36 protein-coding genes, 1 tRNA gene and 1 pseudogene (1 of these 38 running past the window's edge) are annotated in these 57,671 nt (G+C 59.7%); 17 read left to right on the forward strand and 21 right to left on the reverse strand.

The features are described 5' to 3' along the window. Nucleotides 1-232: 232 nt before the first annotated feature. Nucleotides 233-1,147, forward strand: a complete 915-nt coding sequence (locus B5E60_RS09010) for an AraC family transcriptional regulator (RefSeq protein ID WP_087311181.1) — start codon at nt 233-235, stop codon at nt 1,145-1,147. A gap of 557 nt (nt 1,148-1,704) precedes the next feature. Here the strand turns inward: B5E60_RS09010 and B5E60_RS09015 are convergent. Continuing rightward, complete coding sequence (locus tag B5E60_RS09015) at nt 1,705-2,232, reverse strand: DJ-1/PfpI family protein (protein WP_087311182.1); 528 nt, start codon at nt 2,230-2,232, stop codon at nt 1,705-1,707. A gap of 165 nt (nt 2,233-2,397) precedes the next feature. On the opposite strand from B5E60_RS09015, the gene B5E60_RS09020 reads away from it, so the two are divergent. Then, nucleotides 2,398-2,745: a winged helix-turn-helix transcriptional regulator gene (locus B5E60_RS09020; protein WP_087311236.1), complete on the forward strand. Its 348-nt coding sequence runs from the start codon at nt 2,398-2,400 to the stop codon at nt 2,743-2,745. Between the two features lie 358 nt (nt 2,746-3,103). Here B5E60_RS09020 and B5E60_RS09025 read toward each other — a convergent pair whose 3' ends face one another. The 5 genes from B5E60_RS09025 to hemW all read right to left on the reverse strand — a co-directional run bounded on the left by B5E60_RS09025 (nt 3,104) and on the right by hemW (nt 13,711). Beyond that, nucleotides 3,104-4,318 carry a glycoside hydrolase family 57 protein gene (locus tag B5E60_RS09025; RefSeq protein ID WP_087311183.1) on the reverse strand — a complete coding sequence of 405 codons (1,215 nt, stop codon included), beginning with the start codon at nt 4,316-4,318 and terminating at the stop codon, nt 3,104-3,106. 12 nt (nt 4,319-4,330) lie between these two features. Next, nucleotides 4,331-5,650: a glycosyltransferase family 4 protein gene (locus B5E60_RS09030; protein ID WP_317125084.1), complete on the reverse strand. Its 1,320-nt coding sequence runs from the start codon at nt 5,648-5,650 to the stop codon at nt 4,331-4,333. A 312-nt stretch (nt 5,651-5,962) separates the two neighbouring features. Further along, complete coding sequence (locus tag B5E60_RS09035) at nt 5,963-8,086, reverse strand: glycogen debranching enzyme N-terminal domain-containing protein (protein WP_087311185.1); 2,124 nt, start codon at nt 8,084-8,086, stop codon at nt 5,963-5,965. 114 nt (nt 8,087-8,200) lie between these two features. Next, complete coding sequence (gene glgP, locus B5E60_RS09040) at nt 8,201-12,451, reverse strand: alpha-glucan family phosphorylase (RefSeq protein WP_087311186.1); 4,251 nt, start codon at nt 12,449-12,451, stop codon at nt 8,201-8,203. A gap of 147 nt (nt 12,452-12,598) precedes the next feature. Beyond that, on the reverse strand, nt 12,599-13,711 hold the full coding sequence (gene hemW, locus B5E60_RS09045) for a radical SAM family heme chaperone HemW (protein ID WP_087311187.1): 1,113 nt from the start codon (nt 13,709-13,711) through the stop codon (nt 12,599-12,601). A 583-nt stretch (nt 13,712-14,294) separates the two neighbouring features. On the opposite strand from hemW, the gene pckA reads away from it, so the two are divergent. Further along, the gene (gene pckA, locus B5E60_RS09050; RefSeq protein ID WP_087311188.1) at nt 14,295-15,899 is read left to right on the forward strand and encodes a phosphoenolpyruvate carboxykinase (ATP); all 1,605 of its coding nucleotides are present in this window, start codon (nt 14,295-14,297) and stop codon (nt 15,897-15,899) included. 332 nt (nt 15,900-16,231) lie between these two features. Here the strand turns inward: pckA and frr are convergent, their stop codons facing one another. The 3 genes from frr to pyrH are packed head-to-tail and all read right to left on the reverse strand — an operon-like array spanning nt 16,232 to nt 18,125. Next, the gene (frr, locus tag B5E60_RS09055; RefSeq protein ID WP_087311189.1) at nt 16,232-16,789 is read right to left on the reverse strand and encodes a ribosome recycling factor; all 558 of its coding nucleotides are present in this window, start codon (nt 16,787-16,789) and stop codon (nt 16,232-16,234) included. 18 nt (nt 16,790-16,807) lie between these two features. Further along, nucleotides 16,808-17,413: a TlpA family protein disulfide reductase gene (locus tag B5E60_RS09060; RefSeq protein WP_087311190.1), complete on the reverse strand. Its 606-nt coding sequence runs from the start codon at nt 17,411-17,413 to the stop codon at nt 16,808-16,810. Between the two features lie 4 nt (nt 17,414-17,417). After that, a complete protein-coding gene (pyrH, locus tag B5E60_RS09065) occupies nt 17,418-18,125 on the reverse strand; it encodes a UMP kinase (protein ID WP_087311191.1) in 708 nt (235 codons plus the stop codon). 80 nt (nt 18,126-18,205) lie between these two features. Between pyrH and dxs the strand changes: the two genes are divergently transcribed. Next, nucleotides 18,206-20,113: a 1-deoxy-D-xylulose-5-phosphate synthase gene (gene dxs, locus B5E60_RS09070; protein WP_087311192.1), complete on the forward strand. Its 1,908-nt coding sequence runs from the start codon at nt 18,206-18,208 to the stop codon at nt 20,111-20,113. Between the two features lie 54 nt (nt 20,114-20,167). On the opposite strand, the gene B5E60_RS09075 is transcribed toward dxs, so the two are convergent. Next, on the reverse strand, nt 20,168-20,929 hold the full coding sequence (locus B5E60_RS09075; protein WP_087311193.1) for a YaaA family protein: 762 nt from the start codon (nt 20,927-20,929) through the stop codon (nt 20,168-20,170). A 155-nt stretch (nt 20,930-21,084) separates the two neighbouring features. Then, complete coding sequence (locus B5E60_RS09080) at nt 21,085-21,858, reverse strand: radical SAM protein (protein WP_087311194.1); 774 nt, start codon at nt 21,856-21,858, stop codon at nt 21,085-21,087. A gap of 49 nt (nt 21,859-21,907) precedes the next feature. On the opposite strand from B5E60_RS09080, the gene B5E60_RS09085 reads away from it, so the two are divergent. The 4 genes from B5E60_RS09085 to B5E60_RS09100 all read left to right on the forward strand — a co-directional run bounded on the left by B5E60_RS09085 (nt 21,908) and on the right by B5E60_RS09100 (nt 26,188). Continuing rightward, nucleotides 21,908-23,074: a dicarboxylate/amino acid:cation symporter gene (locus tag B5E60_RS09085; RefSeq protein ID WP_087311195.1), complete on the forward strand. Its 1,167-nt coding sequence runs from the start codon at nt 21,908-21,910 to the stop codon at nt 23,072-23,074. A gap of 130 nt (nt 23,075-23,204) precedes the next feature. Next, complete coding sequence (locus B5E60_RS09090; RefSeq protein WP_087311196.1) at nt 23,205-24,476, forward strand: aminotransferase class I/II-fold pyridoxal phosphate-dependent enzyme; 1,272 nt, start codon at nt 23,205-23,207, stop codon at nt 24,474-24,476. 142 nt (nt 24,477-24,618) lie between these two features. Beyond that, a tRNA-Gly gene (locus tag B5E60_RS09095) sits at nt 24,619-24,694 on the forward strand. Between the two features lie 249 nt (nt 24,695-24,943). Beyond that, nucleotides 24,944-26,188 carry an Arm DNA-binding domain-containing protein gene (locus B5E60_RS09100; RefSeq protein ID WP_087311237.1) on the forward strand — a complete coding sequence of 415 codons (1,245 nt, stop codon included), beginning with the start codon at nt 24,944-24,946 and terminating at the stop codon, nt 26,186-26,188. A 15-nt stretch (nt 26,189-26,203) separates the two neighbouring features. On the opposite strand, the gene B5E60_RS09105 is transcribed toward B5E60_RS09100, so the two are convergent. Next, on the reverse strand, nt 26,204-28,063 hold the full coding sequence (locus B5E60_RS09105) for a RagB/SusD family nutrient uptake outer membrane protein (protein ID WP_087311197.1): 1,860 nt from the start codon (nt 28,061-28,063) through the stop codon (nt 26,204-26,206). A gap of 32 nt (nt 28,064-28,095) precedes the next feature. Then, nucleotides 28,096-31,374 carry a SusC/RagA family TonB-linked outer membrane protein gene (locus B5E60_RS09110; protein WP_087311198.1) on the reverse strand — a complete coding sequence of 1,093 codons (3,279 nt, stop codon included), beginning with the start codon at nt 31,372-31,374 and terminating at the stop codon, nt 28,096-28,098. A gap of 231 nt (nt 31,375-31,605) precedes the next feature. Here B5E60_RS09110 and B5E60_RS09115 point away from each other — a divergent pair, with 231 nt between their 5' ends. Then, the gene (locus tag B5E60_RS09115; protein WP_087311199.1) at nt 31,606-31,860 is read left to right on the forward strand and encodes a hypothetical protein; all 255 of its coding nucleotides are present in this window, start codon (nt 31,606-31,608) and stop codon (nt 31,858-31,860) included. A gap of 84 nt (nt 31,861-31,944) precedes the next feature. Beyond that, nucleotides 31,945-35,712, forward strand: coding sequence for a hybrid sensor histidine kinase/response regulator transcription factor (locus B5E60_RS09120; RefSeq protein WP_087311200.1), 3,768 nt, complete (start codon nt 31,945-31,947; stop codon nt 35,710-35,712). 336 nt (nt 35,713-36,048) lie between these two features. Here B5E60_RS09120 and B5E60_RS09125 read toward each other — a convergent pair. Beyond that, a pseudogene (locus B5E60_RS09125) lies at nt 36,049-36,372 on the reverse strand (plasmid mobilization protein); the annotation flags it as partial. A gap of 463 nt (nt 36,373-36,835) precedes the next feature. On the opposite strand from B5E60_RS09125, the gene B5E60_RS09130 reads away from it, so the two are divergent. From B5E60_RS09130 to B5E60_RS09150, 5 genes are all read left to right on the forward strand, one after another. Then, nucleotides 36,836-37,681 (forward strand): prephenate dehydratase, encoded by an 846-nt coding sequence (locus tag B5E60_RS09130; protein ID WP_087311201.1) that lies wholly within the window; start codon nt 36,836-36,838, stop codon nt 37,679-37,681. A 96-nt stretch (nt 37,682-37,777) separates the two neighbouring features. Next, nucleotides 37,778-38,842 (forward strand): bifunctional 3-deoxy-7-phosphoheptulonate synthase/chorismate mutase type II, encoded by a 1,065-nt coding sequence (locus B5E60_RS09135; RefSeq protein ID WP_087311202.1) that lies wholly within the window; start codon nt 37,778-37,780, stop codon nt 38,840-38,842. A gap of 135 nt (nt 38,843-38,977) precedes the next feature. Continuing rightward, nucleotides 38,978-39,658 carry a response regulator transcription factor gene (locus B5E60_RS09140; RefSeq protein ID WP_087311203.1) on the forward strand — a complete coding sequence of 227 codons (681 nt, stop codon included), beginning with the start codon at nt 38,978-38,980 and terminating at the stop codon, nt 39,656-39,658. Further along, a complete protein-coding gene (locus B5E60_RS09145; protein ID WP_087311204.1) occupies nt 39,636-41,120 on the forward strand; it encodes a sensor histidine kinase in 1,485 nt (494 codons plus the stop codon). Before B5E60_RS09140 ends, B5E60_RS09145 begins: the two co-directional genes overlap by 23 nt. Nucleotides 41,121-41,300: 180 nt before the next feature. Continuing rightward, nucleotides 41,301-43,550 carry an inorganic phosphate transporter gene (locus B5E60_RS09150; RefSeq protein ID WP_087311205.1) on the forward strand — a complete coding sequence of 750 codons (2,250 nt, stop codon included), beginning with the start codon at nt 41,301-41,303 and terminating at the stop codon, nt 43,548-43,550. Nucleotides 43,551-43,834: 284 nt separating this feature from the next. Here B5E60_RS09150 and B5E60_RS09155 read toward each other — a convergent pair whose 3' ends face one another. Next, the gene (locus B5E60_RS09155) at nt 43,835-44,227 is read right to left on the reverse strand and encodes a DUF2721 domain-containing protein (RefSeq protein WP_087311206.1); all 393 of its coding nucleotides are present in this window, start codon (nt 44,225-44,227) and stop codon (nt 43,835-43,837) included. 211 nt (nt 44,228-44,438) lie between these two features. Here B5E60_RS09155 and pflB point away from each other — a divergent pair, with 211 nt between their 5' ends. Continuing rightward, entirely contained in the window at nt 44,439-46,667 is a 2,229-nt protein-coding gene (pflB, locus tag B5E60_RS09160) for a formate C-acetyltransferase (protein WP_087311207.1), read from the forward strand. Between the two features lie 12 nt (nt 46,668-46,679). Continuing rightward, on the forward strand, nt 46,680-47,405 hold the full coding sequence (gene pflA / locus B5E60_RS09165) for a pyruvate formate-lyase-activating protein (RefSeq protein WP_087311208.1): 726 nt from the start codon (nt 46,680-46,682) through the stop codon (nt 47,403-47,405). 101 nt (nt 47,406-47,506) lie between these two features. Here the strand turns inward: pflA and B5E60_RS09170 are convergent, their stop codons facing one another. The 6 genes in view from B5E60_RS09170 to B5E60_RS09195 are tightly spaced (at most 21 nt apart) and all read right to left on the reverse strand, a layout consistent with a single transcriptional unit that may run on beyond the window. Then, nucleotides 47,507-48,751: an MFS transporter gene (locus B5E60_RS09170; protein WP_087311209.1), complete on the reverse strand. Its 1,245-nt coding sequence runs from the start codon at nt 48,749-48,751 to the stop codon at nt 47,507-47,509. 18 nt (nt 48,752-48,769) lie between these two features. Next, complete coding sequence (locus tag B5E60_RS09175) at nt 48,770-51,448, reverse strand: exo-alpha-sialidase (RefSeq protein ID WP_143260711.1); 2,679 nt, start codon at nt 51,446-51,448, stop codon at nt 48,770-48,772. Continuing rightward, nucleotides 51,445-52,977: a RagB/SusD family nutrient uptake outer membrane protein gene (locus tag B5E60_RS09180; RefSeq protein WP_087311211.1), complete on the reverse strand. Its 1,533-nt coding sequence runs from the start codon at nt 52,975-52,977 to the stop codon at nt 51,445-51,447. The genes B5E60_RS09175 and B5E60_RS09180 overlap by 4 nt, the downstream gene beginning before the upstream one ends. Nucleotides 52,978-52,998: 21 nt before the next feature. Next, a complete protein-coding gene (locus tag B5E60_RS09185; RefSeq protein ID WP_087311212.1) occupies nt 52,999-56,265 on the reverse strand; it encodes a SusC/RagA family TonB-linked outer membrane protein in 3,267 nt (1,088 codons plus the stop codon). 19 nt (nt 56,266-56,284) lie between these two features. Continuing rightward, nucleotides 56,285-57,529 carry a sialidase family protein gene (locus B5E60_RS09190; protein ID WP_087311213.1) on the reverse strand — a complete coding sequence of 415 codons (1,245 nt, stop codon included), beginning with the start codon at nt 57,527-57,529 and terminating at the stop codon, nt 56,285-56,287. A gap of 18 nt (nt 57,530-57,547) precedes the next feature. Then, nucleotides 57,548-57,671: the 3' end of an AGE family epimerase/isomerase gene (locus B5E60_RS09195; protein ID WP_087311214.1), read on the reverse strand. Its footprint extends 1,058 nt past the window's final position; the window shows 124 of its 1,182 coding nt (coding positions 1,059-1,182); its start codon lies beyond the right edge, outside the window — the gene reads right to left on this strand; its stop codon occupies nt 57,548-57,550.

Raw genomic sequence — 57,671 nt, forward strand, 5'->3', positions numbered from 1 at the left:
GCCGGTTGCTTTTGGGGGGCCGGTTGCTTTTTCGGGGACCGGTTCACGGCCGATGGGATCTGCAAATCTTCGTCCTGCTGTCTCTTCCATGATCCGATTCAATTCTGATTTGGTTTGCCAATTTTGCAAAATTTGATCTTGTTGCAACTTTTTACACATTCGGGTGTTTTTTTATGTCCTGATTTGCTTTTTCGCCCGGTAAAATGCTATATTTGTCAAAAAACACGACCTTATGGCGGAACATGGCAAAACGACGCGCGGCAGCGGACGGGAAGGCCTTCATAAAGTCTCCATCTCCCGGATCAAGAAGGAGATGAACAATGTCTTCTATCTTTCGGACGATCTGGTCATCACGACGCTGACGGCCGACAAGAACACTACGGCCAACTATCCGACGACGGTCGACGGCTTCACGGCCATCATCATGATCTCCGGAGAAGCGGTTGTGTCGATCGACATGCAGAACTATACGGTGCGTCCCAATATGATCGTCTTCTTCAATCCCGATTCGATCATCCGCACGGTGAAATGCTCGCCGAATGCCGCCGCCTACCTGCTGGCCTTCTCCAAGTCGTTTGTCAACGAGATCCAGATTGACCTCTCGACTTCGCTTCCGGTCTACATGCGCTTTGGCAAAGCCCCGGTGCTGGAGGTGACGCAGCAGGATGTTGACGAGATCCGGCAGTTGTTTCTGATGATCAAGACGATGCTGTTGAGTGACAAGGAGCGCTACCGTCACGAGATCATCCGTACGCTCTTCACCGCGGCTTTCTATATCATCACGGAGATCAATCTGCGCGAGCAGCCCGGTGAGATGAAGCAGGGGCGCTGCGAGGTGCTTTTTGACGAGTTCATGTCGCTGCTGCAGCAGTACAGCAAACGCGAACGCAACGTCAGCTTCTACGCCAAGCAGTTGAACATCACGCCGAAGTACCTTTCGTCGGTGGTCAAGGAGGTGAGCGGCAAGACGGCGGCGCGGTGGATCGACGAATCGGTGATCCTCGAGGCCAAGGCCCTGTTGAAATATTCGGGGATGAGCATCCAGGAGATTGCCTACCACCTGAACTTTTCGACGCAATCCTTCTTCGGCAAGTATTTCAAGCAGCATACCGGCACTTCGCCTTCGCGCTACAAGCGCAAAGGGTAGCGGGACGCCGAGGTAACGTAGCGGCAGGACGCCGAGACGGCAAGGCGGTGAGGACGGCAGGATGGCGAGGATGGCGAGGACAGTAAGGACGGTAAGACGGCGAGGAGGCAGTTATCGGATACTTTCGTTTTTTTGCCCGGGCGGTCGGCGATCTGTGGGGATGGCGGTCTGTCGGAGTGCTGATCTGCCGCAGGACGTGCGGCCGTAGGATCGGTTCGGCTCATTTGCCCGAATGGAGCGGCGATCTGCTTGCCGGGGCAATGATCTGCCGCAGGAGTATCGAGCCGCGTATCGGAGTGATAGCCAACGGGGAGAAGCCACGACCCGGAGCTTGAACCGTTGTAACAGGCAAAACGACCGCCGGAGTCTCTCCGGCGGTCGTTTTCTTTGGGCAGGCCTTCTGTCCCGGAATTCTCGGGCGGGTTTTTCTTCCGGACTCCTTTTCTCTGCCGTCCTTTCGGAGGCTTCTCCTCGGGGCCGTTTTTCCGGCTGACCTTTCGGCCGCCTCACCCCCCCCCTCGGTTTGTGACCGGCAGCCCGATGACCTTTTTGTACAACTACTTCAACGCCTCGATGACGCGGTCGATCATCGTCGGAATGGTGTGCTCCTGCTGGGCGGTGAAGTAGTTGCCGTCGATCTCCGACGGAGCGTCGGTGGCAATCGGCCCCTGCACACCGGCCTTGGCCATCGGATGTACGGCGACGCGTTTTCCGGCGGCGATGCCGGCGAATCCGAACATCAGTCCGGCGGCGCAGTGGCCGATCATCAGTTTGCCCTTCTCCCCGAAACGCTTCAAAACGGCCATCAGATCCTGATTCCAGGGATCCGAGGCGTGCTGGGCGAAGACCGGAACGGCATCTCCGCAGGCGAAAACCAACGCATCGTACTCCTCCTCGTGTCCTTTCAGATCGGCGATCACTCCGTCGACGGTCAGTGTGACGCCCGAGTTGGTGCGGATCTCCCGCGTGGGGGCTACGGCGAATACCTTGTAGGGAATCTTGTTTTCATAAAATGCTTCCAGATACTGGAACAGCCCCATCCCGTTTACGGGATTGACGGCTGCAACTGCAACTTTCTTGGCCATGTTTCTCTTTTTTGAATGGTTTGTCGGTTATTTTCCGTAAGTTTCTTACCTTTGTATGCAAAGGTAGGGGCGCATTTTCAAATAAACAAGAACGCACCTGCCTGTTAGCAGGTTACACGGATGTAACCTTTGTTGAAAGAGAACAGGATGGAGACGGGAAAAAAGTTGGAAAAATTTCCTCCCACGGGGAGTTGTCCGGTTCGGGATGTTCTGAGTCGGATCGGGGACAAGTGGTCGATGCTCGTTCTGCTGACACTGCACGCCAACGGAACGATGCGTTTCAACGAGATTCACCGTTCGCTGGAGGATATTTCACACCGGATGCTGACCGTCACGCTGCGGATGCTGGAGGCCGACGGGCTGATCGCGCGCGAGGTTTTTGCCGAGGTCCCGCCGCGGGTCGAGTACCGCCTCACCGAGCGGGGATCGAGTCTGTTGCCCCACATCTTCGGACTGGTGGAGTGGGCTCAGGCCAACAAAGCCTCGATTTTCGAGGAGCGTGCCCGTCATTGAGGAGTGTGCAATCTTGGACGGCGATTTGGCCAGATCCCAACTGGTCAGACTGTTCGCCGGTGTGGTCTCCCCGGTGTGGTCCTTTTTCAACCTTGCAGTTGGCTGACCCCGTCTTTTCTGTCCTTTCCTTCTCCTTGGGGGCTCTTTGTCTCTTCCCGAAGCTCGTTTTCCCGGATCCTTCTCCGGCTCCTCCTTTTTCCGGCTCTCCTTTCCGATTGCACCCGATGGGTTGTCAGCTGTCTTCAGCCTTCTGACGCCAGCATCGACCTGTGGCGCCCCTCCCCCCCCCTCCTCCAAAAAAAAGAGCTCGCTGTCAGTTGCGAGCTCCTTTTTCGTTCGGCGTGAAGACCCCTTCCTCTTATGCTTTTTTGGCATTTTTGACGGCCAGCGCCTTATCCAACTCGATGATAAAGTCCGAGAGGACGTTCATGTAGTTGATGAAGGCATCGTAAGCCGAGTCATAGGGGTTGAAGTAGGAGTGCACGTCGCCGTCCGAGAGCCACTTCGTGGCCATATAATAGAAGTGGTCGGAGGTCTGCATGAAGCTCCATACGTAGTCGAAATCGGGACTCTTCAGCGCCTTGACCTTCTCCTTCTGGGCATAGAGTTTCGAGAAGGCCTCGTTCTGAAGTTCGTTGCCCAGCCATGCGGTCACGTCACGCTCCTCGTCGGCCCACGACATCACGTGCGGGCAGTGGAGTACGGCTACGGGTTGATGTTTCTTGGCCGCTTCGGTGACGGTCGCGAATTCGAGTCCGTTCTTCTTGGCCAGGATGGCCTTCGGCAGGGCACGCATGAACTCGAAGATGCCGGTATCGGCCGTCTGGTGCTCACCGAAGGTTTCGTAATCCATGAAGAGGTTGATCACCTCGCCGGGAGTATCCTCCGAGGCGAGCCATCCGACATACTTGTCGGCCGTCAGCGGCCACTGGTCCCAGCTGCGGTTCGAGAAGCGGAAGGCGATGTCGTCCGAGAGCTTGTAGTTGCGCAGCAGCAGGCGCAGTTTCTGGTCGATGGCGTTGGCATAGACGTAGTTGGGGGATTTCCAACCCAGGACGTGCTTGGCGCCTTCGGCCAGCATCGTGCGGAATCCCATGCCGGCGACCATGGCGCCGATCTCGTCCGAGTAGATCAGCTCCGTGTTGCGGAAGGCGGTGGGCTTGACACCGAACTCCTTCTTGATGAGGTTGACGTGGAGTTTGACCTGCTCTTCGAAATCCTCCTTTGAGGCGAGCGAGGCGAGCGAGTGGGAGTAGGTTTCGGCCAGGAACTCCACGCATCCCGTAGCGGCGAGCTCCTTGAACGACTCGAGGACTTCGGGGGCGAAGGCCTTCATCTGCTCGATGGCGCTGCCGGTGATCGAGAACGAGCAGCGGAACTTGCTCTTGTTCTCCTTGATGAGCTTCAGCAGCAGGGCGTTCATCGGCAGATAGCACTGCCGGGCGACCTTCTGCATGATGGCACGGTTCTGCAGGTCATCCAGGTAGTTATGGTCCTTGCCCATGTTGAAGAAGCGGTACTTTTTCAGACGCCAGGGCTGATGTACCTGAAAGTAGAGGCAAACGGTTTTCATGTTGGTGAATGTCTATTTTGATTGATTTTTGTTCTCTTCGATGACGTCTTCGTAGACCTTCTTGATTTTGGCCGCGGCATCGTTCCACTTGAGGTTCGTCACCTCTTCGAGTCCTTTCGACGCGAACATTTTGGCCAGCGCCGGGTATTCGATCAGACCGTAGATGGCATCGGCCAGGGCGTCGACATCCCAGTAGTCGACCTTGACGGCATAATCGAGCACTTCGGCCACACCGCTCTGCTTGGAGATGATCACCGGGACGTTCGAACGCATGGCCTCGAGGGGCGAGATGCCGAACGGCTCCGAGACCGAAGGCATGACGTAGACGTCCGACAGCTGGAACATCTTGTGGACGTCTTCGCCGCGGAGGAATCCGGTGAAGTGGAAGCGGTCGGCGATTCCGAGGCGTGCGACGCGGCGGACGATGTGGTTCATCATGTCGCCCGATCCGGCCATCACGAAGCGGACGTTGGGCACGCGTTTGAGGACCTTGGCGGCCGCCTCGACGAAGTAGTCGGGGCCCTTCTGATAGGTGATTCGGCCGAGGAAGGTGACGATCTTGTCCGTCACGCCGCGTTCGGGTACCGCCGTTTCGTGTTCGGCGAAACGCACGGCGTTGTGCACCGTCACGACCTTGTCGGCCGGGATTCCGTAGCGGTTGATGACGATGTTGCGGGTGAGGTTCGAGACGGCGATGACGCGGTCGGCGGCCTCCATGCCGGCGCGCTCGATGGCATAGACCTGCGTGTTGATGTTCTCGCCGCTGCGGTCGAATTCCGTGGCGTGCATGTGGACGACCAGCGGTTTTCCGGAGATACGCTTGGCGGCGATTCCGGCGTAGTAGGTCAGCCAGTCGTGGGCGTGGATGACGTCGAACTGCCCCTCCAGGTCGTGGGCCACCTGGGCCGCAACGACGGCGTAGCGGGCGACCTCTTCCATCAGATTGGCGCCGTACTTGCCCGAGAAGGTGTAACGCTGTTTCCAGGCGTCGGTTGTCGACCAGGTCCGCTGACCCGACTTGACATACTGTTCGTGGTAGGACTGATACTCTTCGGGGGAGATGTAGGGGACCATGTTGGAGTCGATGTGGATGAACGACATCTTTTCGAGGATGTCGTCGGCACCGCTGCCGGTCGAACCGTAGAGGGCTTCGACTTCACTGGCATTCAGGACGTGGGTGAAGCGCTGATCCTCGTCGCCGTAGGCGTGCGGGACCACGAAGGTCACATCCACACCGTTGCGAGCCAGACCGCGGGTCATTCCGTAGCAGGCCGTTCCCAAGCCGCCCGCAATATGGGGCGGGAACTCCCATCCGAACATTAATACTTTCATATATTCCTTGTTTTATCTGTGTATCGTTGCGTATACGCTTTTGTCCGGCTTTTTTTTCCCCCCCCCTGGTTCTCTGGCACTTGGCATTCTCTTTGCGTCGGCGGATCCCGTCTCTCCACCCTTCTGGTCCGAGGAGAGGGTGATGGCCGTCGCCGGGTAGAGGACACCTTTTCACTCTCTGCATTGCTCCCGCGGTGATCGCATACGATCCCGTGAGGGCCCAGGCTGGTGTCCGGAAGACCCGTGCCGCGATACATGAGCGCGGGAAGACTTTTCGGGTCTCATCTCTTCCGGACCGTCGGGCTGCGGCTGCTATTTTGCGGCCGTCTTCCTGGTTGCGGCCTTTCGGGTCGTCTTTTTGGCCGGTTTGGCCTCAGCCGTTTTTGCCTCTTTTACCTCTTCAGTTTTCTTTACGGCCTCCTTTGCCGTGGTTTGGGCTGCGGCCTTGGCTGCCGTTTTGGCGGTCGTTTTGCGTGTATTCTTCTTTTTGGGCTCGGCGGCCATCCGGGCCTTGCGCTCCTGGATCATGGCGTAGATGTCCAGGACGGCCCCCACGCTCCACGCCTGCGAAATGGCGCCGCGCGGCGAGTAGGGAGGATCGGCATCGAACAGTTCGCCGATCGAGCCGATTCCGTAGGTCTGGATGTCCTCGTTGAAGTTTTCGAGAATCTCCTCGGCCTCGGGCAGGAACGAGTCGCCGTTGATGTCGAAGCAGGCCTGTACGTAGAACTCCAGCAGCCAGGTCCATACCGAACCGTTCTTGGCCGAGAACTGGCGCTCGCGGGGCGAACCCTCCTGCGAACCCTTGTAGAGGGGGTTTCGGGGCGAGAGCGTCCGCAGACCCTTCGGGGTGAGCAGGTGCTGGCGTACGGTCTGGATGACGGCCAGCTGCGTATGCTCGTCGATCATCTTGAAGGGCAGGCCGCAGGCGATGATCATGTTGGGGCGGATCTCCCGGGCCGGGCCTTCGAATCCGATGTAGTCGGCCAGATAGCCCTCGGGCAGCGTAAAGAGTTCGTTGAATGCGGCCTTGGTCTTTTCGGGGAGCTTCTCCCAGGCCTTGACGAACTTCTTGTCGCCGTTTTCGGCAGCCAGCTTCAGGGTATAGCAGAGGGCGTTGTACCACAGGGCGTTGACCTCGACCTGATAGCCGTTTCGCGGGGTGACGGGTTTTCCGTCGATCATGGCGTCCATCCAGGTCATTGGCTGACTTTCGCACGAAGCCCAGACGAGCCCGTTCTCGTTGAGGATGACACGGCCGGCCACCCCTTCGCGGTAGGCCTCGAGGATCTGCTTCATGGTCTCGCCGTAACGCTCCCAGAGGGCCTTGGCGCCGATCTGGGGTTCGAGCTGCTGCAGCGTCCAGAAGAACCACAGCGGGGTGTCGGCGCCCTGGGCGGCCGAGAAGCCTCCGCAGAACATGCCGTGACAGAGGTTGCGGGTCTGCGTGTCGAGGGCATCCATGCAATCCTCCTTGTGGTTCTGCCGCAGCGTGATGCCGGGCAGTGAGATGAAGGTTTCGCGGCCCGTGACGCCGTGCCAGGGGTACCCGGCGATGACTTCGGTGCGGTTGCCCGGGCGGCGGATCAGGAACTGACGGGCCGAGTGTTCGAGGCAGCTGATGAAGTCGATCTTGTGGGTACGGCGGGCGATCGAGCCGGCGAAGAGTTCGTCGATGGTCTTCGTCGAGCCCATTTCGTCGAGCGAGGCGGAGAAGATGATGCTTTCGCCCTTCTTGAGTTCGGTTTCGAAGTATCCGGTGGTCATCAGATCCTCGTGGCCCTCATAGCCGCGGGCGATATCCTGCAGGTATTCGAAGTTGTAGTACCAGTCGGGAGCCGGGACGAACTCCGTGTCGGGCTTGTTGGTCTGGAGGTAGAGCCAGGGGAACGAGCCGTAGAGGCGGCACTTGACGCCGTTGACGGCGGGATAGGAGTGTCCGTCGGCCTTCATGTTGGCATGGGTCAGCTCGTGCTTGTCGCGGAAAGCGAGGAACGGGCGGAGGCGGAGCCGGGTCTCGGAGTGGGCATCCACGAGCGTGTAGCGGATCATGAGCTGCGTGCGCTTGTGGATCCAGAGCATCTCCTTCTTGAGGATCACGCCGCCGACGCGATAGGTGATCGTGGGGGTAGGCGTGTACTCGAAATCGGTGATGTACTTGTGGCCGCGGGGCTCATAGGTTCCCTTGTAGCGGTGGAGGGCCAGGTTGAAGGACTGGTCGTGCTGGATGATGGTTTCGTCGAGTGCCGACAGCAGCACATAGGTGCGGTCGCTGGTGTCGATGGGGGCGACCATCAGTCCGTGATAGCGGCGCGTGTTGCAGCAGACGATCGTCGTGCTCATGTATCCGCCGATTCGGTCGGTAGCGAGCATTTCGCGCTGGAGGGAGTACTCCAGGTTTCCGAGTTCGCTTTTGTCGAAGGTTAATGCTGACATATGCTAAAAAAATGCTTTTTCTCGTCCATTAAAGTTATTGAAAAATTCGAAAATCGGCAACTCTGTTGCTGAAAAACGACACTTTTCGCTCCAATAATCCGACCCGTTTTGTTATCAGGCCCACTTCACGAGGGCAAAGTCCATACGGTGGGGGAGATTGGGGTTCGAGGGGTAGATACGCAGCGCCACGTCGAACGTGCCGGCCTCGTCGGGGGTGTAGTCCAGGGCATAGGTGACCTGACTGCCTTCGATTTTGGTGCGTTCGAGCTGGATCGTGCGGGTGACGTTGACCGACTGACCGCCGACGATCTGACGGGCGAGGACCATCTCGACGCCAATGTCTTCGGGGCGGAGGTTGGCGATGTCGACCGTCACCGAGAAGTGGTACTTTTCACCGACATAGACGGCCACCTTGTCGATCTTCACGCGCTGTACGTCGACGGCATGCACCTTGTCCCAGGCGGCCGAGACCTTGCGTTTCCAGGCGGCGATTTCGCGGGCCATGCGGTAGGAATCGGCGCCCATCAGGTGCTTGCGGGCGGCAAGTTTGTTGTAGAACCGCTCCTCGTAGTCGATCAGCATGCGGTTGGTGGTGAAGTTCGAGGCGATGTCGGCGACGCACTTCTTGATCGAGGCCACCCAGTCGTGGGGGATGTTGTCCGTGCCGCGGCTGTAGTATTTCGGGGCGATCTGCTCCTCGATGGTGTTGTAGATCATCTCGGCGTCGAGTTCGTCCTGGAAGTGCTGGTCGGTGAAGGTGCGCTCCATCGGCAGGGCCCAACCGGCGCCCTCCTTGTAGCCTTCGACCCACCATCCGTCGAGTACCGAGAACTGCATGACGCCGTTCATGACGCACTTTTCGCCCGAGGTACCCGAAGCCTCGAGCGGACGGGTCGGCGTATTGAGCCATACGTCCACGCCCTGAACCATGCGGCGGGCCAGCTCCATGTCATAGTTCTGCAGGAAGAGGATCTTGCCCACGAACTGCGGCATGGCGGCCACCTCGACGATGCGTTTGATCAGATCCTGACCCGGCTTGTCATTGGGGTGCGCCTTGCCGGCGAAGATGAACTGTACGGGGCGCTCCTTGTTGTTGACGATGGCCGAGAGGCGGTCGAGGTTCGTGAAGAGCAGGTAGGCGCGCTTGTAGGTGGCGAAGCGGCGGGCGAAACCGATGGTCAGCACGTCAGGACGGATCCCCTCGATGACCTGCAGCATCTGGCGCGGCGATTCGAGACGCACCTGCTTGGGATCGCTGTAACGCTTGCGGATATGCTTGATGAGCTTGTCCTTGAGCTTCATGCGCTCCTCCCAGAGTTCGGCGTCGGGGATGTTGTGCACCTTCTGCCAGGCGGGGATGTCATAGGTATGACCTTCGAATCCGTCGGCGAAGTAGCGGGCGTAGAGGCGGCGCAGCGACGTGGCGATCCATGTCGGGAAGTGCACGCCGTTGGTGACGTATCCGATGTGGAGTTCGTTCTTGAAGTATCCGGGCCACATGTTGCCGAGAATCTCCTTCGAGACCTCGCCGTGGAGCCACGATACGCCGTTGACCTCCTGCGAGAGGTTGCAGGCCAGCACCGACATCGAGAACTTTTCGTTCGGATCGTTGGGGTTCGTCTTGCCGAGGTTGATGTACTGCTCCCAGGTGATTCCCAGCACGTCGGGATAGTGCGACATGTACTGGCGGATCATCGACTCGGGGAAAGCGTCGTGGCCGGCCGGCACGGGGGTGTGGGTCGTGAAGAGCGACGACGAGCGGACCACCTCCAGGGCCTCCGAGAAGGAGAGCTTGCGGTGGTTGACCAGGTCGCGGATGCGCTCGATGCCGATGAAGGCGGCGTGGCCCTCGTTGCAGTGGTATACGTCGTGCTTGATGCCGAGTTTGCGCAGGGCGCGGATACCGCCGATTCCGAGCAGGATCTCCTGCTTGAGACGGTTTTCCCAGTCGCCGCCGTAGAGGTAGTGGGTCACCTGACGATCCTCCTCGAGGTTGTCCTCGATGTCGGCGTCGAGCAGGTAGAGGTCCGTACGTCCGACCTGGCATTTCCAGATGCGGGCCAGGAGCGTACGTCCCGGGAAGGCGATCGAGATGGTCATCCAGTTTCCGGCCTCGTCGCGCACGGGCGAGATCGGCAGCTTGTAGAAGTTCTGGGCCTCATAGGTGGCCTCCTGGGCACCCTGGGCCGAGAGGCGCTGCGTGAAGTATCCGTAGCGGTAGAGCAGTCCGACGGCGGCCATCGGGACGTTGCGGTCCGAAGCCTCCTTGAGATAGTCTCCGGCCAGGATGCCCAGACCTCCCGAATAGATCTTCAGCGAGGAGTGCAGGCCGTACTCCATCGAGAAGTAGGAGATCGAGGTGGCCTTCGGGTCGGGCTTCTCGTTCATGTAGTCGCGGAACTGGGTGTGCACGGCATCGAGCAAGGCGAGGAAGTTCGAATCCTTTTCGAGTTCGCGTATGCGCTCGACGCTGAGCTTGTCGAGAAGGGCGATGGGGTTCCGCTCGCATTCGGCCCAGAGCGTCGGATCGATGCTCTCGAACAGGTCGCGGGCGCCGGGGTTCCAGCACCACCAGAGGTTGCGCGAGAGCTCCTCGAGGGCATGCAGCCGCTTGGGCAGGGTCTTGTCGACCATCATGCGGCTCCAGTTGGGCTTCTCGACGAAGAGTTGCTGCCGCACGAAGTTGATCTGTTCGGTCTTGGCTCCGCCGTCATCGAGCATGGCGCGGTTGGTGCGGACGATCGAGCTCTCGACCGCCTCGGAATAGGCCTGTTCGTAGGCGGCGTAGAGGTGCTCCCAGAGGGCCGTCGTGGAGATTTCGTAGGCCGAGGTGCGGATCTCGTTGACGTGTTTTTCGTCGAGCTGCGAGAAGCGCAGCAGGGCGTCGGCGATGTTCTGCTCGACCTCCTTGTCGTTGTAGTCGTCGCGGCGGATGACCTCCACGCCGGCATGTTCACGCTGCTTGTCGACCCACATGCCGAACCCGGCGAGTGTCGTGGTGATCGTGGGCACGGAGAAGGCCACCGACTCCAGCGGGGTGTAGCCCCACGGTTCGTAGTAGGAGGGGAAGACCGTCAGGTCCATGCCGACGAGCAGTTCGTAGTAGTCCTTGTTGAAGATGCCGTCGTTGTGGTTGAGGTACGTGGGGACGAAGATCACCCTGACCTTCGAACCGGGTTTGGTCAGCGGGCTGTCCTTCAGGGCGTTGACGATCGGGTCCCAGGTCTGGTCCTCCAGATAGTGGGTCGAGTATTTGTACTGCGAGGCGTCGATGGGTTTCGACGGATCGGCCAGGTGGGCCTGCAGGTCGACGCGCGGGCCGCGGTTTCCGGCCGGCACGGTGATGTAGGCGAGGATTTCGCGCTGGAGCTTGTCCGACTCGGCGAGGATCTTCAGCGACTCGATGAAGACGTCGATGCCCTTGTTGCGGAATTCGTAGCGGCCGCTGGTTCCGACGATCAGCGGATCTTCGGCGAATTTTTCGCCCAGGCAGGCTTCGGCTACGTTGATCATGGCCTTGCGGGCCTCGTCGCGTTTGGCGTAGTACTCGTCGCCCGACCAGGCGAAGTCGTTTTCGAAGCCGTTGGGGGTTACGCCGTCGGGTTCGCGGCCGAGCAGGTATTTGCATTCGTTGGCCGTGATGTCGCTCACGGTGAGGAAGGCGTCGTGATACGTGGCGGCCATCTTTTCGATCGAGTGTTTGGCCACGACGTTGAAGCGGCGGGCCAGCTCGTCGGCGTTGAGTTTCGTGAGCGAGTTGTAGAGCGGCAGTCGGTTTCCGGCGATGCAGCGGCCCATGACGGTGGCGTGGGTGGTGAATACCGTGGCCACGTAGGGCGAATGGTTGCGCAGGTAGAGTCCTCCGGCGGCGGTCTGCCACTCGTGGAAGTGGGCGGCGATGCGGTCGGTCGGCGTGCCGAAGCTCTTGACGTAGGAGGCGATCACCACGCCGGCGGCCCAGCCGAAGAGGACGGGTTCGATGTAGTCCCACTGACCGGAGATCGAGTCGACGTGGTAGGATTCCCAGAGGCTCTTGAGGATTTCGTCCTTGCGGGGGATCAGCGACGAGAAGTCGACGAGCAGGACCGTGGGTTCGCCCTTGATTTTCCAGTGTCCGGCGCGGACGCGGATTCCCTCGTTGTAGAGGCCCTGGCGCCAGGCCTTGAGCAGGTTCTGATCCTCCTCGAATTCGGGGTTTACGCCTTCGTGCGAGAGATCGGGGCCGAGCAGGAGGTAGCGGTCGCCGAATTTTCGGGTGACGGTCTGTGCTTTGGTCGAGATGACGGTGTGGATTCCGCCCACCTTGTTGCATACCTCCCAGCTTACCTCGAACAGGAAGTCGGGAGTGTGTTTAACGTTGCTCATATTTGTGCTTGTTTGATTCGTGACGAACGGATTTGGATCCGGCCGCAAAGGTAATACTTATATTTAGATAAAACAATTGAAAAATCAATTACTAAAAATATTTAATAATAACTTAACATTTATGTTTCACTTGGTTGCGAAGCTGGCTTACGTTTCGAAGAGCTCTTCGATGACGGCGTCCGAAACGAGCATGCGTTCGGCCGGAATGGCCATTTGCGTCCCCTCGATGCGGAGGATTCCGGCCCGGATCCAGCCTTCGGCCTCATGGCGCATGCGGGCGGTGCGATCGGGGCCGAAAAGGGCTTCGGCCTGTCCGAGGTCGATCCCCTCGGCCGTGCGCAGCCGGGTCATCACATACTCGTTGAAACGGTCGCGGTCGGTGAGGATCTCCGTTTCGGGGGCTTCGCCGGCGAGGTAGCGGTCGACGGACGAGGCGTTCCAATGGCGTTCGCGGCCGTCGAAGGAGTGGGCCGCCGGACCGATTCCGAGGTATTTGACGCCGCGCCAGTAGGCCGAGTTGTGGCGGGCTCGAAACCCGGGACGGGCGAAATTCGAAACCTCGTAGTGCTCATAGCCGGCACCGGTGAGTCGCTCGTGAACCAGCGCATACTCCGTTTCGCTGACCGTTTCGTCCACCGGGGCGAACTCGCCGCGCTCCATCCGGCGGCCGAAGGCCGTACCGGGTTCGATCGTGAGGTGATAGGCCGAGATGTGTTCGACGCCGAGCTCCAGCGTGCGGTCGATCGAACGGCGGAGCGAATCGCCGCCGAAACCCGGCACGCCGAAAATCAGATCGACGGTGATATTTTCGAAACCGGCCTTGCGGGCGTTCCGGACAGCCTCTTCGGCTTGAGCGGCGGTGTGACGGCGGTTCATCAACCGCAGGCAGGCGTCGTCGAACGACTGGATGCCGATCGACAGACGGTCGATGCCGGCCCGTCGCAGGGCTTCGAGGTATTTGGGAGTCAGGTCATCGGGGTTGGCTTCGAGGGTGGTCTCCTCGACCTGCGAGCAGTCGAAGAGCTCTGCGGCGTGGTCCAGGAGCCCTTTCAGCATGTCGGGCGGGCAGAGCGAGGGGGTTCCGCCGCCGAAATAGCGGGTTCGGACGGCTTCCTGGCCGAGATAGTCGCGACGGGACTCCATTTCGCGGTGCATGGCTTCGATGAGCGGGCCCATGCGGCGGGTTCCGACCTCCTTGAAGAAGTCGCAGTAGGCGCATACGCGCTTGCAGAAGGGGATATGAAGGTAGAGTCCGGCCATAACAAACCAAAGATACAAAAATTCTCGGCATGGGAAACGTTTTTTCGAAATGAAATTATTTTTCGGATAAAACCTCCGTTTTGAAATCGGAAAGGAGATCTTTCGAAAAAGGTGCGGCTGCCCGACGGTTCGGGTGTTCCGGTTGCTTGTGCTGTTCCTGTTGTCCCGACCGTTCCGGCAGCCGGGCAGTCGGTATCATTTCGCCGGTTTCGGCTGTTCTGTTCCCCCCCCTATCTGGACGGTGGCTTTTCGGGATCGCAACTGGGCTTGCCTCGTCCGTCCATGCCGCGCTCTTTCTGGACGGTGTCCTGCCATTTGCCGGGACTTCTGCCGGGCTCGGCCGTGCACTGTAAACCCCGCCCGGAAGCGCTCCTGCGGAGTCAGGGCTTCCGACTCCCGGGGACCTGCGAGCCGCCCGTCGCCGTCGCCGGGCGGGGATCGTAAAATTTTTTCGTAATTTATGCTGTTATTTTTTTCACAATTCTGGAAAAAGTTTTTACCTTTGTGCCGTCCGAAAAGGCAATTTTCAACGCTGCCCGGACGTTGGGTTAAGGATTTGGTGTTTAATCAAAATAAATAAGTTATGGACAAAATGGATCTGAAAAAGTACGGGATCACGGGCGTAACCGAGATCGTGTACAATCCCTCCTACGACGAACTGTTCCGTGAGGAGACCAAGAAAGGCCTGCGTGGGTATGAGAAGGGTCAGTTGACCGAGACGGGAGCCGTTAACGTAATGACGGGTGTCTATACGGGCCGTTCGCCCAAGGACAAGTTCTTCGTGATGGACGAAACCACGAAGGATACGATCTGGTGGACCTCCGACGAGTACAAGAACGATAACAAGCCCGTGACGAAGAAGGCTTGGAAAGAGCTGAAGAAGATCGCAGCCGAGGAGCTCTCGGGCAAGAAGCTCTATGTGGTTGATACGTTCTGCGGCGCCAACGAGAACTCGCGTCTGAAGATCCGTTTCATCATGGAGGTTGCCTGGCAGGCTCACTTCGTGAAGAACATGTTCATCCGTCCGACGGATGAGGAGCTGGAGAAGTACGGCGAGCCCGATTTCGTGGTGCTGAACGCTTCGAAAGCCAAGGTAAAGAACTACAAGGAGCTGGGTCTGAACTCGGAGACGGCCGTAGTCTTCAACCTCACGGAGAAGATGCAGGTGATCATCAACACCTGGTACGGCGGTGAGATGAAGAAGGGTATGTTCTCCTACATGAACTACCTGCTGCCGCTGAAGGGCATGGCTTCGATGCACTGCTCGGCCAACACGAACGAGAAGGGCGAAACGGCCATCTTCTTCGGTCTGTCGGGAACGGGCAAGACCACGCTGTCGACCGATCCGAAGCGTCAGCTGATCGGTGACGACGAGCACGGATGGGACGACGACGGCGTCTTTAACTTCGAGGGCGGCTGCTACGCCAAGGTGATCAACCTCTCGAAGGAGAACGAGCCCGACATCTGGAACGCCATCCGCCGCAACGCCCTGCTGGAGAACGTAACCGTGGACAAGAAGGGCAAGATCGACTACGCCGACAAGTCGGTAACGGAGAACACCCGTGTATCGTACCCGATCTTCCACATCGAGAATATCGTTAAGCCGGTATCGAAGGCTCCGGCCGCCAAGAAGGTGATCTTCCTCTCGGCCGATGCATTCGGCGTGCTGCCCCCGGTATCGATCCTGACTCCGGAGCAGACGAAGTACTACTTCCTGTCGGGCTTCACCGCCAAGCTGGCCGGTACGGAGCGTGGTATCACCGAGCCGACGCCGACTTTCTCGGCTTGCTTCGGTGCCGCCTTCCTGTCGCTGCACCCGACGAAGTACGGCCAGGAGCTGGTCAAGAAGATGGAGAAGTCGGGCGCCAAGGCCTACCTCGTGAACACGGGTTGGAACGGCACCGGCAAGCGTATCTCGATCAAGGATACGCGTGGCATCATCGACGCCATCCTCGACGGCTCGATCGACAAGGCTCCTACGAAGATGATCCCTGTCTTCGACTTCAAGGTGCCCACCGAGCTGCCGGGTGTTGACTCGCACATCCTCGATCCGCGCGACACGTATGCCGATGCATCGCAGTGGGACGAGAAGGCCAAGGACCTCGCCGGCCGCTTCATCAAGAACTTCCAGAAGTTCACGGGCAACGAGGAGGGCAAGAACCTCGTGGCTGCCGGCCCGAAGTTGTAATGACTCTCCGTGCGGTGTCTGCCGCATGAGATAACCCCGACGGGGCGGATGGTTCTCCATCCGCCCCGTTTTTTTTGCGGCTGTTTGCCGGGTTTGCGGGATTCCCGGCGGGAAGCCGCAATGGCGGTCGAACAGGCTTCCGTTCTGCCCGCTTCCGTTCCGCCTGCATTCGGGCTGCCGGACAAAGGTCCGTATTACGGATTGTCCTCCGGGGTGCGGGAGTCGGGACGGGCGGCCTGTCTTGCGCCCGACGTCGTCCGACAAAACAAAAACACCCGGTTCACAAAGGAACCGGGAGTCATGGATTTCTGCAGGATCGGGAATCGGCCGGATCAGACGGTCATGATCTCCTTCTCCTTGCGGGCCAGTACCTCGTCGAGCTGTTTGGTGAACTTCTCGAGGAGTTTCTGCGACTGGCTTTCGCCGTCTTTCGACTCGTCTTCAGGCATACCCTCTTTCTGGGCTTTCTTGAAGGCTTCGACGGCCTCGCGGCGGGCATTGCGCAGGCTGATGCGGGCGGTTTCGGCCTCGCTGCGGATCTGCTTGACGAGCTCCTTGCGTCGATCCTCAGTCAGGGGCGGAATGGTCAGACGAATCGTTTCGCCGTTGTTCGAGGGGGTCAGACCGATGTTCGAATCGAGGATGGCCTTCTCGATGATGCGGAGCATCTTCTTGTCCCAGGGCTGGATGAGGATGGTCTTGGCATCGGGAACGGTGACGCTGGCGGCACCCGAAACGGGCACCTGCGAACCGAAATAGTCGACCATCACGCCGTTGAGGACGTTGGGCGACGCCTTGCCGGCGCGGACATTGAGGAGTTCCTCCTCGAGGTGGTCGATGGCCTTCTGCATGCGGGCCGAAGCATCGTTGAGAATCGTTTTGGTATCCATGTGCGGTATTGATTTGAATTATTCTTCGGTTCGGTTCTGCTCGGCTTGGGCAAGGGTGGCCTCGATGGCACGGATCAACTCGTCGAACTCCTCCGGTTCGAATCCGATGGTGGCCGTCACGACCTTGCCTTCGGCATCGATCAGGAAGTTGCGGGGGATGTAGTTCGAAGCGTAGCGGTCATAGACCGAGCGGGTGGAGTCGAGTCCCATGGGGAAGTCGTATCCGGTTTTCTGGCGGAAGGCGGCCACGGCCTGACGGCTTTCGCCGCGCGAGACGGGCAGGAAGAGGAAATCGCGGCCGGCGAAACGGTCGATGATATCGCTCTGTACGTGGGTGAGTTCCTCGCGGCAGGGCGGGCACCAGGTGGCCCAGAAGTTGAGCAGGACGACCTTTCCGCGCAGTTCGGAGAGGGTGACCGTCGAGCCGTCGAACATGCCGACAGAGAAGTCTGGGGCCTCCTCGCCGGCATGGACGAGGGTCGTGGCTTCGAGTTCGTCGGCGGGTTGCGGCTCCGGCTCCGCCCCGTTGGGCAGCAGCGCGATGACGGCCGCGATGACGGCGATCAGCGCCAGCATGATCCACAACTGGCGGCTGCTCTTGCGGTGGTGTTTGCGAATGGCCATGGTATCAGTGTTTTACGAGGGTTCCGATCGGTTCGCCGGCGAGGACCTTGCCCAGGTTGCCCGGCGTGTCCATGTTGAAGACGATGATTTCGAGACCGTTTTCGCGGCAGAGGGTGAAGGCCGTGAGGTCCATGACCTTGAGCCGGCGGTCGAGGACCTCTTCGAAGGAGATCTCCTGGAATTTCGTGGCCGTGGGGTCCTTCTCGGGGTCGGCCGTATATACGCCGTCGACACGGGTGCCCTTGAGCAGGACGTCGGCTTCGATCTCGATGCCGCGCAGAGCCGAGGCGGAGTCGGTGGTGAAGTAGGGGTTGGAGGTTCCGCCGCCGATGATCACCACGTAACCGGCTTCGAGATACTCGATGGCGCGGGCCTTGGAGAAGTATTCGCCGATGGGCTCCATGCGGATCGAGGTGAGGACCTTGCAGCGGACGCCGTTGTCCTCGAGCGCGGACTGCAGGGCCAGCGAGTTGATGATCGTGGCGAGCATGCCCATCTGGTCGCCCTTGACGCGGTCGAATCCCTTCCTGGCGCCGGTAAGACCGCGGAAGATGTTGCCGCCGCCGATGACGATGCCGATCTGGACGCCGGTTGCGGCTGCGGCCTTGATCTGTTCGGCGTAGGACTGCAGCACCTCGGGCGAGAGTCCGTATTTCTGCGTTCCCTGGAGCGATTCGCCGCTCAATTTCAGGAGTATGCGCTGGTATTTCATGACGTGTGTGGTTTTACCGTTATGCGAAGATAGGAAAATTTTCGAAAATTTCCCCATTATTATGTATCTTTGTCTTCCCAATGTCGCGTGAAGATTATAAACTGCTGACCCGGGTCTCCTCGCCCCGGGATTTGAAGAAACTCTCGCCCGAAGAGCTGCGGCTCTATTGCGACGAGCTGCGTCACTATATCATTGAGGAGTGTTCGGTCAATCCGGGCCATCTGGCCTCGAGTCTCGGGGCCGTGGAGCTGGCTGCGGCACTGCATTATGTCTTCGACGCGCCGCAGGACAAGATCGTCTGGGATGTCGGTCATCAGACCTATGCCCACAAGATCATCACGGGGCGCCGCGAGGCGTTCCATACCAAACGTCAGCTGGGCGGCATCAGCGGTTTTCCGCGCATGTCCGAGAGCGAGTACGACGCCTTCGGGGGCGGTCACGCTTCGGTGTCGATTTCGGCGGCTTTCGGCATGGCCAAGGCGGCCGAGCTGCGCGGTGAAAAGCACCAGGTGGTAGCCGTCATCGGCGACGGTTCGATGACCGGCGGCCTGGCCTTCGAGGGGTTGAACAATGCCGGGGCCTCGAAGCGGACGAACCTGCTGGTGATTCTCAACGACAACAACATGGCCATCGATCAGGCCACCGGCGCGCTGAAGAACTACCTGCTGAAGATCTCGACCTCGGTTCACTACAACCGCTTCAAACAGCGGCTGTGGGGGATTCTTTCGCATACGCCGCGGCTGCTGCGCCTCTGCCAGATGGCGGGTAATGCCGTCAAGCAGGGGGTGCTGAACAAGAGCAACTTCTTCGAGAGTCTCAATTTCCGCTATTTCGGGCCGGTCGACGGCCACAACCTCAAGGAGCTGGTCCGCACGTTGCGGGCGCTGCGCGACATCGAGGGCCCGAAACTGCTGCACGTGCTGACAGTCAAGGGCAAGGGCTACCTGCCGGCCGAACACGACCAGCCGGTGTGGCACGCTCCGGGCCGCTTCAACCCCGATACGGGAGAACGGATCAAGTTGTCGGGCGGTGCGACCCGCTACCAGGATGTCTTCGGCGAGACGCTGCTTGAACTGGCCCGGATGGATCCGCGGGTTGTGGGGGTGACCCCTGCCATGCCTACGGGCTGTTCGATGAACATCCTGATGCGCGAGATGCCTGACCGCTGCTTCGATGTGGGCATTGCCGAAGGACACGCCGTGACCTTCTCGGCCGGACTGGCCGCCGCGGGGATGATCCCCTTCTGCAACATCTACTCGACCTTCATGCAGCGGGCCTACGACAATGTGATCCACGACGTGGCGATCCAGGATCTTCCGGTGGTGATGTGTCTCGACCGCGGCGGACTGGTCGGCGAGGACGGTGTAACCCACCACGGAGTCTTTGACATGGAGGCCTTCCGGGCCATCCCGGGGCTGACGATTGCCGCTCCGATGAACGAACCCGAACTGCGCAATCTGATGTATACGGCGCTGTGTGCCGGTCATCCCTTCATGATCCGTTACCCGCGGGGGTGCGGGGAGGGGCTTCCGTGGCGCGGCGCAGCCTTCGAGAAACTGCCCGTGGGACGGGGTCGCCGGTTGCGCGAGGGAAGCGACGTGGCGCTGGTGACCATCGGTACGGCGGGCAATGCGGCGGCACGTGCCGCCGAACGGGCTTCGGCCGAAGGGGTTGAGGCGGCGCATTACGACCTGCGCTATGTCAAACCGCTGGACGAAGTGCTGCTCGATGAGGTGGGGCGCCGCTTCCGTCGGGTCATCACGGTCGAGGACGGCTGCCTGAGCGGCGGAGTGGGCGAGGCTGTGACGGTCTTCTTCACTTCGCGCGGTTACGACGTGCAGGTCACGCGGCTGGGGATCGGCGACCAGTGGGTCGAACACGGCACGCCCGCCCAGTTGCAGGCCCTTTGCGGCTACGACGAAGCGTCGATTCTCCGGGCGCTGCTGGCCGTGCGGCCGGCCAAAGAGGCCGCCGAAGCAGGACAGTGAGCTGCTGCCCCCTCCCCTCCTCGAAAAAGTGTCCGGGTTTTTGCCCGGACTTTTTTATTGCTGCAGGGTGAAAAACCAGTTGTCGCCGCGACTCTCCGCCGGATCGAACCGGAACCCCTCCCATTCAAACGACTTCAGCAGTTCGGGGTCCTCGATCCGGTTCTTCAACGCGAAGCGCGTCATCTCACCGCGGCACATCTTCGTATAGACGACAATGGTCCGGAGGCGGTCGCCCTCGCGGATGCGGAACTCCGGGGTGATGACCCGTACCTCGCGTGCGAGACGCCGCCAGTCGAAGAGCCGTTTCATCTCGCCGCTGGCTGCGTTGAGCAGCACGCCGCCGTCGGCGCGGATCTTGTCGATGAATGCATCGGTGAGTCGCGACTGCCAGAAGGCGAAGCGCGTCTGCTCGTCGTCGCCCGGCAGGACGGCGTCGCCCTCGAGCCGGTAGGGGCGGATCCGATCCAGCGGGCGGAGCAACCCGTAGAGGAACGAGGTGATGTTCAGATGCTCCTGGGCGTATTCGAAATCCGCGGGGGTGAAGCTTGCCGGGTCGATCCGTTTGAAGACGATGCCGGTGTAGGCCGTCAGGGCCGGTAGCGACGGTGCGTCGTGGAACGAGGCGTAGCGGCGGCGGTTTTCGGCCGCCAGCGTGCGGTTGATGTGCAGCAGACGGGCCAGATCATCGGCCGACAGCGATGCCAGAGCGGCCGCGGCTGTGTCGGCCTCGGCTCCGTATCGGGGTTTGGTGGTGCGGGGTACGGAGATCGGGCTCCGGTCCGTCATCGTCTTGGCGCAGGAGAGTAACAGTTGCATGGTTGCGGGTGTTTTTGGTGTGAAACTCCCGAGCCCTGGCGAGGGCCCGGGAGGTGTCTTCGGTTCCGGTTGTGCGTGTTGAACCTCCGCCGGCTGTCGGGGAGAGGGCGGCGCGGGGGCGTAGACCGCGTGTCGGCGGATGGCGCCGGCCTGGGTCAGGCGACGGAGCAGGGAATTCCCAGCGCTTCGACGCGGGCGGCAATCTGCTGCAGTTCCTCGTGTGAAACCTTTTCGAGGGTGGGACACGGCGTGTCGCGGTCGAGCGAATAGACCATCACCTGCCGGGGGCGGATCTCCTCGACGAGGCGCAGCCATGCTTCGACCTCCTCCTGCGTGGTGTTGTCGATCGGCGCACCGTTGCACTCGCCGCGCAGGAACATCGTCTGGAGAATCATCCGTCCCTCGAAGCGCTTCATTTCATCGACAATGCCCCGAACCGTATAATGCGGGTTTTGCGGGTTGTCGATGCGGCGCACCGTGGCATCGAAGGCCGAGTCGAGCTTCAGGATGTTGTTGTCCACACGCAGCAGCGCCCGCCGCACCTCCGGGCGGTGGATCTGCGTGGCGTTCGACAGCACGGAGACCTTCGCCGCGGGGCAGTAGCGGTCACGCAGCGCTATCGTATCGTCGATCACCCCCTCGAAATCGGGATGCAGGGTCGGTTCGCCGTTGCCGGCAAAGGTGATCACATCGGGTGGAGTCCCGGCTCCGGCCATCTGCCGCAGGGCGGTCTCGAGGTGTGTGCGCACCTCCTCCCGGGCGTTGAAACGACGCCCGCCGGGATGGTCGGCATTCCAGCCGCATTCGCAGTAGATGCAGTCGAACGAACAGAGCTTCGACTCGGTGGGCAACAGATTGACCCCGAGCGAGAGACCCAGCCGCCGCGAGTGTACCGGGCCGTAGATGATGTCGTGATAAAGGGATGTCATGTGACAAAAGTAGCTAATTTTTTCATACCTTTACAAAAATCATTCTTCGATGAAGCGAAAATTCGGACTGTTGCCGCGCGTTGTGCTGGCTATCGTGCTGGGTATTGTTGGCGGCCTCTTCCTGCCCGGGTGGGTAGCTCGGGCGGCCCTGACCTTCAATGCCGTATTCGGACAGTTTCTGGAGTTCGTCATTCCGCTGCTCATCTTCGGGCTGGTGGCGCCGGGCATCGCCGACCTGGGGCGCAGTGCCGGGCGCCTGCTGGCGCTGACGGCCGCCCTGGCCTACGGCTTCACGCTGATCTCGGGGTTCGGCACCTACTTTGTCGGGAGAGCCCTCTTCCCGTCGCTGCTTGCCGGTTCGGAGATGGTCCTTCCCGAAGAGGGTGAGGCCTTGACCCCTTACTTCACCCTTGCCATACCGCCCGTCATGGGGGTGATGTCGGCTCTGGTGCTGGCCTTCGTCCTCGGTCTGGGGATGGCCGCAACCGGGTCGGTGACGCTCAAGGGGGCGCTCGACGACTTCAAGCGCATCATCGAACGGGTTATTGCCCGGGTCATTCTGCCGCTGCTGCCCCTTTATATCTTCGGCATCTTCCTCTCGATCACCCGGTCGGGACAGGTCGCCGGCGTACTGGGGGTCTTCGTCAAACTGATCGTGGTGATCTTCGTGCTGACGGTTGCGCTGCTGCTGTTCCAGTTCTCGGTGGCGGGACTCGCGTCGCGGCGGAATCCGCTCCGGATGCTGCGTACGATGCTGCCGGCCTACGTTACGGCCCTCGGCACGCAATCCTCGGCGGCGACGATTCCCGTGACGCTGGAGCGGACGCTGCGCCTCGGGGTGCGTCCCGAACTGGCGTCGTTCGTCATTCCGCTCTGCGCGACGATCCACCTCTCGGGGTCGATGATGAAGATCACGGCCTGTGCGCTGGCCGTTTCGATGCTGGCTGGAGCGGAGCTTCCGACGGCGACCTTTGCGGGCTTCATCGTGCTGCTGGGGGTGACGATGGTGGCGGCTCCGGGGGTTCCGGGCGGGGCGATCATGGCGGCGCTGGGGCTGCTGGAGTCGATGCTGGGATTCGACGAGACGCTGTGCGGACTGATGATCGCCACCTATATCGCCATGGACAGTTTCGGCACGGCGACCAACGTGACGGGTGACGGAGCCGTGGCCGTGATTGTCGACGCCGTGGACCGCAAAAGAGACCGAAAGCCCTAAAATACGTATAAATGCGTATCGCCGGGGAGCAAAAAACGGCTACTTTTGACTGTTAAAATCGTTCAATTATTTGTACTTTTGCGCGGCAAAACAAAACGATAAGTCACTTAAACTCATAAACACAAACAACATGGTTGATATTTTCGATCGTCTGAGCAAGAATGCCGGCGGACCTATCGGTCAGTACATGGCTTACGCTCACGGTTATTTCGCATTCCCGAAACTCGAGGGCGAGATCGGTCCCCACATGACCTTCCGCGGCCACAAGGTGCTCAACTGGAGCCTGAACAACTACCTCGGTCTGGCCAATCATCCCGAGGTGCGCAAGGCCGATGCCGAGGGTGCCGCCCAGTTCGGTATGGCAGCTCCGATGGGTGCCCGCATGATGAGCGGTCAGACCAAATACCACGAGCAGCTCGAACGCGAACTGGCCGCCTTTGTCGGCAAGGAGGATGCTTTCCTGCTCAACTTCGGCTATCAGGGCATGGTCTCGATTATCGACTGTCTGCTCACGCCGCGAGACGTGGTGGTTTACGATGCCGAGGCTCACGCCTGCATCATCGACGGTCTGCGTCTGCACAAGGGCAAGCGCTTTGTCTTCGGCCACAACGACATGGAGTCGCTCCGCCTGCAGCTGCACCACGCCACCGAACTGGCCAACGAGCAGAACGGCGGTGTACTGGTCGTTACCGAGGGTGTGTTCGGCATGAAGGGCGATCTGGGCAAACTCGACGAGATTGTTGCCCTGAAGAAGGATTTCCAGTTCCGCCTGTTGGTCGATGATGCCCATGGTTTCGGTACGATGGGTGAGGGCGGCCGCGGTACGGCCTCGCACTTTGGCGTGGTCGACGGTGTGGACGTGCTGTTCAACACTTTTGCCAAGTCGATGGCCGGCATCGGCGCCTTTGTCAGCGGACCGCGCTGGCTGATCAACCTGCTGCGTTACAACATGCGTTCGCAGCTTTATGCCAAGTCGCTGCCGATGCCGATGGTGATCGGTGCGCTGAAGCGTCTGGAGTTGATCCGCAACCATCCGGAGTTCCAGCAGAAATTGTGGGAGATCGTCCGTGCGCTGCAAGGCAGCCTGAAGGAGAACGGCTTCGATATCGGCGTAACGAATTCGCCCGTAACGCCGGTTTTCCTGAAGGGAGGCGTTCCGGAGGCCACGAACCTGGTAGTCGACCTGCGTGAGAACCACGGTATCTTCTGCTCGATGGTGATCTACCCGGTAATCCCGAAGGGTGAAATTATCCTTCGCGTGATTCCGACGGCAGCCCATACGCTGGAGGATGTGAAGGAGACGATCGAGGCCTTCAAGGCTGTCCGCAGCAAACTGGAGAGTGGCTATTATGCCTCGCTTCCGATTCCGATGAAAGCCGACGAGGGTTTCAAGGTACGCTAAGTCGATGTTTTTCGGAAGAATATCCCCGGTCTGAAAAGATCGGGGATATTTGTTTTGGAGAAAAGGTGTCAGAAAATTTTGCAGAATAAAAAAAAGCGCTTATATTTGCAATCCCAAACGACACGTATTGGGGTTGACAAATGCGGAAATAGCTCAGTTGGTAGAGCGCAACCTTGCCAAGGTTGAGGTCGCGGGTCCGAGTCCCGTTTTCCGCTCCAGAGGGGGCCAGAAAGAAACCCCGAAAGAAAGCAAAAAGCCTTGTATATCAGCGATATACGAGGTTTTTTCTTGTATTCTCCCACTCCTGTTGAAACAAAAGGCAGCAAATATTTCACGCCTTAATCGTGACCTTTTTTGCTCGGACCGAAAATAGGTCACGATTTAGCTCTATTTCGCTGATTTGCATCATTTTACTCTGCAACATTCCGATGCTGAAGACGTTTAATTTATCCAAAAACCAAGCAGCCATGTTGCCACGAACCACCTTCAGCGTCGTCTTCTTCTGCAAGAAGACCAAAGTCACAAAAAAGGGCAAAGCCCCGATCTATGCCCGCATCACCACGACCGGTCAGTCGACCGAAATTTATACACAATGCCAGATCGAGCCGGAGCGCTGGAACCAGCGCCTCGAACGCTCGCTCTACAAGGATGAGGTCGACCAGCAGATCAACCGCATCATCGCCAGTTACCGGGCCTCGATCCTTGCCGCCTATGACCGCCTGATCCAGGAGAACAGGACACCGACCTGCTTTGCCGTCAAACAGCTGCTGGGCTCCGCCTCTTCGAGCCGGATGGTGCTGGCGGAGTTCGGCAAATACTGCGAGAAACGCCAGCAGGAGGTCGGTACCCGTATCACGCAGCTCACTGCCAACAAGTACCACCGCCTGCTGCGCTATATGACCGAATATATCCGGGATATCTACCACAAAGAGGACCTCCCGCTGGAGACGATCGACTACGCCTACGTCGATGGATTGAATACCTACATGCAGACGGCCTACAACCAGATCATCATTGCTCGTGATGAGCGTTGCTCCTTCCGGAACCTCCGGCAGGGTGAACCACACATAGCTGACCAGCTGTCCGTCGACGTAGAACGACGCCTTGTACTTCATGCCCGATTTGAGATCCGTAACCACGGCCCGCATCGACTCCTTCTCTTCGTCGCTCAATGTCCGATGAATATCCGCTTCGCCGTCGGCCGTCAGCAGAATCTCCTGCGACCCGAGGTCCTCGGTCCAGGAGAGCGTCACCGACGTATAGGTCATGTCGGCATACCCCACCTCGTTGAACACCGACCGCATCTGTCCGGTCATACATTCCGAGTAGAGGTATTTCGACTGGAGCGACTCCTCGGCCGCCAAAGCACAGAGGCGGATGTAATAGAGACGCTCTTCGGCCAGACCCGTGAATACGGCTTCGTAGTTCTTGTCCTCAGCGGCCGGAATCTCCTGCGTGGCTGCGATCTCCGAAAAATCCGAACTCTCCGAAAGATCGACCCGATATCCCACGGCGCCGTACGAAATCCCCCAACGGATCACCAGCCCGTTGTCCTGTTTGAAACTGACCAGATTGGTCGGAAGAAACAGACGGGGATCTCCCCACGCCTGCGACTGATCATTCTGGCAGGCCGCACTGCCGGCAAGCACAAACAGAACCGCCAGCATCCGCATTATCCGATATTTCGCTTTCATGATTCGATTGTTGTATGAGTTTGAGACTACCGTCTATCGTTTACCGTAATAATTGACAATCATCCCCTTGCTCTCCGCTACGACATCCTGTGAATAAGGGTAGATATAGACCATCGGATCCCGGGTGTAGATCTCCGGACGCCACCACTGATCGACCGACTCGTTGAGAATGTATTCATCTCCCACCTGGCTGACCATCGCTTTCGCCCAGCTTTGCGTGGAATAACCCTCCGGCGCCTTGGACATGTTCTGATCCAGTCCGACAATGTCGAGCGTTCCGTCGTCAAGCAGTTTCCAGTAGATGTTGGCCGGGATGTTCTTGTATTTCCCTTCGCCCGTTCGGGCCCCGACCGCCATGTCGATATGTGCCTGTCGCATATCAATGAGACTCTGCCGCAACCGGTTCCAGCGGATCAGATCGTACTTGCGGATCCCTTCGCCGCAGAACTCCCAGGCACGTTCCTGCACCAACGCCTCGAAAAAGGTGTCATGATCCGTCAGCGCCGCCACGTAGTCGTCCACCTTCTCCGCATGAAGCCCCGTGGCAAAGGCCCGACGACGAACCGTTTTCAATGCCTCACGCGCCAGATCCGTCGGCCCGCCGTTCAGCTCGTTCTCCGTCTCGGCCAGCATCAGCAATGCATCCGTGTAGCGCAGTACGGGGAAATTGATTCCCGTATTGATCGTGGCTCCCGCCCCCTGCGGCGTCTTCATGTCGAGTTTCGACCACTTCCCGATGTAGATATTCTTCCAGTCGGAGATCTTTTGTTCGATACGCCCCTTCTCATTGTTCCAGACCCACGTATAGGGCGTACAGTTTACGCTGCGACGTTCGTCCGCACCATCGAAGGAGTGGAAATAAGGCATGGTCACCAGAAACCACGGATTGCTGTATCCGTAAATGATATTGGGACTGTTGTCGATGCGCTGCCCGATATAGTGTCCCACATAGCTGGAATAACCCATCGCCATGGCCACCTCATAGAGCATGTCGTCGCCCGACGGGAAAACCTTCTGCGCCTCGTTGACGAAAACCTGCTTGTACGAGAGTCCCAGCGAGTGTTTACCCGACTTGTAGAGCTTGCGGGCATACGTATTGGCAATCCGATAGTATTCCAGGTAATCCGCCGCACGCTCCATCTTTCCCGGATCCGACGGATTGGACTCGTTGGGGCGCAAAGCCCAGCCACCACGCGTCAGGGCCAGCCGTGCAATGAGCGCCTGTACGGCACCTCGGTTCATCCGTTCGCACGTCTCCGTCAACTCCGAAGCGTAGAGCATCCCCGGTTCGGCCTCCATCAGATCCTTGATCAGATAGGAGAGAATCTCGTCACGATCCGTCGGCGCAATATAGAAATTGTCGTCATAACGGGTCTCCTTCGTCAGGAAGGGAACATCCCCCCCCCAGTCGCGGACCAGCACCAGATAGAGCAGCGCCCGCAACCCCTTGGCCTCGCCGTAAAGCTGCCGGATCGTCGACGGCGTCCCGGTCGGAGCGGCACCGAGCAACGGACCGTTCTCCATCCCCGCGATACACTCGTTGGCACTGTTGATTCCAAGATAGAGATCCGCCCACATGGAGAGCGTCTCGGAATTGGCCGACGTCAGCGTATAGTCCCACATACCCCGTCGCGTGTCCTCGGAGGTGGCATTGGTCTTCGCATACTCGATGTCGTTGTTGTAGGGGGCAAACAGACTCACCCGCTGGCTGTAGAGCGATGTCCGGGCCAATATGGCATAGATATTCATCACGGCCCGATAGGTGTCTCCTTCCGTGCTGAAAACCTTCGTATCGGGCATGGTCGACGGCGATTCGGTGGACAGGAATTCCGTACAGGAACCGCTGAAAAGCAGAAGCCCGCATGCAAGAATTCTGCATATGGTTCGTTTCATGATTCTATCGTTTTTTGGAATGATTGTGCATTTCAGAACGTGAGATTGACCCCGACGGCAAACGACCGGGTCCGGGGATAGGCCGAATAGTCGACTCCGGGGGTGAGCGGCGTACTGCGGCGCGTGTCGACCTCGGGATCGAATCCCGTATAGGCCGTCCAGCAGAAAAGATTCGTCCCCGTAACATAGATCCGGCATTTCGACAGACAGATCTTTTTGGTCAGATGCTGCGGAAGCGTATAGCCGAACGTCAGATTGCTCAACCGCAGGAACGAGCCGTCCTCCACGGCCCACGAATGGAGAATCGTATACTGGTATACCGGACTCCAGATCGTCGCACCGGCGTTGAATGCCCGCAAGGCCTCCTTGTCGTTGCGCAGATCGTTGCCGGCATCGTCAAAGACCCGGAACCGATGATGCGAATCCATCTCCGAACGCAGATTGTACCACTGGTATTTTCCCGTCGAGGTGTTGAAAAGCCGCTGCGCATTGTAGATGCTGTTCCCGTAGACCCAATTGAACATCGCCGACAGATCAAATCCCTTAAAGGCTGCCGTAATGCTGAATCCGCCGGTATGCTTCGGATTGGCATTGCCGATGACCGTCCGATCGGCCTCCGTCACGATGCACGATTCGGGATCATTCGGATCATAGGGCGTCGTCTTCTTGAGCTTGAGCGAACCGACCCGCGGATAACTCCCCGGGTTACCGTTCGAACCGGTGACGTTCTGGCTGTTGGCAACCCCCGGCTTCAACACCCATCCGGGACCATCCTCGTAATCGTCCACCGTATAAAAACCGTCAGTAACGTATCCGTAGATCAACCCCACGGGATCTCCCTCCCGAAGCAGATAGTCCCGCAGATCGGTATTGTTCCAGCCGCTGTCGTAGAACTTCTCCTCGGCTCCGTAGAGCTTGTCCACCCGATTGCGGTTGAAGGCTATGTTGAACGAGGCCGAAAGCTGGAAATCGGACCTGTCGACAAGCACTCCCGTCAGCGAAATCTCCAATCCGCGGTTGGAGGTCTGCCCCACGTTGACCTGCTGTTCGTCGTAACCCGTGTGCAGCGGAATCTTGTTCTTGATGAGCAGATCCCGCGTCGTATTCCAATAGAGCTCGACGCTTCCGCTCAGGCGGTTCTTCAGAATCCCGAAATCAACACCCAGATTGCGCGTGGCCGTTGTCTCCCAGACCAGATCCTCGTTGACAAGTACCGTCGAGGCATTGGTCAAATAGATGTTCGGCTTGCCGCCAATACCCGCAACCATGTTCTGCTGCCCCGAAAAGACCCCCTTGAAGGTCCGACGCCACATGTCGTTGGCTATGCGGTTGTTACCCGCCTCACCGTAACTGAGGCGCAGTTTCAGATCATCGATCCACTCCACCTTCTTGAGGAACGGTTCCTCGGAGATGCGCCAGGCGAAGGCCGCCGAAGGAAAGACGCCCCACTGATTCCCCGGCGCAAACTTGGACGACCCGTCCGCCCGGACCGTCGCCGTGACAAGATATTTATTCCGATAGGAGTAGTTGATCCGCCCGAAAAACGAGGCCATCGCAACCGGCGTATCCTCGAATGTATAGGGATACTCCTGCGACCCGAAGGCCATGTTGGCGAAGATGTCATCGATGGCCATGTTCGTCGGCAACTGGTAGGACTTCATCTCCCGCAACGTCGAGGTTTCGCGCATCGCCTCGAAACCCAGCATGATGTTGATGTTGTGTTTGCGTCGGAAATTCTTGATGTCGAAGGTCAGCGTATGCGAGGTCCGCCAGCGGGGCATGCTCTGCGTGGTGATCAGGGCCACGGGCTGTGAACCCGCTTGCCGGGAGGTATAGGTCAACGGACCGTAGTAGCGTTTGGTCTCGTAGTCACGGGTCAGGATTCCGAAATCCGACCGCCATGTAAAGTTCCTGGCGAATTTCCAGGTCAGAGCCCCGTTGACATTCAACTCGTTGCGGCGTTGACGCTTGTAGTCCTGCTTGATGAGCTCCACCGGATCGTAGAGCTGGCTCTGCGCCTCGATATTCTCGTCAACCCAGGCGATATCCGCTTCCGATGCACCCTGGCCTCGCTCCGCCTTGCCGATCGTCGGACGGTAGCTCACCGCATTCTTGATCTCCGTCGAACTGTTCACCGTCGTTCCGGCACCGTCAATGACCGTATTGGTATAATAGGCCGAAAGATCAAGCCGGAGCCCCTTGAAAAGATCCTGGTTCATCTTGAAGTTGAGGTTCGTCCGCCGATAGCCCGATTCGAGCAATACGCCGTCCTCATCGAGGTGGGTGGCGCTGAGCGTAAAACGGGTCTTGTTCGTCCCGCCCGACACCGAAACGTTATGCGACTGTCCCCAGGCCGTGCGGCCGTACATCTCCGACTGCGTATCGCGGCCGGGCATCTGCCGGTAGATGTCAAAATCGGCCGGAGTACCGAAATGGCTCTCAAACGACTCGGCATCCTGTCCTCCCTTGAGCGTCGTCAGCTCATACTGCATCAGCACGTACTCGTACGGATCCATCACGTCGATCATCTTCGGCACATATTTCATCTGCGCAAAGGCGTTGTAGGAGACGGTCGTCCTCCCGGCCCGTGCCGATTTGGTCGTGATGATGATGACACCGTTGGCACCCCGCGCACCATAGATGGCCGACGAGGAGGCATCCTTCAACACGTCGATCGACTGAATGTCGTTGACCGAAATGTCGGAGATCCGCTCCACGGGAAAACCGTCAACAATATATAAAGGCGAATTGTCCTGCGTAATGGAGCCTCCGCCACGCACCCGAATCTTCACATCCGCATCGGGAGAGCCATCCGTCGTGGTGATCTGTACTCCCGGCATCCGACCCGTCAGCGCCTGTGCCATGTTCGAGACCGGTGAATCGGCCAACGACCGGCCCGATACCGAAGCTACAGACCCCGTGAGATCCCGTTTGGCTACCGACCCGTAACCGATAACCACCACCTCGTCCATCGAAACGACATCCTCTTCCAGAATGACCGTATAGACCGTCTTCTGTGCTGAAAGAGCTACCTCGCGCGTGACGTATCCAACAAAGGAGACGGTCAAGGCACGGGCATCGGTCGGGACTTTCAGCGAGAAAACACCATTGGCGCCGGTTGTCGTACCGATGGTTGTGCCCTTGACCATGACTGTAACTCCGGCCATGGCGTCTCCGGACAGGGATTTTACACTTCCGGTGATATCCCGCTGCGGTGACGCCTCCTGCGCCCGGACCCCCGTCGAAAAAGATAGGATCAATGCCAAGCTCCCCACAAGCCGGCAAATCTGTCGGGTAAAAGTTTTTTGCATAGGTTAGCTGGTTTAATTTTTTGGATTGGTTCCGCAAACATCCTTGTCTGCTTTACAAAAGTAGCAAGAGCCGCCCCCTTTTTTTATTCAAATTGTAACATTAAACTGTTTTTTTATTGCACGCCCCGCCCCGAAAGAGGCCTCGAGCGGCATTCGGCTCAGACGCCTATGTAAAAAGACGTTTTTCAAAATAATGTTTGCTAATTTTGTCTGCAAGAATACACAGGAATCATGGTGAAAAAAGCGTCTGTCATATTCGGGGCTCTGCTCCTCCTGTTCCAGGTCGTCACCGTCGCCGGTGAGTTGAACCCCAAAATCGACACTCGGCTTTCATTCAGATATCTGAGCGTGAACGACGGTTTATCTCAAAACTCCGTCTCGTCAATCCTGCAAATGGCTGACGGCCGTATTCTGATCGGAACCTACGACGGACTGAATTTTTTCGACGGATATGACATTCACGCCGTACGACATGCCTCCGGGTAGCGCGGAGGCCTGGTCAACAACCGGATCGTCTGTCTGGCCGAAGCCGCCGACAGTTCCATTTGGATCGGACTCGACGGCGGCATCATGCGCTACGATCCCCGAACCGACCGTTATGTCGACTACACTCCGCAACTGGGCATCCCCGAGCTGAAAAAGGTCCGGACGATCTTCGAGGAGCGTTCCGGCACGATCTGGATCGGACATGAAAAAGGGGTGATTCTCGCACAACCCGCCCCCGACGGCGGATATACCTTCGTTGCCGCAAGCGGATTCGAGGCTCTGGACGTCAACTGCATCACCGAAGATCAGCGGGGGAACATCTGGCTCGGAACCTCCCAGGGGCTCTATCTCTGCGAAGCGGGCGGGCACAAGAAACGTTCGCTACGGCTGATCTCGGAGATATCCCAGCAGCAGGTCCGGTACGTGGAGTGCGATCCTTGGGGCGTCCTCTGGGTGAGCCACAACCACGGCATTGCAACCAGCACCGACGGCAAGCTTTTCAGCGAACTGCACCTCCCTGACGAGCTTCGGATTCAGGCTGTATGCACGATCCGCGACCGGAAAGATCACCTCTGGGTCGGCAGCAATACGGAGGGGATCTACTCCCTCGAACTGGAATTCCCCAACCGGGTGACGTCGATCGACCGCTATGCCAAATCCGACCTGTTCGGCCGCATTAGCGACAACGACATTTCCTGCCTTTGCCTCGACCGGTCGGGCGTTCTGTGGGCCGGCACCCGCCGGGGTGTGAACCATGCCCCGACCGCGGCCCCGCAATTCCAGACCTTCAAACCGCTCCTCGGGAAACGGTACACCGAACTGGGATACGACGGCCAGCACATCAACGCCCTGTTCATCGACGCCGACGAAAAGCTGTGGATCAACACCTTCAAAGGCTCGACATACCGTTATGACTTTCGGTCGGGTGTCCTGGAGGACCTCTCCGCCTCCGTTACGGGCAATTCGATATCGCGCATCATCCAGAGCAGCAACGGGACAATCTGGATCGCTGCGCAGGAGGGGGTCTACCGACTTGACAGGCTTCCATACGGTCGGTTCCGCAGGTCGCAGTTGCATCTGCCCGGCATCCCGGCAGACGCCCCGCAACGTTACCGCTACTTCCTCGACCTGTGCGAAGACGAACACGGAGACATCTGGATCGCCACCATGGACGGTCTGATCCGCCATAATCCCGAATCGGGGCGAAGCATCACTTATACGATTGCCCATGGATTGGCCTCAAACTCCACCTATTCGCTGCTGTCGGACCGCAAGAACGGTCTGATCTGGGCCGGGTCCGCCGACAACGGGCTGTCCAAGATCCGCTACACGGACACCGACCCCGGGATCGATGTCGAGGTCCTGCGCCAGGGTTCGGGATCCCTGGCGTTGAGTGACAACCACATCTGGTGTTTGCACATGACAAAGGATGGAGCCGTATGGATCGGAACCGACGCCGGGCTGAACCGGCTGACCGTCCTCGACGGAACAATCTCCGCCACAAGCCACATCCTTGCTCCGGGACTCGAAAATGCCAAAATCGTCGCTATCACGGAGGACCTATCGGGCGATCTCTGGCTCAACGGGAGTCAGGGACTCTTCCACTACACGCCCTCGTCCGGGCACGTAAAACGCTATGTCAGCGACGACGGCCTGCAAAGCAACACCTGGACCGAAGTCGCCGCCATCTCGAAAAACGGATGGATCTTCGTCGGTGGAATCAACGGCATCAACTATTTCAATCCCAATCGGTTCAGCACCGATCCCTATCCCGGGACCCCGTTTCTGAGCGAATTGAAGATCTTCGGACAACGCATCCTTCCCGGCCGCGAATACGACGGGCACATGCTTCTCCAAAAGCCGCTGAACAGCACCCGACAACTGGAACTGAATTACAACCAAAACAGTTTTACCATCGAATTTACGTCGGATCAACATGTCAACCCCTCGAAAAACAGTTTCCGGTACCGGCTGGACGGATATGACACCGAATGGACAACGGTCGGTTCCGAGCGCCGTTTCGCGACCTACACGCGGCTTCCGGAGGGACGCTACACGTTCCGTTTAGGCGTGTCGAACGGAGACGACGTCTGGAACGAAAACGAGCGCACGCTGACGATCATCGTACACCCGGCCCCGTGGGCTACCTGGTGGGCGTATCTGATCTACCTCGTGCTTGCCACGGCCCTGCTGACTGCCGCGGTCTTTTACCTCACGGCCCGGCAGCGCTGGCGCCGCAAGCTGTTCATGCAGCAGATCGAGCAGGAAAAGGCCCGCGAATTGTCCGAGATGAAACTCGGGTTCTACACCAACATCACCCACGAACTCCGCACCCCGCTTGCCCTTATCACGGCCCCGCTCAAAGATCTCGAAGAGCGGAACGGGCTCGATGAATACGTTTCGTTCAGACTGGGACTGATCCGCCGCAACGTCAACAAACTGCTGAAACTGATCAACCAGCTGCTCGAAATCCGCCGGGTGTCGGCACAGAACCTCCCGCTTAAAATATCATGCTACAACCTGGCCTATACCGTCCGGGAGGTCGTGCGTTCGTTCGGGAGCATGAGCGAACAAACCGACATCATGCTCCACTTCGAAGCCCCGCAGACCCTGCCGGACGCCTGGTTCGACCGGGACAAGATCGAGAAGATCCTCCAAAACCTAATCTCCAACGCCTACAAGTTCACGCCCGAACAAGGGGACATCCACGTCCGGCTGGCCGTCGAAACCCACGACAAGGTGCGTTATGCCTGCATTTCAGTACAGGATTCGGGCATCGGCATCCCCTCGGCTGATCTACCTCGGATCTTTGACCTCTTCTTCCACAGCACCCCTTTGAACGGAGTAAGCAGCGGGGTGGGACTTTCGTTCTCTAAAGCCCTGATCGAGTTGCACCAAGGCCAAATCACGGTAAGCAGCAAAGAGGGGCAGGGATCGCTTTTCATAATCCGTTTCCCCATTGATCGCCACTGTTATCCCGAGGAACAGATAGTCCTTCCCGACAAGTCGTCACATCCGCCGATTGAGAAACCGGATCGTCCGGCCTCCGGTCCTGATGACCGGAAATATCTGGTGCTGATCATCGAGGACAACCCCGACATGAACGCCTACATAGTCTCCTGCCTGGAATCGCAGTTCCGAACTGCCGTGGCCTTCAACGGAGAGGAGGGGTTGGCCCTGGCGCAGAAACTGAAACCGGATGTGGTCATCTGCGACCTGATGATGCCGGTCATGGACGGCATTGAATTCACGTGCCGCATGAAGTCAAATCCGCGGACAAATTTCATTCCGATCATCATACACAGCGTCAAAGAGGATCAGAAATCAATCCGGGAGGCATTGACGGCCGGAGCTCAGGAGTACATCATCAAGCCGTTCGAGGCCGAGAACCTAAATTTCCGGATCAGTAACCTGTTAAGTTCCAGAGAGCATTTTGCCCGGAAACTCCGAAGCGAGACGATCACCAATCCGACGCCCGTGGAGCTGCCCTCGGATGACGAACAACTGCTGCAAAAGATGAGTTCCATTGTCGAGGCCAACATCCAGAATCCGCTCTTCGACATCGAGTATCTGGCCAAAGAACTGCACATGAGCCGCATGCAGCTGTATCGACGGATGCAACGCGTGGCCGGCGGGCGGACCGTCTCGGAGATCATCCGCGACATCCGCATCAAACGTGCGGCCCAATTGCTGGCATCCGGAGGCATGCGGGTCAACGAAGTGATGATCGAAGTCGGCATGAACAACCAATACCGTTTTACGAAATACTTCCAGGAGATGTACGGAATGACACCCAAAGAATATATTCAAGTGCATCAAGCGGATAAAACCACCGACTTAACGGAATCATAAGTGGCAAGTACATATTTCGCCCTCATTATCTTTTAGAATCACAGGTTCAAGACTGATCATAAAGTCATAAAGTACATCAAGATCCCCAAGTAGCAGATCTTATAGTTGTTGAACTTAGGACTTGACCAAATTCAAATAGATTACAACAATCGACGCTTTCGTCGATGCCTGTGCTGACGAAGTCGTCGCTCCTCCTCATGCCTGCACGTCTGCCAATTCCAGAATCGCATCCAACGAACGGATCAAGCATCCGATTCTAGAAGAGCACCTCGGCCTGTCCCCGGTTAACCTTCTCCTCGTTGTAGCGAATGGCTCCGCCGACGGTTGCTCCCGTCCTTATATTCGCAACCATCCTTCGGCCTGTTTGGTAAGATTCAGAATCTCGATACTCAACGCTTTCAGTTCACGGGTATGCTGTTCCAACGCGGCGATCTGGCGGGGGATCGAGACGTTGGAGAAGTGGCTGTTGATGGCCCGGACCACCTGATTATAGTTGTTCCCGACGCGCTGGAACTGGAAGTAAAGGTCATTGAGTCGTGTCAGAAACTCCACCTTTGAAGGGTCACGGCGGATGACTTCGAAGCGCTCGGCAAAGAGTCGTTTGACAATAAACCGACTGTAGTTGTGTTCCAATCCGGCAGCAGCGAGCATCTGCCGGAAAGTCGGAAGGCGACCGCGGCGCCCGGCGAGACCGCGGAACAAGCGAAACAACGGGCCAGGAGAGACCGCGGCGCCCGACAAGAACGCAGAACAGGCGAAACCGCGGCGCCCGCCCCCTCTTCGAAGAGCCCCCGCCGGACACCGTACCCGAGGATCGGAGGCTCGCGCACCGCCGAATCCCGCCCCCCCCCGAAGCGGCAGAAACGCCTTTTTCCGTCCAAAAAAGCGGCCGCGGATTTGGTTTTTCAAAATTTTTTAGTATATTTGTACCCAGACAAACTCTTCCGAAGATGAAGCTCTACGGTTTCGCATATTTCTTTTATTCCTTTTTCTTTTATGCCAAGAGAAAATGCGGGACGCCATGCATCGGATGAAGACCGGAAAGGATCGAACCAACAAACGCATACAAGCATGAAAATCCCGCACGAAGACCGTGCGGGATTTTTCTTTAATCTACCATTCCATGGAGAGAATCGCCATACAGGGCATCGCAGGATGCTATCACGAAACCGCCGCCCGACGCTATTTCGCCGATCGGGAGCTCGAAGTGCTCCCCTGCGCAAGTTTCGGCCAACTGTTCGAACAGCTGGCCGAAGACCCTGCGCTGCTGGGCATCGCCGCCATCGAGAACACCATCGCCGGCAGCCTGCTGCCCAACCACGAACTGCTTCAGCGCAGCCGGGCCCGGATCGTCGGCGAGCAGAAGATCCGCATCTCGCACGTCATCGCCGCCCTTCCCGGCGAACGGCTCGACACGATCCGCGAGGTGCATTCGCACCCCATCGCCCTGATGCAGTGCGGTGAGTTTCTGAAGAGCCACCCGGCAATGAAGGTCGTCGAACGCGACGACACGGCCGGCAGTGCCCGCGAAATCGCCGAAGGGCATCTCGCCGCCACGGCCGCCATCTGCGGAGCCGATGCCGCCGAGATGTACGGGCTGGAGATCCTCCGCCGCGGCATCGAGACCAACCGCCACAACTTCACCCGTTTTCTGATCCTGGCCGACGAAAGCCGCGCCGCCGAATTCACCGATCCCGGACACACGAACAAGGCCTCGCTGGTCTTCACCCTCCGCCACACGCAGGGCTCGCTCTCGAAGGTGCTGACCGTCCTTTCGTTCTACGACATCAACCTCACGAAGATCCAGTCGCTGCCGATCATCGGTCGCGAGTGGGAGTATCAGTTCTACGTCGACGTCACCTTCGACGATCCCTACCGTTACCGCCAGGCCATCGATGCGGCCCGGCCGCTGACCAGCGGATTCCGCATCCTGGGCGAATATGCCGAAGGGGCCAATCCCGAGATCTGACCCCGAAGAGCAACCCGTCGAAGCCCCCGCAAGCCGTTGCGACCGAAGGCGGCTTCCCGAAAAAACCGAATCAAGAACAACAAAAAATAGAAAACCATGAACGACATCCAACCCATCACGCTTCCCGGGGTCGATCCCCGGCGTCCGCTGGTCATTGCCGGTCCGTGCAGTGCCGAAACCGAAGAGCAGGTCATCGAAACGGCCCGCATGCTGGCCCGTGAAGGCCTCCACATCTACCGGGCCGGGCTCTGGAAGCCCCGCACCAAACCCGGAGGTTTCGAAGGCGTCGGCGAAAAGGGAATCCCCTGGATGCAGCGCGTAAAACGCGAAACGGGCATGTACACCGCCACGGAGGTCGCCACGCGACAGCATGTCGAAACGGCACTCAAGGGAGGAATCGACCTGCTGTGGATCGGCGCCCGCACGGCGGCCAATCCCTTTGCCATGCAGGAGATTGCCGATGCGCTGCGCGGCGTGGACATCCCGGTACTGGTGAAGAACCCCGTAAGTCCCGACCTCGAGTTGTGGATCGGCGCCATCGAACGCATCCACAACGCCGGAATCCGCCGTCTGGGGGCCATCCACCGCGGCTTCACCTCCATCGACAAGAGCATCTACCGCAACCACCCGATGTGGGCCATCCCCATCGAGCTGCACCGCCGACTGCCCGAACTGCCGATCTTCTGCGACCCGAGCCACATCGGCGGCAAACGCGAACTGATCGCCCCGCTCTCGCAGCAGGCCATGGACATCGGGTTCGACGGGCTGATCGTCGAGGCGCACTGCTCGCCCGACTGCGCCTGGAGCGACAAGGCCCAGCAGGTAACCCCCGACGCTCTGGCCTACATCCTGCGCAATCTGGTGATCCGCGAGCAGACCGTCACTACGGAGAACCTCAACGAGCTGCGCGCCCAGATCGACAAACTCGACGACCAGCTGCTCGACCTGCTCGTACGGCGCATGCGCGTCTCACGCGACATCGGACAGTACAAGAAGGAGCACGACATGCCCATCCTGCAGGCACAGCGCTACGAAGAGCTGCTGGCCCGGCGCGCCGCCCAGGCCGTCGAGCTGGGCATGGACCGCGAATTCATGCGCACGGTCATGCAGGCCATCCACGAGGAGTCGGTCCGCCAGCAGATGGAGGTCCTCGGCAAGTAACGGCCGAGGGAACGGCGGCCCCGAAGAGAGCCGACCGGAAAGCCCCCTCTGTTACATTTCGGTGAAAAGTCGGACACGGGGCGTGTAACATCCGTGAATGTTGTGTAAATTTGGCCCGGAATCAAACCCGAAGCTATGGCAAAAAACAAAATCCTCGTGGTCGACGACGAAGAGTCGCTGTGCGAAATCCTCCAGTTCAACCTCGAAGTCGAAGGTTATGACGTCGACGTGGCCTACAGCGCCGAACAGGCCCTCGAGATGCATCCCGAACGCTACTCGCTGATTCTGCTCGACGTCATGATGGGCGAGATGAGCGGCTTCCGCATGACCCGCATCCTCAAGGAGCGGCCCGAAACGGCCCACGTCCCCGTAATCTTCTGCACGGCCAAGGATTCCGAAGACGACACCGTCGCCGGGCTGAACCTCGGCGCCGACGACTATATCACCAAACCCTTCTCGATCCGCGAGGTGCTGGCCCGCGTGCGCAGCGTCCTGCGCCGCACCGCGGCCGCCGAGCCCGAACACGAAACCATCGCCTTCGAGGGGCTCGAGATGGATCTCAAACGCAAGATCTGCACTCTCGACGGCACGGAACTGGCCCTGACCAAGAAGGAGTTCGAGATTCTGGCCCTGCTGCTTGCCCACCGCGGCGTGATCTTCTCCCGCGAGGAGATCCTCCACCGCATCTGGAGCGACGAGGTGATCGTGCTGGACCGTACGATCGACGTCAACATTACCCGTCTGCGCCGCAAGATCGGCCCCTACGGCAAACACATCGTCACGCGTCTGGGCTATGGCTACGGCTTTGAGGAGTAGATTCTCCTACCACCAGCGGCTCTTCGTGCTGCTGCTGGTCTTCTCGTGGACGCTGGTAGCCTGTTTCGTGCTGTTTCAGTACGGCCGCGAGAAGCACTTCAAGGCCGAACACCTCAATGCCCAGCTGCAACTCTTCAACCTGCGGCTGCTCGACGCGCTGAACGACGGCACAGACCCGGCCCGTTTCATCGCCTCGCACGACGAGCCCTTCGAGGAGCTGCGCGTGACGCTGATCGACCGCTCGGGGCATGTCTTCTTCGACAACTCGCTCGACACGCTCCCGACGGCCAACCACCTCGACCGTCCCGAGGTTGTCGATGCCCTGGCCCACGGCACCGGATACATCATCCGACGACACTCGGCGAGCACCCATCGCAACTACTTCTACTCGGCCATGGCCGGCGAGCGGGCCATCGTCCGCACGGCCGTCCCCTACAGCGTCCCGCTGAGCGAGGTGCTGGCCGCCGACCGCGAATTCCTCTGGCTCATGCTCGGCATCACGCTGCTGATGAGCGTGGCGGGCTACTTCGCCACGCGGCGGCTCGGACACAACATCTCGCGGCTGAACGACTTCGCCGAACGGGCCGAACGCGGCGAACGCATCGACGAGGAGGAGCCCTTCCCGCACGACGAACTGGGTGAAATCTCGAACCACATCATCCGCCTCTACGCCCGACTGCAGCGCACCACGGCCGACCGTGACCGCGAACACGCCCTGGCCCTGCACGAGGAGCAGGAGAAGATTCGCATCAAGAAACAGCTCACCAACAACATCAACCACGAACTGAAGACCCCCGTAGCGGCCATTCAGGGCTATCTGGAGACGCTGCTGGCCAACCCGCAGATCGACGCGCGGCGGCGGCAGGAGTTCCTCGAGAAGAGTGCCGCACAGACCGAGCGGCTGCGGAGGCTGCTCGCCGACGTGGCCACCATCACACGTATGGACGAGGCCAGCCAGCTGATCCGCAAGGAACCCGTCGTCGTAAACGACCTGATCAACGAGGTGGCCGACGAAATGGCCCTCAAACCCGCCGAGCAGCGGCTGCGCGTGAATGTCGACTTCCCGACGAGGGTCGAGGTCGAGGGCAATCCGGCACTGCTTGGCTCGATCTTCCGCAACCTGGCCGACAACGCCGCGGCCTACTCCGGCGGCCGCGATATCTTCATCCGCCTGGTGGACGATACCCCCGAGGAGTGTACGATTCTCTTTGCCGACAACGGTATCGGCGTCGACGAGGAGCACCTTCCCCACCTGTTCGAACGCTTCTACCGCGTCGACAAGGGCCGCTCGCGCAAACTGGGCGGAACGGGACTCGGCCTCTCGATCGTCAAGAACGCCGTGATGATCCACGGCGGCACGATCTCGGTGCGCAACCGCGACCGCGGCGGACTGGAATTCCTCTTCACACTCCGCAAAAAAGCTGAACTCCACATGTTTCACGACGTTGAAACAACGTTGTAACCGTTTTGTAATATCTGTTTCGGACCTTTGCTCCCGGTAAGTTCCACACCCCGGGATGTCCCCGGCACAGCGTCGGCTGCGGTCTTAGCTCCCAACCCGCAAACACCGCCCGACCGCCTCGCGTCGACCCCCCCCCGGAGAAGAACTTTCCCTCGGGAAATTCAATAACGCAACAGATATATGTCGCCCCTGTTTACCGCCATCGTCATCATTCTGGCCATTCTGGCCGTGATGGGCATTGTCGTGGGCGTCGCCAACGACGCCATCAACTTCCTCAACTCGGCCATCGGCTCGAAGGTCGCCCCGCGCCGCACGATCCTCTGGGTCGCCGCCGCGGGTATTATCATCGGTACGCTCACCTCCAGCGGCATGATGGAGGTGGCCCGCAGCGGGGTCTTCTACCCCGGGCAGTTCTCCTTCCCGGAGATCATGATGCTCTTCCTGGGCATGATGCTCGGGAACGTCCTGCTGCTCGACCTCTACAACACGCTCGGCCTGCCGACCTCGACCACCGTCTCGATGGTCTTCGGACTGCTGGGCGCCGCCGTCGCCACGGCCCTCTTCCGCATCTCGGCCGATCCGGCCTTCTCGCTGCACGACCTCTCGCAGTTCATCAACACCGGAAAGGCCATGGTCATCATCGCCGCCATCCTGCTCTCGGTGGCCTTCGCCTTCGTCGCCGGACTCATATACATGTACGTCTCGCGGCTGATCTTCTCGTTCCGCTACGCACCGGTCTTCCGCCGCTGGGGCGCCGTCTGGTGCGGCCTCTCGCTCTCGGGAGTCCTCTACTTCGCCCTCTTCAATGGACTCAAGAGCTCGGGGCTGATCCCCACGGCCATCTCCGAATACGTCACCAACCATGTGCTGCTCACCCTCTTCGTCTTCTGGATCGTGGCTGCCATCGTGCTGTGGATCTTCCAGCGCATGCGTCTGAACATCATGCGCATTACCATCCTCTCGGGAACCTTCGCCCTGGCCTTGGCCTTCGCCGGAAACGACCTGGTGAACTTCATCGGCGTACCGTTGGCCAGCTTCGACGCCTGGCAGATCGCCCGTGACGCCGGCAGCGAGGCTATCATGATGGGACAGCTCGAAGCCCCGGCCCGTGCCAACTTCCTGATCCTGATCGTCTCGGGAGTGATCATGGTGCTGACGCTCTTCTTCTCGAAAAAGTCGCAGCACGTGGCCGAAACCGAACTCTCGCTCGCCTCGCAGCACGAGGAGGAGGAGCGCTTCGGCTCGACATTCCTCTCGCGCGGTCTGGTACGTCTGACGCTCATGGCCAACCACCTCTGGAGCGGCATCGTCCCCCAGCGCCTGCAGAAGGCCATCGACCGCCGCTTCGAACCGCTGCCCGTCGAGGAGCGCACCTCGGCCCAGTACGACCTGATCCGCGCCGTGGTCAACCTGACGGCCGCTTCGATACTGATCGCCATCGGCACGTCGTACAAACTCCCGTTGTCGACCACCTACGTGGTCTTCATGGTGGCCATGGGTTCGTCGCTGGCCGACCGCACGTGGGGCCGCGAGAGCGCCGTCTACCGCATCACGGGCGTGATGGCCGTCATCTCGGGGTGGTTCATCACCGCGCTGGGCGGATTCCTCATCGCCCTGGCCGTCACGGCGCTGCTGCTCTGGGGCGGCTGGGTGGCCGTCGTGGCGCTGACGCTGATCTGCGCCTGGCTGCTCATCCGCAGCCACCGCAAGACCCCGGCGCTGAAGGAGGAGGCCGAAAAGGAGCTGCTCCCGCTCGAGAAGGCCGAAACGCCCGACGAGGTGCTCTGCGCCTGCATCGGCGAGGTCTGCAACACGATGCAGGAGGTCACGCGTATCTATAACCGCACGCTGGTGGCCGTCTTCAAGGAGAACCGCAAGGTCCTGAAGGAGATGGTCCGCGACTCGAACCGACTCTTCGAGGAGGCCCGCGAGCGCAAATACAACATCATGCCCACACTGCGACGCCTGCAGCGCTGCGACATCGACACGGGCCACTTCTACGTCCAGGTGGTCGACTACCTCTCGGAGGTGACCAAGGCGCTGATCCACATCACCCGCCCCTCGTTCGAACACATCGACAACAACCACGAGGGGATGTCCAAGGAGCAGATCGTCGATCTGATGCGCGTCAACGACCAGGTGGAGGAGATCTTCGACAAGATCAACGACATGCTCGCATCGAAGGACTTCTCGGATCTGGATCTGGTGCTCGAAATGCGCGACCGCCTCTTCGACACCATTGTCGAGGCCGTCAAGAGCCAGCTGCGCCGCATCAACGGAGACCCGCAGACCTCGACCCGCGCCAGCGTCCTCTATCTGACGATCCTCAACGAGACGAAGACCATGGTGCTCCAGTCGCGCAACCTGCTCAAGTCGCAGCACTACTTCCTCGAGTCGCAGCACGAAATCGCCCCTGCAAAGGAAAAGTAACGCTTTCCGGTGATTCGTCACACGAATGTAACGGGGCCGTCATCTCGCTGAGACAACGGCCCCGTATCTTTGCAACGTGAAAACCGGAAGACGATTTCACAAGTTGGTTTTAGGTTACATAAGTAGGTTAGTGGGAGATGCAGCGACGCGACGTCGCGGCATCTTCGTTTTTTGGAGCCCTGCCTCCGGAGAGGCGGGAGGGGCAACGGCCAGGGCGAACGCGGCCGGCGAAGGTTGCCGGTGAAGACGGCCGGTGAAGACGGCCGGCGGAGGCTGCCAGCGGCCTATTTCTCCATGTCGCGCAGGTGGATCTCCAGCGCCCGGACCGAAATCTGAATCTCGTGCAGCGAAACGCCGAGCGATGCGATCAGCAGAAGCAGCGCCAGCCCGAAGATCCACGCCGCAACGCCGAACAGCCCGACATAGATCAGAAACATCGTCACCACGCAGAAGAAGAGGCTCGAGACACCGAGCGCCTGCATCATGCGCGTGAGTTGGAGCCGGCGGCGGAGGTTGTCGATCTGGGCGCGCGTCACCTTCGAAGGGTGTTCGAGGTGCTGCTCCTTGAGCGTGCGCACCAGCTGTGCATAGGAGAGAAAGCGGTTGGTGTAGGCCAGCAGAATCAGCGACACGGCCGAAAACAACAGCGCCGGCGTGGTCAGGGTAAGTTCTTCCATAGGGCGAGATGATCAGGATTTACCGCAAAGATAGCCATTTTCAGCAATTTCGGAAAGTGCGTTTCCAAGGGCCCCGGCTACCGAAACGCAGGTGTTTTTTTCAAATTTTATAAAAATTTGTAACCGCGATTCGTTGCGTATGGGAAAAATCGTCTATCTTTGGCGCCAAAAGATGACAATCTTAATCCCAAAACGAACAACAAACGCATCTATGGAATTGAACAAAACCTTTATCGACGGGCTTTGGAGCAAGGAGATCAACGTCACGAGTTTCGTGCAGACGAACATCACCCCCTATCTGGGCGACGCCTCGTTCCTGCAGGGACCTACCGAACGCACCCGACACATCTGGAATCTCTGCCTGAAGGCCCTCGAGGAGGAGCGTCAGAACAACGGCATCCGCTCGCTGGACAACAAGACCGTATCGACCATCACCTCCCACAAGGCCGGCTACATCGACCGTGAGAACGAACTGATCGTGGGCCTGCAGACCGACGAGCTCCTCAAGCGCGCCATCAAACCCTTCGGCGGTATCAACGTCGTCTCGCGCGCCTGCAGGGAGAACGGCACGGATATTGACGAAAAGGTGCGCGACATCTTCACCCACTACCGCAAGACGCACAACAACGGCGTCTTCGACGTCTACACCGAGGAGATCCGCTCGTTCCGCTCGCTGGGATTCCTCACCGGACTGCCCGACAACTATGCCCGCGGCCGCATCATCGGCGACTACCGCCGCCTGGCCCTCTACGGAACGGACCGCCTGATCGAGGCCAAGCAGCAGGACCTGCGCTCGCTCACCGGCCCGATGACCGACGCCCGCATCCGCCTGCGCGAGGAGGTGGCCGAGCAGATCAAGGCCCTCAAGGAGATCCGCACGCTGGGCGAATACTACGGTCTGGACCTGAGCCGTCCGGCCACGTCGGCCCAGGAGGCCGTACAGTGGGTCTACATGGCCTATCTGGCCGCCGTCAAGGAGCAGGACGGCGCCGCCATGTCGCTGGGCAACGTCTCGTCGTTCCTCGACATCTTCATCGAATACGACCTGGCGCACGGCCTGATCGACGAAACCTTCGCCCAGGAACTCATCGACCAGTTCGTCATCAAGCTCCGCATGGTGCGCCACCTGCGCATGCAGTCCTACAACGACATCTTCGCCGGCGACCCGACGTGGGTCACCGAGGCCATCGGCGGACGCTTCAACGACGGCCGTACGAAGGTCACCAAGACCTCGTTCCGCTTCCTGCAGACGCTCTACAACCTGGGCCCCTCGCCCGAGCCCAACCTCACGATCCTCTGGAGCCCCGATCTGCCGCAGGGATTCAAGGAGTTCTGCGCCCGCGTCTCGGCCGACACCAGCTCGATCCAGTACGAGAACGACGACCTGATGCGCGAAGTGCGCCACTCGGACGACTACGGCATCGCCTGCTGCGTGTCGTACCAGGACATCGGCCGCCAGATCCAGTTCTTCGGCGCCCGCTGCAACCTGGCCAAGGCGCTGCTGCTGGCCCTGAACGAGGGCCGCTGCGAGAATACCGGCACACTGATGGTCAAGGGAATCCCGGCGCTGTCGGAGGGTCCGCTGCGCTTCGAGGAGGTGATGCAGAACTACAAGAAGGTGCTGCACGAGATCGCCCGCGTCTACAACGAGGCGATGAACATCATCCACTACATGCACGACAAGTACTACTACGAGAAGGCCCAGATGGCATTCGTCGACACCGACCCGCGCATCAACCTCGCCTACGGCGTGGCCGGCCTCTCGATCGCCCTCGACTCGCTCTCGGCCATCAAATATGCCAAGGTGACCCCGCGCCGCAACGAACAGGGACTCACCGAAAGCTTCGACATCGAGGGTGAATTCCCCTGCTTCGGCAACAACGACGACCGTGTCGACCATCTGGGCGTCGATCTGGTCTACTACTTCAGCGAGGAGCTGAAGAAGCTGCCCGTCTACAAGAATGCCCGCCCGACGCTGTCGCTGCTGACGATCACCTCGAACGTGATGTACGGCAAGAAGACCGGCGCCACGCCCGACGGCCGCGCCAAGGGTGTCGCCTTCGCACCGGGTGCCAACCCCATGCACGGACGCGACAAGAGCGGCGCCATCGCCTCGCTCTCGTCGGTGGCCAAGCTGCGCTACCGCGACTCGCAGGACGGCATCTCGAACACCTTCTCGATCATCCCCAAATCACTGGGTCCGACGCCCGAGGATCGGGTCGAGAACCTGGTGACGATGCTCGACGGCTACTTCACCAAGGGGGCCCACCACCTGAATGTCAACGTGCTGAACCGCGAGATGCTCGAGGATGCCATGGTGCACCCGGAGAAGTATCCGCAGCTGACGATCCGCGTATCGGGCTACGCCGTGAACTTCACCAAGTTGAGCCGCGAACACCAGCTGGAGGTCATCAGCCGCAGTTTTCATGAGCGGATGTAGCACCTGGCAGGGATGATTCGCGTACACTCCTACGAATCGATGGGAACCTTCGACGGGCCGGGACTCCGGCTCGTCGTCTTCCTGCAGGGCTGCCCGTTCCGCTGCCTCTACTGCGCCAACCCCGACACGATCGAGACGGGCGGCGGCCGGGAGACCGATCCGGCCGAAATCCTGCGCATGGCCGTCGACCAGAAGCCCTTCTTCGGGCGGCGGGGCGGCGTCACCTTCTCGGGCGGCGAGCCGACCCTCCAGGCCGCGGCGCTCGTTCCGCTGGTGCGCGATCTGAAGGAGGCCGGGATCCACGTCTGTCTGGACTCGAACGGCGGGGTGTGGAATCCGGCCGTCGAGGAGCTGATGGGGCTGGTGGATCTGGTGCTGCTAGACGTCAAGCAGGCCAATCCCGAACGCCACCGCGTCCTCACCGGACGCTCGAACACGCAGACGCTCCGCACGGCGGCCTGGCTCGAGGAGCACGGACGGCCGTTCTGGCTGCGCTACGTGCTTGTCCCGGGCTACAGCGACGCCGAGGAGGATATCCGCCGGTTGGGCGAGAGGCTGGGCGGCTGCCGCTCGATCGAACGGGTCGAACTGCTGCCCTACCACACCCTCGGGGTCCACAAGTACGAAGCGATGGGACTCGACTACCGCCTGCGCGGCGTGCGGGAAAACACCCCCGAGCAACTGGACCGCGCAGCAGCGCTGCTGCGCGAATACTTTCCGACGGTGGTGGTCAACTGACGGCCGCCCCGACGAAGAAAAAGAGATCCGGTGACGAACAGAGCGCCGCAGTGTCTGACTGACGCTGCGGCGCTCCTCGTCCGGCGATTACACCAACCTACTCACTCCATGTTATCCGTCGCAGGTTTCAATACGCTCAATTGCAGAAGCAGGGCTACGGCAATCACCCCGGCCAGCAGGGCAAAGCCCTGCCCCAGATTGCCGCTGTCGGCCCAGCGCCCCAGCACCTCGGTGCAGGCCGCGCCGGCAAACACACCCAGCATGTTCAGAATTCCGTAGGCCGTGGCCCGCTGGTGTGTCGGTACAAACTGACACAGAATCGGCATGTTGTTCGTATCAAACATTCCGTATCCGATTCCGAAGCAGAGTCCGGCACCCACGGCGGCAAACATGCCGTGGCCCAGTCCCAGCAGCACGAGCGCCGGAATCATCAATCCAAGCCCGATAGCGCTCGTGTAGATGCGTCCCCGCAGATTCCGGCGCACCCACCAGTCGGACATCGGCCCGCCGATCAACACGCCCAGGAACGATGAGAAAGCGATCGTAAAGGTCGATATGGGACCCGCAACCGACATCGGGACATCGAGACTCCCGGCAAAGAGGGTCGGGAGCCAGTTTTTCGTGGCCCAACCCGGCAGGGACGACGAAGCGAAAAAGAAGAGGACGACCCAAAACGCCACATTCGAGAACAGCATGGCAAAACTGTGCCAAATCGGAATTCCCGGCTGCTTCGGTTTCTGAAGGGATTCCGTTTCGGGACGGGCCTCCCGCTTTTCGTGCAGGAAGAGCATCAACACCACGGCATAGACGATGCCGATGATTCCGAACCAGTGGAAGGTCGCCTGCCAGGAGAAGAGCGAGGCGACCGTCGCGCCGAATCCGCCGACGGCCTGCCCGACATAGAGGCCCGTCATATGGACACCGATGGCAAAACTCCGGGCCTTGCCCGTGTGGTAGTCGGCAATCAGCGAGAGGCTTGCCGGGATGTAGAGGGCCTCGCTGACGCCCATCAGCGCCCGCAGCCAGTAGATCTGCTGGAACGAGGACGAATAGCCCATCAGCAGCGTGACGGCCGACCATACACCCAGCGAACCGATGATCAGCCATTTGCGGCTCAACCGGTCGGCAAAAGCGCCGGCCACCGGGCTCACCAAACCGTAAATCCAGAGGAAAACAGCCATCAGACGGCCGAAATTGACCGCCGACTCCAGCTCCGTAATATCGATCTGCATCGAATCGCGCATCGTCGAGAGCATCTGCCGGTCCATGTAGTTCAGCAGAGCAACGACCCACAACAGCGCAACGACAATCCACGGATAATAGCGTTGTATCTTCGTATTTTTCATGATATGCTTATTCTATGATCAATCCATGAGCAGATGCCAGATCTGCGTCGTCCGGACGCCGGGGCGGGTCTCGCCTCCCGACATCACCACCTCGCCGCCGACCGTTGCAAGCGCAGCCCCAGCCCGGGCCGAACGTCCCGAGACACCCGCCTCGCTCCAGCTCTCGGTCCCGGGATCGAAAATCCAGATGCGCGAGCGGAAACGATAGGCCGCGGGCGGCTGCGAGAGATAGTTGCGCCGGGCCGCATCGTCCCCGAGCCTCAGCGCATCGGAAAAGATCTCCCGGTCGACGCCCCCGACAACCAGCAGCCGGCCGTCGGAGAGGGACGTTGCGGAGGATCCGGTCATCGTTCCGCCGTCGGGTAGTCCGGGAATCCGGCTCCAACGCTTCGTCGCGGGGTCATACCGATAGCCGTAATCCGCCACGCGACGCCGTTCGGGATCGAATCCGCCCCAGACATATAACCGACCCCGGGCGGCGAAGGCAACCGGTTGCACGAAAGGCTCGGGAAGCGGGGTCAGACGCTGCCACATCCACCGCCCGTCACGCGTATCGCAGGCCAGCACCTCACACGAAGGCTCTCCGTCGGCCAGTCCGCCCGCCAGATACAGCATACCCGCATCCTGTGCCGCAGCTCCCTGTTCGACGGCAAGCGGTAGATCCGGTCTCGGACGGAGCCGCAGCTTCCCGCCCCGCAGGCCAAGCGACAAGACCCGACGCATGGCTCCCCGTGCATTGGCGCCGCCCGCCACCACCATTTCGCCGGGCAGGGACCACGCCATGCCGTAGGCCGCCGGTTCGGGAAGATGGCCGGCCAGTCGCCATACGGGGTGTTTCGACCGTATGTCGGACAGGATCCAGACCTCATCGTAGAAGCGCTTCTCACCGCCCTCCGCGGCCGGAGTCTCCGGGAAGTTGGCCCCACCGGCCACGATCAGACGGTTCCCCACAGAGCCGGACAGAGAGGCCGAAACGCCCCGAGCAAATCCGGCATCCGTGGAGGGAATTGCGGATAGCTCCCGCCAGACCGGCATCGAGGCCGTCGAATCACGGACCAGGTCACGCAGCTTCACGGCTTGGAACACCAACTGAGCCCGGCTCGACTCGTAGAGAATCCCGACCGTTTCGTCGTCGACCATCGTCAGGCACGAATAGCCCCAGTTCTCCTCCTCGTCAAGCAGCAGGCTGTTGCGCGTCAACCAGGTATCCCCGCCATCGAGACTTGCCTTGACGGTCAAATGGCTGCGTCCCTTTGTCGTATCGGGATTCGCAAAGAGCAGCAGATCCCGCCGCAACACATTCCCGGAGGCCGGCACCGCCAGCAGCGATGCCATGCAGACCGGTTCACGCAAAAAACCCGTCGAGGGGTGTTCCAGCCATGTGCGACCCATGTCGACCGTCGTACTGACGGCACGCCCCGTACGACGATTGTCCCGCATGTTGAGCATCAGCCTGCCGGGAGCGATCTCCGCCACCTGGGACTCGGTGGTGTTGCTGCGCGCCCCGCCGTACGTCTGCCACGTCGCACCATGATCGCGGCTGTACATGATCCCGGCGTGCGGGATCCGCAGCGAGTCGATATACTGAATCGGGAAGACCAGCGTTCCGTCGTGCATCGTGATTCCCCGTCCCGGCCCCTGCAACGTGAAGTACCAGTCGGCCCGCTTGATCTGTCGGGTCAGATTCCGCGGTTCCGACCAGGTCTGTCCGTCATCCCGGCTGCTGACCAGCATCAGTTGGGCCGTCTCGATCGGCTCGAAGCCGTTTCCTACGGCAGTCCAGGCCCGGTCGTTGCCCAAGCCGTGGGTCCAGGCCGCCACGACAAAGATCTCGCCCGTGGATTCATCGACCAGAATCGACGGATCGCCGATCCCGTTCTGTGCCTCGGGAAGTCCGCCCCGACAACCCATGTCAAGAATAATCCGCATCGGCTCCCAAGTGCGACCGCCGTCCGTGCTGCGACTCAGTCCGACATCGATGTCCTCCTGCAGATCCAGACTCGTCCGGTGGCGGACATCGTAGACCCCCAGCAGTGTTCCCTGCGGAGTCGTTACCAGCCCCGGGATGCGATAGGCATACACTCCGTCGTCGCCGTGCTGACGAACGGCAACGCCCCACCGGTGAAGTGGCTGCCCCGAGGCGATCGTCTCCACCGGGCGGCCGTCCGCTTCCACCTGCACGATCTCCAGCCGAAACGGCTCGGAGAGCTCCGACACCTTCGATCCGTCGGCCTCCAGGCTCACGTAAAACCAGTTGCGTCCCTTGACAAGCCGCTGTCCGGAGACGAGCCGCAGCCGGCCGTCGGCATCCGGGCGCCCAACAGCCTGCTCCACGGCATAGGCCGGATCGGCATAGAGCCGTTGTCCGCCTCCCAGCCACCGGAACTCATCACGCATGGCATAGGAGGTCGTCCGTGAAAGCATGGCCGACATGGTTCCCGTGTAGAGCAGCCGCACCGCACGGATCGCCTCGGGCGCCACCCCTTCGATCCGGATCTCCACCGCATCGAGGCATGAGGGAGAATCCTCCGCCTCGAGACAGAATTCCGCCACCACATTGTGGGTCTTGTCCAGAATCACTGGCACCCGGGTGTGGTAGAGCTCCGCCCGACTTGTCGAAGCGGCTGCCGGCAGGACACTCAAACATCCCGCCGCCAGCAGCATCACGCTCCGAAGATAGGTCAATACGGCTCTCATTCCGTTACATAACCTTCATTCTGTTTGACCTTGTTGTCCTTCGAAAGAACACCCGAGTCGATCGGCCAAACCAGTTTCAACTCATTGCCGTTCACCAGCTCCAAGGCATGTTTGCCCCCGGCCATGCGACGGACATCGTACCAGCGTTTACCCTCGGCCACGAACTCGGCATCGCGTTCGGCGAGGATCGCCTCCTCGGCGTCGTCTGCCGTCGTATAGGTGAACGTCTCGGCCGACGAGCCGCAGGCCCGCTTCCGGACCACATTGATCCAACGCTCAACCTCCGAGGACTGATTCAGGCCGTTGGCGATCTCGGCCAGCATCAGAGCGACATCCATGTAGCGGTAAACCGGCATGTCGTTCGTATACTGCACCCTGCCGTTGCTCGTCTCCCCCAGGAACTTGCGCAGGATCAGACCCGCCGGCTGCAGTTCGCCATCGTTGTTCATGTCGTAGAACTCCAGGAAAGTCTCGTCCCGACGCGTATCCGCCGCCGAGAAGCGGTCGTAGAACGACAGCGCATACTCGTAACGCATCGCTCCGCTTCCGATATTGAGTTCGTTGCCCAGCTTGTTGCCGTTCTTGTCATACCACTTCGTAAAGGTCCCCACGTTGTAGGTAAAGTTCGAGTAGAAGTTGGTCTTCTCTCCCAGCTTGTAGCGCAGCGCGAAGATCGTCTCGCGATTGGCATCCTTGTTCGTCGGCGAGAAGGCATCAATGAAGTCCGCATTGTAGGTGTAGAGCGGCTCAACCTTTTCGAGCGCCGTCCTGGCCGCCGTAAGATCCTCCTCCGGAGTCGGCGAAAACACCGCACTTCCTTTCAGAGGCTTTACCTTCGCTCCCCAGAGGTAGACTTCGGCCTTCAGACAGTACGAGGCGGCCTTGTTCCAGTAGCAGTTCTTCCCCTTGAAGTTCCCGAACTCGAGTTGCTCGTAGATCGAACACGACTTGTCGATATCGTCACGCACGAACTGCCAGGTCTGCTGCTCGGTGGCCCGCTCGCGGCTCAGCGCCGCAATGTCGCTCGTCATCAGCACGTCGGGCTTGTCGCACAGAGGCACCCCGCCCCAGGTGCGGAGCATGTGGAAGTAATAGAAGGCCCGCATGCCGTACAGCTGTCCCAGATAGGTGTTGCGCGTCTGGTCGTCGAGGAACTCGCAGGCCGACGTGAGCTTGTCGATCGCATGGTTGATCTGGTAGATGTCCATATAGAAGTTGCCCCAGTTGGTCAGCACGGGGTTGGCCTCCGAAAGATTGTTGCTCACGGCCTCGACGTTGTAGGCCCCCTCGCCGGTCGAGGTCACCGAGGCCGTATTGAGCAGGCCGCCGCGGCTCTCGCCCATCAGCCAGAAGGTTTCGGCACGCTCGCGCAGGCGGTAATGCAACCCGACCATGAAGCGTTCGCACTGCTCCTCGGAGTTCCAGTAGTTGTTGATCGAATAGATGTCCTCCGGGCCCAGGTCCAATGCGCTGCACGATGCCGTCAGCACACTTACAAGCAGGGAAATATGAAATTTGATCCGTTTCATCGTTCTTGAGTTTTAGTGTGATTAGAAGGTCGCCTTGATTCCGAAGAGCACCGTGCGCGGAATCGAGTAACCACCGTTGCCGTTCACGCCGTATTCGGGATTGTAGAGCGAGGATCCCGTCCAGTAGAAGAGGTTCTGCCCCGTGACCGAGACCGCCAGATTCTTCATCCGGATCATGCGCGCCCACCGCTCGGGCAGCGTGTAGGTCAGCGAAATCTCCCGGGCGCAGAGATAGCTCGAATCATCGTAGAAGATGTTGCTCATGCGATAGTTGTTCCGGAACTTCGTATCGGCATACATCAGAATCGGGTACGTGGCGTTCGGATTCGACTCCGACCAGGTGTCCTTGCTCTCCTTCAGGGTGTTGAAGGTTCCCTGCGAAAGCGCCATATAGTACTGTTTGCGGCTGTTCTGGGCCACGTAGCCCGTCGCAAAATCAAAACGGGCATAGAGCGAAAGTCCCTTCCAGTCGACCGAAAGATTCATACCGCCGACCCATCGCGGAACCGTATTGCCCATCTTCACCTGATCGTACTGGTCGATCACGTTGTCTCCGTTGACGTCGTAGAAGACCGCATCACCCGGCTGGAGCAGCTGCCCCTTGGCCTGTTCGTCGGCCGTCAGCGTGGCCCAGACGCCCGGGCCGTAGATCGTTCCCGACGAAGGCGTCGTGTCCACATACCAGGCGTAGTTCGCCAGATCGGCATCGCTGCGGACGATATCCACCATCTGGTAGGCATACGCCACGCCGTACTCCTGTCCCTCCTGCTTGCCGCCGACCCAGATCAGATCGCCGGCCGCATTGTAGACCTGCTGTCCGCCCTGACGGTTGTTCTGATTGCCGTTGTCGGGCAGCTGGATGATCTTCGAACGCATGTAGGTGGCGTTGCCGCCGAACTGGATCTTCCAGTCTTTGTTCTGGAAGAGCGTCGATTCGAACTCGAACTCCAGACCGCGGTTCCGCACGCTGCCGTTGTTCGTATACTGGTTGCCCACACCCGCCGAGCTGGGGAAGGGCACCTCGGCCAACAGATCCGACGTGAGCTTGTTGTAGGCGCCGATCGACACCCGCAACCGGTTCCAGAAGCTGGCCTCCACGGCCACATCCACCGACGTGGTCTTCTCCCACAACAGATCCGGATAGGGAAGCTTGTTGATCAGAATGCCGTATTCATCCTCATAGTTGTTCGTCTTGCCGTAGTTGCCCTGCAGATCGTAGGCACCAGCCAGGATGTTCACATTGCCGTTCTGACCGTAGCCGGCACGCAACTTCAAACTCGACAACCAGCGGGAGGTTCCCTCCATGAATTTCTCCTTGTGGAGATTCCAGGCCGCACTCACACCCGGGAAGAAGCCCCACTTGTTGTTCACCAGTTTCGAGTAGCCGTCGTAGCGGGCCGAGAACGAGAAGAGGTACTTTCCCTTCCAGTCGTAGCTGGCATTGCCGAAGAAAGACATGCTCCGCTCGCGGACGTGCGTCGAGTTCATGCTGATCTTCGTAATGTTCTTGTCCTCGGTCTTGTCGATGTAGCCCAGGCTGATGAAGTCGTCGAAGTCCGACCCCTGACCGCCCGCCGAAAGACCGAAGTTGTATTTGTCGTAGAACTCGTAGCCGACGATCACGCTCAAATTGTGGTCGTTCCACGAATTCTCGTACCCGGCGATCGCATTATAGGTCTGCGACAACATCCGGGAATAGCTGGCCGAGGCGGCATGGTCGCTGTTGTAGGTGCCGGGATTGACCAGATAGGTCCGGTTGAACTTCTCCTTCTCATACATGTTGAAGTACCACATACCATTCAACTTCAGCGTGATATGGTCCGTCAGCCTGAAATTCAGACCCTGATTCATCGTAAAGCGGTAGTTCGTGTTGCGGCGGTAGAAGCTGTCCTTGGCAGCGTCCCAGTTGCCGTTCTCCCAGTTGGTCGTCGGGATGATCTCGTCGCCGTCCAGGTTGTACTGCCGCATGGTCGGGGGCGCCGAGAACATGATGCCGAAGAAGTTGGCCTCGCCGCCGCCGATGTAGTCGCTGACCTGGCGGCTATCCGACCGCGAGAAATTCAACGAGCTGGTCGACTCGAGCCACGGCGTGATCTTGTAGGAGCCGTTGGTCACGAATGACAGGCGGTTGTAGTAGGAGATCACCGGGAAACCCGACTCGTCGTAGTAGCCCAGACTTGTGTAGTAACGCCCCCGCTCGTTACCGCCCGAGGCGGAGATGTTGTAATCCTGCGTGAGCGCCATGTCGCGCACCGAAGCGTCGCTGGCCGTAAATTCGTTGTAGATGATCGTCTTGCCCGTGATCGGGTCCGTCATGCTCTTGTAGCCCTGGTCCAGCAGGAAGGCATTCTCGTCGGTCAGGAACATCGGACTGTAGACTCCGGCCGCCGACTGGTTGCCGTCCGCCGTCCAGACATTGCCCGTACCGAAAGGCCCCGCAGCCGAGAGGGCCGCGATGTTGCCCGAACGATAGGAGGCCAGACGCAGGTAGTAGAGATAGTCGTCGGCCTCGAGGAACTCGTTCGTCCTGCGCAGATAATTCATGCCGATGTTGGCCTTGAACGAGATCTCGGAGCGACCCACCCGGCCGCGTTTGGTGGTCACCAGAACCACTCCGGCATTGGCCCGGGCTCCGTAGAGAGCCGTGGCGGCGGCATCCTTCAGGATCTCGATCGACTCGATGTCGTTGGCGTTGATATCGTTCATGTCCTCCTTCTGCACACCGTCGATCACGTACAGCGGAGAGCCCGTACCGTCGAGCGCCGCACCGCCGCGGATGACGATCGAGGGGGATGCACCGGGCTGTCCGGTCGTGGTGGCGACACGCACGCCGGTGACGGTTCCGGCCAACGCCGTCAGTGCATTGGCCCGCACGCCCCGTTCGAGCACCTCGCCCGAGACCTTCGAGATGGCGGCCGTCAACTTGTCCTTGGTGACCGTCCGGCCGTAACCCGTCACGACCACCTCGTTCATGTTGATCGCATCCTCGTCAAGCGAGACGTTGATTTCGTTTTTCGAACCTACGCCAATCGTTTGCGACGTATAGCCCAGCGAACTGAAGACGAGGGCGCTCTTGCTGCTCTTGACCGTCAGCGAATAGGTTCCGTCCACCGACGTAGTCGTTCCGTTGGTGGTTCCCTGCTCGATGATCGTCACACCGGCCATCGGATGGCCGGAGGTATCGGAGACCTTGCCCGTCACCGCAACCCGGGATTGTGCCCCCGCCACGGTGATTGTGAACAGTGCCAGCAGAGCCAGCATCATTCGGATTGTATTAGTTTTTTTCATGGTTTCAGATTGTTTCAGGTTATTCGAACCAATAGCCGTAGTCGGTCACCTCCTTGGGAAGCACCATCACGTCGAGACGCATCCATCCGGCCGGACGATTGCCCGTCTGACGCGTAAAGCCCTTCTCGGGACCCGCCTCGAAGACAATGGCCACACGACCGTCCTCGAGCAGAGTCATGTCCGAATAGCCGGCGGCCAGTTCGTACAACTGTTGGCTGCGGGTCCACCCCTCGGCACACGTCGGACTGCGGTAAAGCATCAATTCGGAGCGGTTGTCGTTCGAGGTGGTCTGGACGCCGCCCTTCGGACCGCAATAGAGCACCATGTTGCCGCCTGTGCCCAGCACGCTGGCGTGGCAGCCGCTCTCGAAGGAGGGAAGCCCGCTGTCCTTGATGGCCGACGACCAGGTCTGGCCGCCATCCTTCGACGTGGCCGAATAGCGGTCGGCCCCCTTGCGGATGTTGATCGTCAGACGGTTCTCTCCCGATTCGGCAATCTGGCACTCGCCGCCAAGCACCTCCGAGCCGATCTTCCACGTCGCGCCGTGGTCGTCCGAATAGACCGCCACGCCCGAGCTCGAAGCCCCGTCGTACTGCCGCGACGGGAAAATCAGACGGCCGGCATACTTGCCCTGCGAGATACGGATTCCGGATCCCGGGCCAAATCCGGAGCTGAAATAACCCGTACGGATCACCTGGTCGGTGACATCCTCGGGGGCGCCCCAACTCTTTCCGTTGTCCGACGAGACGATCCGGAAGACCCGGGTCTTCGTCGCATCGGCATCGAGCTTCACCCAGCGGCAGCAGAAGAGAAAGATCTTTCCCGTTTCGGGATCCGCCACCGGGGTCGGGTCCATGAAGGCGTATCCACCGCCATTGGCCGACTCCGTCAGGTTGACGGCCTCGGACCAGTTTTTCCCCTGATCGCTGCTGCGGCGCACCACAATATCCGTATAGCTCTTGTCCACCCACGAATCGTGGCGGGCCTCACAGAAGACCAGCAGCGATCCGTCGCCGGCCGTCACCATGGAGGGAATCCGATAGGAGTTTGCTCCGGTCCCCGCCGTGAAGGGGGTCGAGCGCTCGATCTGCGAGAGGCTGACCGTCCCTTCGGTCGCCTCGGGGCCCAGATCCGGCATCAACGGAGTGATCACCTCCGGACGTTGGATCTCATCATCGGCGCAGGCCGTAAACGTCCCGGGCAATAGGGCCAGCAGCGACACCAGCGCAACGGCTCGGTAAACATTCGTCTTTTCTGATTTCATGATTCAGGTCGATTTAGGTTATTGGTTCAGAATTTCGTCACACAGGCCCGTTGCACGAAGCATCATGCGCGGAATATGGAACGGGCCCTTGAAAAGGTTCCCCTTGGCCGGCTGGGCGACGCTGCCGTCGCGGTGCAGGTAG

It is taken from the genome of Alistipes sp. An116 (assembly GCF_002161005.1).
Lineage (GTDB): Bacteria > Bacteroidota > Bacteroidia > Bacteroidales > Rikenellaceae > Alistipes > Alistipes megaguti.

Coding starts and splice junctions, on each gene's coding strand:
- B5E60_RS09010 (WP_087311181.1), top strand. CDS start 233: ATGGCGGAACATGGCAAAACGACGCGCGGCAGCGGACGGGAAGGCCTT.
- B5E60_RS09015 (WP_087311182.1), bottom strand. CDS start 2,232: ATGGCCAAGAAAGTTGCAGTTGCAGCCGTCAATCCCGTAAACGGGATG.
- B5E60_RS09025 (WP_087311183.1), bottom strand. CDS start 4,318: ATGAAAACCGTTTGCCTCTACTTTCAGGTACATCAGCCCTGGCGTCTG.
- B5E60_RS09030 (WP_317125084.1), bottom strand. CDS start 5,650: ATGAAAGTATTAATGTTCGGATGGGAGTTCCCGCCCCATATTGCGGGC.
- B5E60_RS09035 (WP_087311185.1), bottom strand. CDS start 8,086: ATGTCAGCATTAACCTTCGACAAAAGCGAACTCGGAAACCTGGAGTAC.
- glgP (WP_087311186.1), bottom strand. CDS start 12,451: ATGAGCAACGTTAAACACACTCCCGACTTCCTGTTCGAGGTAAGCTGG.
- hemW (WP_087311187.1), bottom strand. CDS start 13,711: ATGGCCGGACTCTACCTTCATATCCCCTTCTGCAAGCGCGTATGCGCC.
- pckA (WP_087311188.1), top strand. CDS start 14,295: ATGGACAAAATGGATCTGAAAAAGTACGGGATCACGGGCGTAACCGAG.
- frr (WP_087311189.1), bottom strand. CDS start 16,789: ATGGATACCAAAACGATTCTCAACGATGCTTCGGCCCGCATGCAGAAG.
- B5E60_RS09060 (WP_087311190.1), bottom strand. CDS start 17,413: ATGGCCATTCGCAAACACCACCGCAAGAGCAGCCGCCAGTTGTGGATC.
- pyrH (WP_087311191.1), bottom strand. CDS start 18,125: ATGAAATACCAGCGCATACTCCTGAAATTGAGCGGCGAATCGCTCCAG.
- dxs (WP_087311192.1), top strand. CDS start 18,206: ATGTCGCGTGAAGATTATAAACTGCTGACCCGGGTCTCCTCGCCCCGG.
- B5E60_RS09075 (WP_087311193.1), bottom strand. CDS start 20,929: ATGCAACTGTTACTCTCCTGCGCCAAGACGATGACGGACCGGAGCCCG.
- B5E60_RS09080 (WP_087311194.1), bottom strand. CDS start 21,858: ATGACATCCCTTTATCACGACATCATCTACGGCCCGGTACACTCGCGG.
- B5E60_RS09085 (WP_087311195.1), top strand. CDS start 21,908: ATGAAGCGAAAATTCGGACTGTTGCCGCGCGTTGTGCTGGCTATCGTG.
- B5E60_RS09090 (WP_087311196.1), top strand. CDS start 23,205: ATGGTTGATATTTTCGATCGTCTGAGCAAGAATGCCGGCGGACCTATC.
- B5E60_RS09100 (WP_087311237.1), top strand. CDS start 24,944: ATGTTGCCACGAACCACCTTCAGCGTCGTCTTCTTCTGCAAGAAGACC.
- B5E60_RS09105 (WP_087311197.1), bottom strand. CDS start 28,063: ATGAAACGAACCATATGCAGAATTCTTGCATGCGGGCTTCTGCTTTTC.
- B5E60_RS09110 (WP_087311198.1), bottom strand. CDS start 31,374: ATGCAAAAAACTTTTACCCGACAGATTTGCCGGCTTGTGGGGAGCTTG.
- B5E60_RS09115 (WP_087311199.1), top strand. CDS start 31,606: ATGGTGAAAAAAGCGTCTGTCATATTCGGGGCTCTGCTCCTCCTGTTC.
- B5E60_RS09120 (WP_087311200.1), top strand. CDS start 31,945: ATGCGCTACGATCCCCGAACCGACCGTTATGTCGACTACACTCCGCAA.
- B5E60_RS09130 (WP_087311201.1), top strand. CDS start 36,836: ATGGAGAGAATCGCCATACAGGGCATCGCAGGATGCTATCACGAAACC.
- B5E60_RS09135 (WP_087311202.1), top strand. CDS start 37,778: ATGAACGACATCCAACCCATCACGCTTCCCGGGGTCGATCCCCGGCGT.
- B5E60_RS09140 (WP_087311203.1), top strand. CDS start 38,978: ATGGCAAAAAACAAAATCCTCGTGGTCGACGACGAAGAGTCGCTGTGC.
- B5E60_RS09145 (WP_087311204.1), top strand. CDS start 39,636: ATGGCTACGGCTTTGAGGAGTAGATTCTCCTACCACCAGCGGCTCTTC.
- B5E60_RS09150 (WP_087311205.1), top strand. CDS start 41,301: ATGTCGCCCCTGTTTACCGCCATCGTCATCATTCTGGCCATTCTGGCC.
- B5E60_RS09155 (WP_087311206.1), bottom strand. CDS start 44,227: ATGGAAGAACTTACCCTGACCACGCCGGCGCTGTTGTTTTCGGCCGTG.
- pflB (WP_087311207.1), top strand. CDS start 44,439: ATGGAATTGAACAAAACCTTTATCGACGGGCTTTGGAGCAAGGAGATC.
- pflA (WP_087311208.1), top strand. CDS start 46,680: ATGATTCGCGTACACTCCTACGAATCGATGGGAACCTTCGACGGGCCG.
- B5E60_RS09170 (WP_087311209.1), bottom strand. CDS start 48,751: ATGAAAAATACGAAGATACAACGCTATTATCCGTGGATTGTCGTTGCG.
- B5E60_RS09175 (WP_143260711.1), bottom strand. CDS start 51,448: ATGAGAGCCGTATTGACCTATCTTCGGAGCGTGATGCTGCTGGCGGCG.
- B5E60_RS09180 (WP_087311211.1), bottom strand. CDS start 52,977: ATGAAACGGATCAAATTTCATATTTCCCTGCTTGTAAGTGTGCTGACG.
- B5E60_RS09185 (WP_087311212.1), bottom strand. CDS start 56,265: ATGAAAAAAACTAATACAATCCGAATGATGCTGGCTCTGCTGGCACTG.
- B5E60_RS09190 (WP_087311213.1), bottom strand. CDS start 57,529: ATGAAATCAGAAAAGACGAATGTTTACCGAGCCGTTGCGCTGGTGTCG.